Source organism: Pseudomonas kairouanensis, assembly GCF_004682055.1.
GTDB classification, from domain to species: domain Bacteria; phylum Pseudomonadota; class Gammaproteobacteria; order Pseudomonadales; family Pseudomonadaceae; genus Aquipseudomonas; species Aquipseudomonas kairouanensis.
Genome location: NZ_QUZU01000003.1, coordinates 1 through 57,671, shown reverse-complemented (window position 1 = coordinate 57,671; position 57,671 = coordinate 1). Strand labels below are relative to the sequence as shown.

52 protein-coding genes (1 of these 52 running past the window's edge) are annotated in these 57,671 nt (G+C 59.9%); 17 read left to right on the top strand and 35 right to left on the bottom strand.

Annotated features, from left to right (window positions below; all coding sequences use genetic code 11):
• The 5 genes from DYL59_RS04115 to pdeM form a co-directional block, all read left to right on the top strand.
• Positions 1-148: the end of a succinylglutamate desuccinylase/aspartoacylase family protein gene (locus DYL59_RS04115; RefSeq protein WP_135288018.1), read on the top strand. The gene continues 971 nt to the left of window position 1, outside the view; only the last 148 of its 1,119 coding nucleotides appear in the window; its start codon lies beyond the left edge, outside the window; the stop codon is at positions 146-148.
• Between the two features lie 13 nt (positions 149-161).
• On the top strand, positions 162-926 hold the full coding sequence (locus tag DYL59_RS04110) for an ABC transporter ATP-binding protein (RefSeq protein ID WP_135288017.1): 765 nt from the start codon (positions 162-164) through the stop codon (positions 924-926).
• 242 nt (positions 927-1,168) lie between these two features.
• On the top strand, positions 1,169-2,116 hold the full coding sequence (locus tag DYL59_RS04105; protein WP_135288016.1) for a glycosyltransferase: 948 nt from the start codon (positions 1,169-1,171) through the stop codon (positions 2,114-2,116).
• Positions 2,117-2,173: 57 nt separating this feature from the next.
• Positions 2,174-4,654 carry a ligase-associated DNA damage response DEXH box helicase gene (locus DYL59_RS04100; RefSeq protein ID WP_135288015.1) on the top strand — a complete coding sequence of 827 codons (2,481 nt, stop codon included), beginning with the start codon at positions 2,174-2,176 and terminating at the stop codon, positions 4,652-4,654.
• Complete coding sequence (gene pdeM / locus DYL59_RS04095; protein WP_135288014.1) at positions 4,654-5,304, top strand: ligase-associated DNA damage response endonuclease PdeM; 651 nt, start codon at positions 4,654-4,656, stop codon at positions 5,302-5,304. The genes DYL59_RS04100 and pdeM overlap by 1 nt, the downstream gene beginning before the upstream one ends.
• A gap of 3 nt (positions 5,305-5,307) precedes the next feature.
• Here pdeM and DYL59_RS04090 read toward each other — a convergent pair whose 3' ends face one another.
• A complete protein-coding gene (locus DYL59_RS04090; protein WP_010212420.1) occupies positions 5,308-5,505 on the bottom strand; it encodes a hypothetical protein in 198 nt (65 codons plus the stop codon).
• 107 nt (positions 5,506-5,612) lie between these two features.
• Positions 5,613-6,179 carry a dCTP deaminase gene (gene dcd, locus DYL59_RS04085; RefSeq protein WP_135288013.1) on the bottom strand — a complete coding sequence of 189 codons (567 nt, stop codon included), beginning with the start codon at positions 6,177-6,179 and terminating at the stop codon, positions 5,613-5,615.
• Between the two features lie 390 nt (positions 6,180-6,569).
• Here dcd and DYL59_RS04080 point away from each other — a divergent pair, with 390 nt between their 5' ends.
• Positions 6,570-6,779 carry a cold-shock protein gene (locus tag DYL59_RS04080; protein ID WP_002554837.1) on the top strand — a complete coding sequence of 70 codons (210 nt, stop codon included), beginning with the start codon at positions 6,570-6,572 and terminating at the stop codon, positions 6,777-6,779.
• A gap of 143 nt (positions 6,780-6,922) precedes the next feature.
• On the opposite strand, the gene rpoS is transcribed toward DYL59_RS04080, so the two are convergent.
• The 8 genes from rpoS to DYL59_RS04040 all read right to left on the bottom strand — a co-directional run bounded on the left by rpoS (position 6,923) and on the right by DYL59_RS04040 (position 14,041).
• Entirely contained in the window at positions 6,923-7,927 is a 1,005-nt protein-coding gene (gene rpoS, locus DYL59_RS04075) for an RNA polymerase sigma factor RpoS (protein WP_025855149.1), read from the bottom strand.
• A gap of 105 nt (positions 7,928-8,032) precedes the next feature.
• A complete protein-coding gene (locus DYL59_RS04070) occupies positions 8,033-8,869 on the bottom strand; it encodes a peptidoglycan DD-metalloendopeptidase family protein (RefSeq protein ID WP_135288012.1) in 837 nt (278 codons plus the stop codon).
• A 208-nt stretch (positions 8,870-9,077) separates the two neighbouring features.
• Positions 9,078-9,713 carry a protein-L-isoaspartate(D-aspartate) O-methyltransferase gene (locus tag DYL59_RS04065; protein WP_193557532.1) on the bottom strand — a complete coding sequence of 212 codons (636 nt, stop codon included), beginning with the start codon at positions 9,711-9,713 and terminating at the stop codon, positions 9,078-9,080.
• Positions 9,714-9,754: 41 nt separating this feature from the next.
• Positions 9,755-10,504 carry a 5'/3'-nucleotidase SurE gene (gene surE / locus DYL59_RS04060; protein WP_135288010.1) on the bottom strand — a complete coding sequence of 250 codons (750 nt, stop codon included), beginning with the start codon at positions 10,502-10,504 and terminating at the stop codon, positions 9,755-9,757.
• Positions 10,492-11,550, bottom strand: a complete 1,059-nt coding sequence (truD, locus tag DYL59_RS04055) for a tRNA pseudouridine(13) synthase TruD (protein ID WP_135288009.1) — start codon at positions 11,548-11,550, stop codon at positions 10,492-10,494. The genes surE and truD overlap by 13 nt, the downstream gene beginning before the upstream one ends.
• Positions 11,547-12,020 (bottom strand): 2-C-methyl-D-erythritol 2,4-cyclodiphosphate synthase, encoded by a 474-nt coding sequence (gene ispF, locus DYL59_RS04050; protein WP_025855145.1) that lies wholly within the window; start codon positions 12,018-12,020, stop codon positions 11,547-11,549. The genes truD and ispF overlap by 4 nt, the downstream gene beginning before the upstream one ends.
• A gap of 54 nt (positions 12,021-12,074) precedes the next feature.
• Entirely contained in the window at positions 12,075-12,920 is an 846-nt protein-coding gene (gene fghA / locus DYL59_RS04045; protein WP_135288008.1) for an S-formylglutathione hydrolase, read from the bottom strand.
• An 8-nt stretch (positions 12,921-12,928) separates the two neighbouring features.
• On the bottom strand, positions 12,929-14,041 hold the full coding sequence (locus DYL59_RS04040) for an S-(hydroxymethyl)glutathione dehydrogenase/class III alcohol dehydrogenase (RefSeq protein WP_116628354.1): 1,113 nt from the start codon (positions 14,039-14,041) through the stop codon (positions 12,929-12,931).
• Positions 14,042-14,150: 109 nt separating this feature from the next.
• Here DYL59_RS04040 and DYL59_RS04035 point away from each other — a divergent pair, with 109 nt between their 5' ends.
• Positions 14,151-15,047 (top strand): LysR substrate-binding domain-containing protein, encoded by an 897-nt coding sequence (locus DYL59_RS04035; RefSeq protein WP_135288007.1) that lies wholly within the window; start codon positions 14,151-14,153, stop codon positions 15,045-15,047.
• 131 nt (positions 15,048-15,178) lie between these two features.
• Here the strand turns inward: DYL59_RS04035 and ispD are convergent, their stop codons facing one another.
• The 23 genes from ispD to rpsB all read right to left on the bottom strand — a co-directional run bounded on the left by ispD (position 15,179) and on the right by rpsB (position 41,326).
• Positions 15,179-15,886 carry a 2-C-methyl-D-erythritol 4-phosphate cytidylyltransferase gene (ispD, locus tag DYL59_RS04030; protein ID WP_135288006.1) on the bottom strand — a complete coding sequence of 236 codons (708 nt, stop codon included), beginning with the start codon at positions 15,884-15,886 and terminating at the stop codon, positions 15,179-15,181.
• A complete protein-coding gene (gene ftsB / locus DYL59_RS04025) occupies positions 15,883-16,161 on the bottom strand; it encodes a cell division protein FtsB (protein ID WP_003172294.1) in 279 nt (92 codons plus the stop codon). Before ftsB ends, ispD begins: the two co-directional genes overlap by 4 nt.
• Before the next feature lie 171 nt (positions 16,162-16,332).
• Positions 16,333-17,622, bottom strand: coding sequence for a phosphopyruvate hydratase (eno, locus tag DYL59_RS04020; protein WP_135288005.1), 1,290 nt, complete (start codon positions 17,620-17,622; stop codon positions 16,333-16,335).
• Between the two features lie 157 nt (positions 17,623-17,779).
• Entirely contained in the window at positions 17,780-18,625 is an 846-nt protein-coding gene (gene kdsA, locus DYL59_RS04015) for a 3-deoxy-8-phosphooctulonate synthase (RefSeq protein WP_010212442.1), read from the bottom strand.
• A gap of 5 nt (positions 18,626-18,630) precedes the next feature.
• Positions 18,631-20,262 carry a CTP synthase gene (locus DYL59_RS04010; RefSeq protein ID WP_010212443.1) on the bottom strand — a complete coding sequence of 544 codons (1,632 nt, stop codon included), beginning with the start codon at positions 20,260-20,262 and terminating at the stop codon, positions 18,631-18,633.
• Between the two features lie 273 nt (positions 20,263-20,535).
• Positions 20,536-21,846 (bottom strand): tRNA lysidine(34) synthetase TilS, encoded by a 1,311-nt coding sequence (tilS, locus tag DYL59_RS04005; protein ID WP_135288004.1) that lies wholly within the window; start codon positions 21,844-21,846, stop codon positions 20,536-20,538.
• A 162-nt stretch (positions 21,847-22,008) separates the two neighbouring features.
• Positions 22,009-22,956 (bottom strand): acetyl-CoA carboxylase carboxyltransferase subunit alpha, encoded by a 948-nt coding sequence (locus DYL59_RS03995; protein WP_016976871.1) that lies wholly within the window; start codon positions 22,954-22,956, stop codon positions 22,009-22,011.
• Between the two features lie 129 nt (positions 22,957-23,085).
• Positions 23,086-26,607: a DNA polymerase III subunit alpha gene (dnaE, locus tag DYL59_RS03990; RefSeq protein WP_135288002.1), complete on the bottom strand. Its 3,522-nt coding sequence runs from the start codon at positions 26,605-26,607 to the stop codon at positions 23,086-23,088.
• 73 nt (positions 26,608-26,680) lie between these two features.
• Positions 26,681-27,313: a ribonuclease HII gene (gene rnhB, locus DYL59_RS03985; RefSeq protein ID WP_135288001.1), complete on the bottom strand. Its 633-nt coding sequence runs from the start codon at positions 27,311-27,313 to the stop codon at positions 26,681-26,683.
• On the bottom strand, positions 27,310-28,449 hold the full coding sequence (gene lpxB, locus DYL59_RS03980) for a lipid-A-disaccharide synthase (protein WP_135288000.1): 1,140 nt from the start codon (positions 28,447-28,449) through the stop codon (positions 27,310-27,312). Before lpxB ends, rnhB begins: the two co-directional genes overlap by 4 nt.
• Positions 28,450-28,451: 2 nt before the next feature.
• A complete protein-coding gene (gene lpxA / locus DYL59_RS03975; RefSeq protein WP_135287999.1) occupies positions 28,452-29,228 on the bottom strand; it encodes an acyl-ACP--UDP-N-acetylglucosamine O-acyltransferase in 777 nt (258 codons plus the stop codon).
• Positions 29,225-29,665, bottom strand: coding sequence for a 3-hydroxyacyl-ACP dehydratase FabZ (gene fabZ / locus DYL59_RS03970; protein ID WP_003172281.1), 441 nt, complete (start codon positions 29,663-29,665; stop codon positions 29,225-29,227). Before fabZ ends, lpxA begins: the two co-directional genes overlap by 4 nt.
• Positions 29,666-29,777: 112 nt before the next feature.
• Positions 29,778-30,833: a UDP-3-O-(3-hydroxymyristoyl)glucosamine N-acyltransferase gene (gene lpxD / locus DYL59_RS03965; protein WP_135287998.1), complete on the bottom strand. Its 1,056-nt coding sequence runs from the start codon at positions 30,831-30,833 to the stop codon at positions 29,778-29,780.
• Positions 30,834-30,836: 3 nt separating this feature from the next.
• A complete protein-coding gene (locus tag DYL59_RS03960) occupies positions 30,837-31,340 on the bottom strand; it encodes an OmpH/Skp family outer membrane protein (protein WP_003172279.1) in 504 nt (167 codons plus the stop codon).
• A 45-nt stretch (positions 31,341-31,385) separates the two neighbouring features.
• Positions 31,386-33,773, bottom strand: a complete 2,388-nt coding sequence (gene bamA / locus DYL59_RS03955; RefSeq protein WP_135287997.1) for an outer membrane protein assembly factor BamA — start codon at positions 33,771-33,773, stop codon at positions 31,386-31,388.
• Positions 33,774-33,847: 74 nt separating this feature from the next.
• Entirely contained in the window at positions 33,848-35,200 is a 1,353-nt protein-coding gene (gene rseP, locus DYL59_RS03950; protein WP_135287996.1) for a sigma E protease regulator RseP, read from the bottom strand.
• A gap of 54 nt (positions 35,201-35,254) precedes the next feature.
• Positions 35,255-36,445 (bottom strand): 1-deoxy-D-xylulose-5-phosphate reductoisomerase, encoded by a 1,191-nt coding sequence (ispC, locus tag DYL59_RS03945; protein WP_135287995.1) that lies wholly within the window; start codon positions 36,443-36,445, stop codon positions 35,255-35,257.
• A complete protein-coding gene (locus DYL59_RS03940) occupies positions 36,442-37,251 on the bottom strand; it encodes a phosphatidate cytidylyltransferase (protein WP_135287994.1) in 810 nt (269 codons plus the stop codon). Before DYL59_RS03940 ends, ispC begins: the two co-directional genes overlap by 4 nt.
• Positions 37,252-38,007 (bottom strand): polyprenyl diphosphate synthase, encoded by a 756-nt coding sequence (gene uppS, locus DYL59_RS03935; RefSeq protein ID WP_016974405.1) that lies wholly within the window; start codon positions 38,005-38,007, stop codon positions 37,252-37,254.
• Positions 38,008-38,024: 17 nt separating this feature from the next.
• Positions 38,025-38,582: a ribosome recycling factor gene (gene frr, locus DYL59_RS03930; RefSeq protein ID WP_122487867.1), complete on the bottom strand. Its 558-nt coding sequence runs from the start codon at positions 38,580-38,582 to the stop codon at positions 38,025-38,027.
• A complete protein-coding gene (gene pyrH, locus DYL59_RS03925; protein WP_003189161.1) occupies positions 38,579-39,322 on the bottom strand; it encodes a UMP kinase in 744 nt (247 codons plus the stop codon). Before pyrH ends, frr begins: the two co-directional genes overlap by 4 nt.
• Before the next feature lie 210 nt (positions 39,323-39,532).
• Entirely contained in the window at positions 39,533-40,396 is an 864-nt protein-coding gene (tsf, locus tag DYL59_RS03920) for a translation elongation factor Ts (protein WP_003231235.1), read from the bottom strand.
• A gap of 192 nt (positions 40,397-40,588) precedes the next feature.
• The gene (gene rpsB / locus DYL59_RS03915) at positions 40,589-41,326 is read right to left on the bottom strand and encodes a 30S ribosomal protein S2 (RefSeq protein ID WP_003189158.1); all 738 of its coding nucleotides are present in this window, start codon (positions 41,324-41,326) and stop codon (positions 40,589-40,591) included.
• A gap of 387 nt (positions 41,327-41,713) precedes the next feature.
• On the opposite strand from rpsB, the gene map reads away from it, so the two are divergent.
• The 4 genes from map (at position 41,714) to DYL59_RS03895 (ending at position 48,062) form a co-directional block, all read left to right on the top strand.
• Complete coding sequence (map, locus tag DYL59_RS03910; protein ID WP_135287993.1) at positions 41,714-42,502, top strand: type I methionyl aminopeptidase; 789 nt, start codon at positions 41,714-41,716, stop codon at positions 42,500-42,502.
• 74 nt (positions 42,503-42,576) lie between these two features.
• The gene (locus tag DYL59_RS03905; RefSeq protein ID WP_135287992.1) at positions 42,577-45,279 is read left to right on the top strand and encodes a [protein-PII] uridylyltransferase; all 2,703 of its coding nucleotides are present in this window, start codon (positions 42,577-42,579) and stop codon (positions 45,277-45,279) included.
• Between the two features lie 177 nt (positions 45,280-45,456).
• Positions 45,457-46,656 carry a succinyldiaminopimelate transaminase gene (gene dapC, locus DYL59_RS03900; protein WP_135287991.1) on the top strand — a complete coding sequence of 400 codons (1,200 nt, stop codon included), beginning with the start codon at positions 45,457-45,459 and terminating at the stop codon, positions 46,654-46,656.
• Positions 46,657-46,937: 281 nt separating this feature from the next.
• Positions 46,938-48,062: a M12 family metallopeptidase gene (locus DYL59_RS03895; RefSeq protein WP_135287990.1), complete on the top strand. Its 1,125-nt coding sequence runs from the start codon at positions 46,938-46,940 to the stop codon at positions 48,060-48,062.
• An 89-nt stretch (positions 48,063-48,151) separates the two neighbouring features.
• Here the strand turns inward: DYL59_RS03895 and DYL59_RS03890 are convergent, their stop codons facing one another.
• Positions 48,152-49,798 (bottom strand): Na+/H+ antiporter, encoded by a 1,647-nt coding sequence (locus DYL59_RS03890; RefSeq protein WP_135287989.1) that lies wholly within the window; start codon positions 49,796-49,798, stop codon positions 48,152-48,154.
• Between the two features lie 214 nt (positions 49,799-50,012).
• Between DYL59_RS03890 and DYL59_RS03885 the strand changes: the two genes are divergently transcribed.
• The 4 genes from DYL59_RS03885 to DYL59_RS03870 all read left to right on the top strand — a co-directional run bounded on the left by DYL59_RS03885 (position 50,013) and on the right by DYL59_RS03870 (position 53,123).
• On the top strand, positions 50,013-50,375 hold the full coding sequence (locus tag DYL59_RS03885) for an ArsC family reductase (RefSeq protein ID WP_135288166.1): 363 nt from the start codon (positions 50,013-50,015) through the stop codon (positions 50,373-50,375).
• A gap of 33 nt (positions 50,376-50,408) precedes the next feature.
• Positions 50,409-51,443 (top strand): 2,3,4,5-tetrahydropyridine-2,6-dicarboxylate N-succinyltransferase, encoded by a 1,035-nt coding sequence (dapD, locus tag DYL59_RS03880; protein ID WP_135287988.1) that lies wholly within the window; start codon positions 50,409-50,411, stop codon positions 51,441-51,443.
• Positions 51,444-51,507: 64 nt separating this feature from the next.
• On the top strand, positions 51,508-52,713 hold the full coding sequence (locus tag DYL59_RS03875) for an aminotransferase class V-fold PLP-dependent enzyme (RefSeq protein ID WP_135287987.1): 1,206 nt from the start codon (positions 51,508-51,510) through the stop codon (positions 52,711-52,713).
• Entirely contained in the window at positions 52,710-53,123 is a 414-nt protein-coding gene (locus tag DYL59_RS03870; RefSeq protein WP_135287986.1) for a SufE family protein, read from the top strand. The genes DYL59_RS03875 and DYL59_RS03870 overlap by 4 nt, the downstream gene beginning before the upstream one ends.
• A 108-nt stretch (positions 53,124-53,231) precedes the next feature.
• Here the strand turns inward: DYL59_RS03870 and tcdA are convergent, their stop codons facing one another.
• On the bottom strand, positions 53,232-54,041 hold the full coding sequence (gene tcdA, locus DYL59_RS03865) for a tRNA cyclic N6-threonylcarbamoyladenosine(37) synthase TcdA (RefSeq protein WP_420359263.1): 810 nt from the start codon (positions 54,039-54,041) through the stop codon (positions 53,232-53,234).
• Positions 54,042-54,259: 218 nt separating this feature from the next.
• Here tcdA and DYL59_RS03860 point away from each other — a divergent pair, with 218 nt between their 5' ends.
• Together DYL59_RS03860 and DYL59_RS03855 are read left to right on the top strand one after the other, a co-directional pair.
• Positions 54,260-56,851 carry a glycosyltransferase gene (locus tag DYL59_RS03860; protein ID WP_135287984.1) on the top strand — a complete coding sequence of 864 codons (2,592 nt, stop codon included), beginning with the start codon at positions 54,260-54,262 and terminating at the stop codon, positions 56,849-56,851.
• Between the two features lie 226 nt (positions 56,852-57,077).
• On the top strand, positions 57,078-57,671 hold a 594-nt coding region (locus DYL59_RS03855; protein ID WP_135287983.1), incomplete at its 3' end, for a M20/M25/M40 family metallo-hydrolase.

The following is a 57,671-nucleotide window of genomic DNA, read 5'->3' as shown; positions in this document are numbered from 1 at the left end:
TATTACCGACCGCGTAACGCCGGTGCACTGCCAGAAGGCCGGCCTGCTTTACGCCCGTTCGCTACGCCGCATGGCCACTGCCGGGATGGTCATTGCCCATGTCGCCGGTACCGAGGCCTACCGCAGCGGCTATCTACTTTCGCCTTGAGGATGCACGCCCCATGTACAAATTGACCGTTGAAGGCCTGCATAAAAGCTATGGCGACAATGAGGTGCTCAAAGGTGTCTCGCTCAAGGCCAAGACCGGTGACGTGATCAGCCTGATCGGCGCCAGTGGCTCGGGCAAAAGCACCTTCTTGCGCTGCATCAACTTCCTGGAAACCCCCAACGACGGCGCCATGACCCTGGACGGTCAGACGATCCGCATGGTCAGCGACCGCAACGGCATGCGCGTGGCCGACGACGCCGAGTTGCAGCGCCTGCGCACGCGGCTGGCGATGGTGTTTCAGCATTTCAACCTGTGGAGCCACATGAGCGTGCTGGAGAACATCACCATGGCCCCGCGCCGGGTGCTGGGCTGCAGCAAAAAGGACGCCGAAGACCGCGCCCGGCGCTACCTGGACAAAGTCGGCCTGCCCGCCCGCGTGGCCGATCAATACCCGGCGTTTCTCTCCGGCGGCCAGCAGCAACGGGTAGCCATCGCCCGTGCCCTGGCCATGGAGCCGGAGGTGATGCTGTTCGACGAACCCACCTCGGCCCTCGACCCGGAGTTGGTGGGTGAAGTGTTGAAGGTGATCCAGGGCCTGGCCGAGGAAGGTCGCACCATGATCATGGTGACCCACGAGATGAGCTTTGCACGCAGGGTGTCGAACCAGGTGTTGTTCCTGCACCAGGGCCTTGTCGAAGAGCAAGGCGCTCCCGAGGAGGTGCTGGGCCATCCGAAAAGCGAGCGCTTGCAGCAGTTTCTCAGCGGCAACCTCAAGTAACCGGGCCGAACGCGCTGCACGCCCTTGCGCGTGTGGCGCGCCTGTCGACTCCCTTACCGCTCTGTGCCTGTAAGTCTTTCCTCCCAATTAACTCCAGAGTCATACAGGCTGCTGGGATTGATCTGTCAGCGATTAATTAAAATTAGATAAAAATTGGCCTGTCTATTTACGCGAAGTCCCGCGTGATTCAGATTCGATTGCCTACATGTCGGCACGACCAGATCACTTTCGGATATTCACACATGACAGCTGGCGCGAGCCTATCCACTGAGCGAGCAGTCACTGCGCAACTGACAATATTGGTTCGCTGCGGTGACGAAAGCGGCGTACTGCAGGCGTTTCATACGCGTCTCGTCGCGATCATCGAGCGACTCAACACCCCAACCGAAGTGCTGTACGTCAATGCCGGTGCCCAAGGCCCTGTTGCCGACCTGCTTGATCAGATAGCCCTGGGCCCACGTGTCAGCACGCTGCACCTGAGCCCCACCGTCGACGCAGAGGCCGTCCTGCGTGCGGGCCTGCGCTGCGCCAGCGGCAGGGCCGTGATTGTTATGGAGGGTGACCTGCGAGACCCACCTGAGCTGATCCCCTTGATGGTGCAGGAATGGCGCAAGGGATTTGAAGTCGTGAATATGCAGCGCCGCTCACGGCCAAGGGAGACCTGGCTCAAACGCACGGGAGCAAGGCTGTATGACGCGGTGATCGACCACCTGATCGATGATTTCGAGGTGCCCAGCCACGTCGGCGATTTCCGTTTGATCGGGCCCCATGCACTGGCGGCCATCCGCGCCAGGGACGATCGATCCGGCGCATTGACCCTGCTGGTCAGTTGGCTCGGCTACCCCTCGACCGAGGTCAATTATGAACGCCGCGCTTATCCGGCCGGCAGGTCAAAGGGGTCGTCACTGGCATGGCTGAACCGTAGCATCGACGGGATTTTCACCTGTTCTCTTCGGCCGCTGCGGCTCTACAGCTACTTGAGCGCGCTCAGCTTTGCCGTGGGCGCAGTGTGGCTCGCAGGCTCGGCAACCCTGGGCGAATTGACCGATCAGCACCTGGTGGTGCAGTCGATCCTGTTGCTCAGCCTGGGCACCGCGTTGGTCGGCGAGTATGTCGGCCGGCTGTCGAGAGCGGCTAACCCCCGCCCCAACGCCCTGAACGAACACACTGCGCCAGGCATCAAGGGTTAAACCTTTGGGGTTGCTGGAGGGTCTGTGGAATAAGCCCTTCAGAGCGTCAGTTGCCGTATGGCAAAACCCACCCAATTCGCCAGGCTATGGTTTGCCGCCAAAGGCTGGAAACCTTTCGCCTTCCAAAAAGAGGTGTGGCAGGCGGTCAAGCAAGGCCATTCGGGTTTACTGCACGCCAGCACCGGCGCCGGCAAGACCTACGCGCTATGGTTTGCGGCGCTCAATCGCTTTGCCGTTACCCGGCCACCTACCAGCGCTAAACGCAAACCGCCCGCAGAGCCGCTGACCGTGCTGTGGATCACGCCCATGCGCGCCCTGGCCGCCGACACCGCTCGCGCCCTGGAGGCACCGCTTGAAGCATTGCAGATCCCCTGGAGCGTCGGCCTGCGCACCGGCGATACCAGCAGCAGCGAACGCGCCCGCCAGACCCGGCGCCAGCCCACCGCACTGGTTACCACCCCGGAAAGCCTGACCCTGATGCTGGCGCGCGCCGACAGCGAGGCAAGCCTGGCGCACCTGCGCATGGTCGTGGTGGATGAATGGCATGAACTGATCGGCAACAAACGCGGCGTGCAGTTGCAACTGGCCCTGGCGCGGCTGCGGCGCTGGCATCCGCACCTGATGGTGTGGGGGATTTCGGCGACGCTGGGCAATCAATCCCACGCCTTGGAAGTATTGGTCCCACAAGGCGGTGGGATCAACGTACAAGGGCAAACGGCTAAAGCGTTGCGCGTGGACACCTTGTTGCCAGCCGTCGCCGAGCGTTTTCCCTGGGCCGGGCATATCGGCTTGAAGATGTTGCCGCAAGTGGTGGCCGAAGTGGACGCCAGCAGCAGTTGCCTGGTGTTTACCAATACACGGGCGCAGTCGGAAATCTGGTACCAGGCGTTGCTGGACGCCCGCCCGGATTGGGCCGGGCTGATAGCCCTGCACCATGGTTCGCTGTCGCGGGAAACCCGTGACTGGGTGGAGCGGGCCTTGAAAGACGGTCAACTCAAGGCGGTGGTGTGCACCTCAAGCCTGGACCTGGGCGTGGATTTTCTGCCGGTGGAGCGGGTGTTGCAGATCGGCTCCGCCAAAGGTGTGGCGCGCCTGATGCAACGCGCCGGGCGTTCGGGACATGCGCCTGGGAGGCCGTCACGGGTGACGCTGGTACCGACCCACAGCCTGGAGTTGGTAGAAGCCGCCGCAATCCAGGATGCAATTGCCCAACGGCGTATCGAAGCGCGTGAATCGCCCCACAAGCCGCTGGACGTTCTCGTACAGCATTTGGTGAGCATGGCGCTGGGCGGCGGCTTTACACCCGATGCGCTGCTGGCGGAGGTGCGCGGCGCCTGGGCTTATCGTGACCTGACGGATGAGGATTGGGCCTGGGCCTTGGGGTTTGTGCGCCATGGCGGCCTGTCGTTGACGGCCTATCCGGATTACCGCCGTGTAGAGCCAGACGAACAAGGCATCTGGCGGGTGCCCGATGCGCGCCTGGCACGCCGCCACCGGATGAGTGTGGGGACCATCGTCAGTGACGCCAGCATTCATCTGAAATACTGGAGCAAGGGCGGCGGCGGCAAAAACCTGGGCAGTGTCGAGGAGGGCTTTATCGCACGGCTCAAGCCTGGCGATGGTTTTTTGTTTGCCGGGCGATTGTTGGAGCTGGTTCGCGTCGAGAACATGACGGCCTATGTACGTCGCAGCACCGCGAAAAGAGCTGCCGTGCCCCGCTGGAATGGCGGGCGCATGCCGCTCTCCAATGAGCTGGCGCACGCGGTGGTGGCGCGCTTTGACGCCGCGGCGCAGGGGGTTTATGACGGCCCCGAGATGCAGGCCGTGCAGCCCTTGCTGCAGACGCAGTTGCGCTGGTCCGGCTTGCCGACAAGCTCGTGTTTATTGGCTGAAACCTTGAAATCCCGAGAAGGGTGGCATCTGTTCCTCTACCCGTTCGCCGGGCGCCAGGTGCACCTGGGGTTGGCGAGTGTGCTGGCATGGCGGGTCAGCCAGCAGCAAGCCGTGACCTTCTCGATTGCGGTCAACGATTACGGCTTTGAGTTGTTGAGCGCCACCCAGGTGGATTGGCCTGCATGCCTGGGCGAGGCGCTGCTGAGCCCCGAGCATCTACTGCATGACGTAGCCGCCAGCCTGAACGCCGGGGAACTGGCCCTGCGTCGCTTTCGCGAAATCGCACGCATCGCCGGGCTGGTGTTTGCCGGCTACCCCGGGGCCCCAAAAAGTACGCGACAGGTGCAAGCCTCCAGCGGCTTGTTCTTCGAGGTGTTCAAGCAATATGACCCGCAGAACCTGTTGCTGACCCAGGCTGGGGAAGAAGTGCTGCGCGATGAGCTGGACATTCGTCGCCTCGAAGAAACATTGCGCCATCTGTCGACGCTGAAACTGGACCTGCACCCGATCGAACGGCCGACGCCCCTGGCATTCCCATTGTTGGTGGAGCGGATGCGCGAAAGCATGAGCTCGGAAAAACTCTCGGAGCGTATTGCACGAATGGTCAAGGACCTGGAAAAAGTCGCGGATAACGGGAAGCGCTGATGCACTGCACACTGGTACTTGAGGGCGAAGAGCTGTGGCTGCTGGCAGACAAAGCGGTCTATTGGCCCGCACACCGCTGCCTGCTGATTGCCGACGCGCATTTTGGCAAGGCCTCGGCCTACCGCAGCCTGGGCCAGCCAGTGCCACAGGGCACGACCACCGCCAATCTGGAGCGGCTGGATCGGTTGCTGTCGGCTTATGCGTGCGAGCAGGTGATCTTTCTCGGGGATTTCCTGCACGGCCCTGGCTCACATGCCAGCGGCACCCTGGGCGCCTTGCGGGATTGGCGCGAGCGTCATACAGCGCTGCACATGACCTTGATTCGCGGCAATCACGACAAACGCGCAGGCGACCCGCCGACAGACTTGCGGATTGAAGTGGTGACGGAACCGCTGTTGATGGGGCCTTTTGCCCTGCGACACGAACCCGAAACCCATCCCAGCCACCACGTACTGGCGGGGCATGTGCATCCGGTGTATCGCCTGCGCGGCAAGGGCCGGCAAAGCTTGCGCCTGCCATGCTTCCAGATCGGTACGCAGGTCAGCCTGTTGCCGGCGTTTGGCGCCTTTACCGGTGGCTATGCAGTACAGCAGGACAATGACCGCCGAATCTTTGTGATTGGCGATCACCACGTCTGGCCGGTGAGCTAGGTATCAGGCAACAGGTGCGGGTGGCGGCTCGTCCGGCAGTGTGGGCTCGCCGGGCTCGGTAGGCTGGGGATAATCCGGCTCGGGTTGGCCGGGAATGCCGCCCGCATAGGCGGGATCGGCCATCAGGGACCAGGCCAGAACGCCAATCTGGTTGGGTTCAAGCCGGGCAAGTTCGGCGCTGATTCGCGGGTCGATCTTCATAAGGTACTCCTCAAGCGTGGCTCGACGCGTTTTGCACGCGCCGAGGCAGTACACCCAATAGAGTCACTTCCCGCAGACAAATTCCCTTTACGTGTAAGACCTTTCGATCAAGCGCGTGGGAGCGTAACGCCACGTTGGCCCTGATACTTGCCGGCACGGTCTTTATACGACACTTCGCAGGCCTCGTCGGACTGCAGGAACAGCATCTGCGCCACGCCTTCGTTGGCATAGATCTTCGCCGGCAACGTGGTGGTGTTGGAGAACTCCAGGGTCACGTGACCTTCCCACTCCGGCTCAAGCGGCGTCACGTTGACGATAATGCCGCAACGCGCATAGGTGCTTTTACCCAGGCAGATGGTCAGCACATCGCGGGGAATCCGGAAGAATTCCACGGTACGCGCCAGGGCGAAGGAGTTGGGAGGAATGATGCAGACGTCGCTCTTGACGTCGACGAAGCTCTTTTCGTCGAAGTTCTTGGGGTCGACGATCGCCGAGTTGATGTTGGTGAACACCTTGAATTCATCGGCGCAGCGCACATCGTAACCGTAGCTGGACACACCGTAAGAAATCACAGGGGCTTGGCCCTGGCCACGGATCTGCCGCTCGACGAACGGTTCGATCATGCCGTGCTCTTGCGCCATGCGGCGAATCCACTTGTCCGATTTGATGCTCATGGCGGGTGTCCTGAAATAGCGAGGTGGAAAAATTCTGTGGGGCATCTTACCGGGGCCAGCGTTGGGGTTCAAAGGCCACGGGGCTTTTCTTGACGAAAGCCCCTCTGCCTATAAGCCGCAGCCAGCGGGGCCGGCGCCCGTATTGCCGTGCCGGGTGACTGTAAATACCACCGCCAGTCACGAAAATGGAGAAACCTTCGGAAATACCATTGGCACGTTCCGGAAAAAGGGTTAAGGTGGCGCCACTGTGCTGCTTGTGTCACTGAGAATCTCTACACGATATGTTGAATTTCGATCCAACCATCTCCAAGAATTTTTCCTGCTCTTTGCACTCAGTCTCGGCCAGGGCTTTTCCTGAGTCGCAGTTAACTTTGTCCAAGGAGATACACCATGTCTAATCGCCAAACTGGTACCGTTAAGTGGTTCAACGATGAAAAAGGCTTCGGCTTCATCACTCCACAATCCGGTGACGACCTGTTCGTTCACTTCAAAGCTATCCAATCCGACGGCTTCAAAAGCCTGAAAGAAGGCCAACAGGTTTCTTTCATCGCTACCCGCGGTCAGAAAGGCATGCAAGCTGAAGAAGTTCAAGTTATCTAACTTGTACTGACTTAGTCGAAAAAACCCCGCCCTTAAAAGCGGGGTTTTTTTATGCCTGGGATTTGGCTTTCACACCAAACCAAGCCAGGCACAAAAAAATGTGGGAGGGGGCTTGCCCCCTCCCACATTTGTACTGCGTCGCTCTATTGGAACAACGACTCACTCGACAAGCCATTCTTCTCCAGGATCTCGCGCAAGCGCTTGAGCCCTTCTACCTGGATCTGCCGCACCCGCTCACGGGTCAGGCCAATCTCCAGGCCTACGTCCTCCAGGGTGCTGCTCTCATGGCCACGCAGGCCGAAGCGGCGAATCACCACCTCGCGCTGCTTGTCCGTGAGCTCCGACAGCCACTGGTCAATGCTTTGGGAAAGATCATCGTCCTGCAACAGCTCGCAAGGATCTGTAGGCCGATCATCCGTCAGGGTGTCCAGCAGGGTTTTATCCGAATCCGGACCCAGCGAGACATCGACCGAAGAGACGCGCTCGTTAAGGCCGAGCATACGCTTGACCTCCCCTACCGGCTTCTCCAGCAGGTTGGCGATTTCTTCAGGCGAAGGTTCATGATCGAGTTTCTGGGTAAGCTCACGCGCTGCCCGCAGGTAGACGTTGAGCTCCTTGACCACATGGATCGGTAACCGGATCGTACGGGTCTGATTCATGATCGCCCGTTCGATGGTCTGGCGAATCCACCAGGTCGCGTACGTAGAAAAGCGGAAGCCCCGCTCAGGGTCGAACTTCTCCACCGCCCGGATCAAGCCCAGGTTGCCCTCCTCGATCAGGTCCAACAGGGACAGCCCACGATTGACGTAGCGTCGGGCGATTTTCACCACCAGGCGCAGGTTGCTTTCAATCATGCGCTTGCGCCCAGCCGGGTCGCCCTTTTGCGACAAGCGCGCAAAATGGACTTCTTCTTCAGGGGTAAGCAGAGGGGAAAAGCCGATTTCATTGAGGTACAGCTGGGTCGCGTCGAGCGCCCGTGTGTAGTCAATGTACTTGTGTTGCTTTAACGCGGTGGAGTTCTTGGACTTGGTGCGAACTGAAGGTACAGCAGGTCCCTCATTCGACATCGATTCCGTAGCAATGCCGGTCTCCATCAGGAGAACCTCATCGTCGATGTCAAACTCCGGCGCTTCTTTACTGAGAGCCATTGTTATAGTCCTTTGGTGAGTTCGACCTCAAGCTCTAGCGACGCCTTTATCCTTGGCAACGCTTGAGCCTGTTCCTTCTACGTGAGGGAACAGGCTGGCAACACATCAACGACGGGGTAGGAATTGCAGCGGATCTACAGGCTTCCCTTGGCGGCGAATCTCAAAGTGCAGTTTCACCCGGTCTGTACCAGTTGACCCCATTTCGGCAATTGTCTGTCCGACCTTGACCTGCTGCCCCTCCCGAACCAACAGCCTACGGTTGTGGCCGTAAGCACTGACGTAGGTATCGCTGTGTTTGATGATGACCAGCTCGCCGTAGCCCCGTAAACCACTCCCGGCGTACACCACTGTCCCATCAGACGCAGCTAAAACAGGCTGTCCCAAATCCCCGGCGATATCAATGCCTTTATTCAAACTACCGTTTGAAGAGAATTTTCCAATTAGCACTCCGTTTGAGGGCCATCCCCACCCTGTCGGAGCAGGGCCTGCAGGCGGTATTGGCGCCGGTGCCGGCTTGCTCGCAATCGTTGGCGAGGCAGTGCCGACGGGCCTGGTAGTGACTGTGGTTTTACTCGAAGAGGACGGCGAAGAGGTGCTGTTTGTGACCACCGTGGTGGGTGTTGAACCCGTACGCCCATCGAAGCGAATCGTCTGACCCGGATGTATCGTATAAGGCACAGGAATATTGTTACGAGCTGCGAGCGCCTTGTAGTCCCAACCGTAACGGAAGGCGATCGAGAACAGCGTGTCGCCTTTGCGCACCACATATTGCCCGGTGGTGACCGTCGGTTTTTGCGGCACCGCGCTATTGCGGTCAACCACCCGGGCGCCGCTGCTCGGCGAGCTGGAGCACCCTACCAACACGGAACTGAAGACGAGGCCAAGCACCAGTCGCTGAAAGCTTGTTTTACTCATACGCTGCGCAAGACCTGTGAGACTCACCCGCCGCTCCCTTTGTGGTGGCTGAACATGAACGCCTGTATCAGGCTTGAAATATGACGCAAGTATAACTGGGCATTGGAGTTTTACCGGCACACGACTGAAACGAATAATTCATCGCGTTTAATTCAGCCGCCGATCATGTTGACTCCATGACACTGGCCGTAAGACACATCCCCGCCAACAGAATTCACTGCCGACGAACAAATGATCAGGCCAGCGGGCCGTTGAGCAACGGCACGAAACGCACCGCACCGAGCACATGCCGTGAAAAGCCTTCGTCCTCTCGGATGATGAGCATCAATTGTTGCACTTCGCCGGAGCCCACCGGGATAACCAACCGCCCACCGGGAGCCAACTGGTCGAGCAACGCTTGCGGCACATCGGTGGCCACCGCAGTGACGATGATGCCGTTGTAAGGCGCCAGCGCCGGCCAGCCTTCCCAGCCATCTCCCCAACGAAATACCACATTGCGCAGGTTCAATTCTGTCAGGCGTTCCTTAGCACGGTCTTGCAGCACCTTGATGCGCTCCACCGAGAACACCCGCTCCACCAGTTGCGACAGCACGGCTGTCTGGTAACCGGAGCCGGTACCAATCTCCAGCACCTTGTCCAACGGCCCGGCCGCCAGCAGTAGCTCGCTCATGCGCGCCACCATGTACGGCTGGGAGATGGTCTGGTTATGGCCGATGGGCAGCGCGGTATCTTCATAGGCGCGGTGAGCCAGGGCTTCATCGACAAACAGGTGGCGAGGCGTACGCCGGATCACTTCCAACACCTGGGCGTTGGACAAGCCTTCTTCGTACAGACGCTGGATCAAACGCTCGCGGGTTCGCTGGGAGGTCATCCCGATACCGCGGCGCAGCAGGTCGTCTTGTTCACGGCCCATCAGTTCAGCCCCTCCAGCCAGCCATCGAGACCACTGAAGGCATCACTGAAGGTGCGATCAAGTTGCAACGGGGTAATCGAAACATAACCTTGCATCACCGCATGAAAGTCCGTGCCTGGGCCGCCATCCTCGGCATCGCCCGCTGCGGCGATCCAGTAGCCTTCCTTGCCGCGCGGGTCCACCACCTTCAACGGCGCCGCCGCACGGGCGCGATGGCCCAGGCGCGTGAGTTGAATGCCGCGAATGTGGTCGAGGGGCAAATTGGGGATATTGACGTTGAGCACCGTGCGCGGCGGCAGGTCCAGGGAGCCATGGGCCTCTACCAGCTTGCGGGCGAAATAGGCGGCGGTGGGCAGGTTGTCCAACTGACGCGAGGCGAACGAGAAGGCGAACGCAGTACGGCCCAGGAAACGCCCTTCAAGGGCAGCCGCCACGGTACCGGAATACAGCACGTCATCCCCCAGGTTCGCACCGAGGTTGATGCCCGAGACCACCAGGTCCGGCTCCCGATCCAGCAAGCTGTTGATGGCCAGGTGCACGCAGTCGGTGGGGGTACCGTTCACACTGATAAAGCCATTGGCCAGAACCTGCGGGTGCAGGGGACGGTCGAGCGTCAGCGAACTGCTGGCGCCGCTCTTGTCCTGGTCGGGGGCAACCACCACGCACTCGGCGTAGTCTTCCAGCGCAGCATAGAGCGCGGCAAGACCGGGTGCGGTGGCACCGTCATCGTTTGATATCAGAATACGCATGGGCTGTCCGTCTGCCCCACCGGCACCAGATCAACAAGCTCGCGCACCAAGACAGTGGCGAAGCATCCGGCCGGCAGGACGAATTCCAATTGCAGAATGTCAGGACCGGGATAATGCCACGTCAACCCGCCAATGGGCAGTCGCAGAATGCGACGTTCCTGGCTCATGCCGGCATTCACCAGCCAATCGCGCAGGTCGGCTTCACCGGCGGCGATCCCTTGTTCCAACTCATGGGTTGCACCACTGGCAGGCGAGTCGCCCTCGCCCCACTGCGGGCCGGTGGGGTGCAGGTCCAGAATGGCCAGGCGCGGGTCGCTGCATTCCGCCTCCCCCGCCGGGAAAAAACTGCGACTGTCGGTAAACGCCAACAGGTCACCCACCTGCGCACGCTGCCAGGAGCCATCGGCTACACGCGCCGCCAGCACCTTGTTGAACAGGTAACTACGGGCCGTGGACAACAACCGCGAACGCACATTGCGCTGCTCCGGCAAGGCCTTGCGCGCCGCCCACTCGCGGGCATCCACCACGTTGCCACCGTTGTGGCCAAAGCGCTGCGCACCGAAATAGTTGGGAATGCCGTGCTGTGCAATCAGTTGCAACCGCGCATCAATAGCAGCGGTATCTGCGGCCAGCTGGGTCAGGCGCAAGGTAAAACCGTTGGCCGAATGCGCGCCACGTTGCAGCTTGCGCTTGTGGCGAGCGGTCTTGAGGATCTTGAGGGTGTCGTTTTCTGCCGCGCTCATGTCCGGATCGGCCTTGCCTGGCAGTTGCACGCTGAACCACTGGCGGGTCAGCGCCTGGCGATCCTTGAGCCCGGCATAACTGACGGTGCGCAGCGGCACCCCAGCCGCCTTGGCGATACGTCGCGCGGCTTCCTCGGTATTGAGGCCGCGTTTCTCGACCCACAGCCACAGGTGCTCACCCTCGCCGGTCAGCGGGATGTCGAGCACTTCGTCAACCTGGAAGTCTTCGGCGGTGGCTTTCAACACCGCGCTGCCCAAGGCCTCGCCATAGGCCCGTGGGCCCAGCAGTTGCAGGTCGTTCATGCGCGCAGCAACAGCGCAACGGAGTGCACCGCGATGCCCTCTTCACGACCGGTAAACCCGAGCTTTTCGGTGGTGGTGGCTTTCACGTTCACTTGATCCAGTTCAATGTGCAGATCCGCGGCAATCAGCGCGCGCATCGATTCAATGTGGGGCGCCATTTTTGGCGCCTGGGCCACGATGGTGTTGTCGACGTTGCCAACCTTCCAGCCCTTGGCATGGATAAGGCCGACCACATGGCGCAGCAATACCCGGCTGTCCGCGCCCTTGAAGGTGGGGTCGGTGTCCGGAAAGTGCTTGCCGATATCGCCCAACGCCGCCGCGCCGAGCAAGGCATCGCTCAACGCATGCAATACAACGTCGCCGTCGGAATGAGCCAGCAACCCATGGTGATGCGCAATGCGCACGCCGCCCAGGGTGATGAAATCGCCTTCGGCGAAACGGTGCACATCGTAGCCGTGGCCAATACGCATAAAAAAACGCCCCGATTTAATTCAGGGCGTGATTCTACCTACTTTTGCCTCACATTAACCGAGCAAAGCACGGCCATGGTGTCGCAAATGGTCTTCGATGAAGCTGGCGATGAAGAAGTAGCTGTGGTCATAGCCCGGTTGCAGGCGCAGATCCAGCGGATGCTTGGCCGCCTTCGCGGCTTGCAGCAGGGCCTCAGGTTTAAGCTGCACGGCTAGGAAGTCGTCGCGGTCGCCCTGATCCACCAGCAATGGCAGCTTTTCCGAGGCTTCGCTGATCAGCACGCAGGCATCCCATTCGCGCCATTTGGAACGCTCTTCGCCCAGGTAGCGGGAGAAGGCTTTCTGGCCCCACGGGCAATCCATCGGGTTGTTGATCGGCGAAAACGCCGACACCGACAGGTAACGCCCTGGGTTGCGCAATGCACACACCAACGCACCGTGACCGCCCATAGAGTGGCCGCTGATACCGCGCTTGTCCGAAGCCGGGAAATGCGCTTCAACCAATGCCGGCAGTTCCTGCACCACGTAGTCATGCATCCGATAGTGCTTGGCCCAGGGTTCCTGGGTGGCATTCAGATAAAAACCGGCGCCGAGGCCGAAATCCCAGGCGTTGTCCGGATCGCCCGGCACACCGGGGCCACGGGGGCTGGTGTCCGGTGCGACGATGATCAACCCCAGGTCGGCGGCCATGCGCTGGGCACCGGCCTTTTGCATGAAATTCTCGTCGGTGCAGGTCAACCCAGACAGCCAGTACAGCACCGGCAACTTACCGCCCTGCTCCGCTTGCGGCGGCAGGTACACGGCGAAGGTCATGTCGCAACCGAGCACATCGGAGTGATGCTTGTAGCGTTTATGCCAGCCGCCGAAGCTTTTCTGGCACGACAGGTTTTCCAGGCTCATGGTCGACCTCAGAAGTGGATGACGGTACGGATGCTCTTGCCTTCATGCATCAGGTCAAACGCTTTGTTGATGTCTTCCAGGCCCATGGTGTGGGTGATGAAGGTATCCAGCGGAATCTCGCCGGTCTGGGCCATTTCCACATAGCTCGGCAATTCGCTGCGACCGCGCACGCCACCGAACGCCGAACCGCGCCAGACGCGACCGGTCACCAACTGGAATGGACGGGTGGCAATTTCCTGGCCGGCACCGGCCACGCCGATGATCACCGACTCGCCCCAACCTTTGTGGCAGCACTCAAGGGCAGCGCGCATCAGTTGCACATTGCCGATGCACTCGAAGGAAAAGTCCACGCCGCCGTCGGTCAAATCGACAATCACGTCCTGGATTGGGCGGTCGTAGTCTTTCGGGTTGATGCAGTCGGTGGCGCCCAGTTGCTTGGCGATTTCGAACTTGGCCGGGTTGATGTCGATGGCAATGATGCGACCCGCCTTGGCTTTTACCGCACCGATGATCGCCGACAGGCCGATACCGCCCAGGCCGAAGATGGCCACGGTATCGCCCGGCTTGACCTTGGCCGTGTTGATCACCGCACCGATCCCGGTGGTGACACCACAACCGAGCAGGCAGACTTTTTCCAGCGGGGCTTCTTTAGGGATCTTGGCGACGGAAATTTCCGGCAGCACGGTGTACTCGGAGAAGGTCGAAGTACCCATGTAGTGGAAAATCGGCTGGCCCTTGTAGGAGAAACGCGTAGTGCCATCCGGCATCAGGCCTTTGCCCTGGGTGGCGCGGATGGCCTGGCACAGGTTGGTCTTGCCCGACAGGCAGAATTTGCACTTGCCGCATTCGGGGGTGTACAGCGGGATCACATGGTCGCCCACGGCCACCGACGTCACGCCTTCGCCAATAGCCTCAACCACCGCACCGCCTTCATGGCCGAGGATCGACGGGAAGATACCTTCCGGGTCGGCGCCCGACAGGGTGTAGGCGTCGGTGTGGCACACGCCGGATGCCACCACGCGCAAAAGCACTTCGCCAGCCTTGGGCATGGCGACATCCACTTCAACGATTTCCAGCGGTTTCTTGGCTTCGAAGGCTACGGCGGCGCGGGACTTGATCATCCGGGTTTCTCCAGGAGGTTAAAAACTGAGACGGTGAGTGTAAAACATGCCCAACTGATTAATAATCCGGACAAAAGCAAAACTTTATTGCTGTACAGGGATAATCGTCATGCTGGAAAACCGCTGGGAAGGCATCGATGAGTTTGTCGCCGTAGCCGAATGCAGCCAATTCACGGCGGCGGCGGAGCGACTGGGCGTGTCGTCATCCCATATCAGCCGCCAGGTGGCGCGCCTGGAAGAACGCTTGCAGACACGCCTGCTGTATCGCAGCACACGCAAGGTCACCCTGACCGAGGCCGGGCAGACCTTCCTGCAACACTGCCAGCGTTTGCAGGACGGTCGCGAAGAGGCACTGCGTGCCGTCGGTGATCTCACCAGCGAGCCCAAGGGCATGCTGCGCATGACCTGTGCGGTGGCCTACGGCGAGCGGTTTATCGTGCCGCTGGTGACGCGGTTCATGGGGCAGTATCCGCAACTGCGGGTGGATATCGAGTTGAGCAACCGCCAATTGGACCTGGTGCACGAAGGCCTCGACCTGGCGATTCGACTGGGCCGCCTGCAGGATTCGCGCATGGTCGCCAGCCGCCTGGCGCCGCGTCGCATGTACCTGTGTGCGTCGCCGTCCTATCTGGCGCGGTACGGCCGGCCCCATAGCCTGTCGGAATTAAGTCGACATAACTGCCTGATTGGCAGTTCGGATATCTGGCAGCTGGCCCAGGATGGGCGCGAATTTTCCCAGCGCGTACAAGGAAACTGGCGCTGCAACAGTGGGCAGGCTGTGCTGGATGCGGCGCTGCAGGGGGTGGGGTTGTGCCAGCTGCCGGACTACTACGTGCTGGAGCATTTGCACAGCGGCGCGCTGGTGTCATTGCTGGAGGCGCATCAGCCACCGAATACGGCGGTGTGGGCGCTGTATCCGCAGCAGCGGCATTTGTCGCCGAAGGTGCGCAAGTTGGTGGATTTTTTGAAGGAGGGGTTGGCTGGGAGGCCGGAGTACAGCGGGTGATTACTTCGGTGTCTGGGTGGGCCTCATCGAGGGCAAGCCCCCCTCCCACCTTTGACCGCGTTTATCCAGGATGTACGCGGCCAAATGTGAGAGCTGGCTTGCTCGCGAAGGGGTCGATACGGTCTAGCTGACTACCTGCGATTAGCCCACCGCAACCGCAACCACTCCAAATCCTCAGGCCGGGTCACCTTGATGTTATCCGAGCGCCCCTCAATCAAGCGCGGTGCCTGACCGGCCCACTCCATCGCCGAAGCTTCATCGGTAATCAGCGCATCCGCCACCAAACTATCGGCCAGCGCGCGATGCAACGCGCCCAGACGAAACATCTGCGGCGTATAAGCCTGCCAGATCAAACTGCGATCAACGGTTTCCACCACACGCCCGTGCTTGTCGACGCGCTTGAGGGTGTCACGAGCCGGCACCGCCAGCAGGCCACCTACCGGGTCATCCGCCAGTTCCGTCAGCAAGGTATCCAGGTCATCGCGACTCAGGTTCGGCCGCGCCGCATCGTGCACCAGCACCCAGTCATCATCGCTGGCACCCAGGGCATTGAGTTGCAACAACGCATTGAGCACTGAACCGGAACGCTCCGAGCCGCCATCCGCACGCACGATACGCGGGTCGGCTGCACAGGCCAGCGTGGGCCAATAGGGATCATCAGAAGCAAGACTGACCACCAGCCCTTTCAGGGAAGGATGGTCGAGAAAACAGCCAAGGCTGTGTTCGAGAATTGTGCGCCCGCCCAGTTGCAGGTACTGCTTGGGACGGTCCGCAGCCATACGGGCACCGACGCCCGCGGCAGGAATCACGGCCCAGAAGGCCGGCAAACGCGTGTTCATTGGGCCAACTGGTAGAGGGTCTCGCCCTCCTTGACCATGCCCAGCTCATGGCGAGCCCGCTCTTCAACGGTCTCCGTACCTTTTTTCAGCTCAAGCACTTCAGCATCGAGGACGCGGTTGCGCTCCAGCAGGCGTTCGTTTTCGGCGTGCTGGTCGGCAATTTGCTGGGTCAGGTCTTTTACCTGCGCAAAGCTGCCATTACCCACCCATAGGCGGTACTGCAGGCCAGCCAGCAACAAGAGCAAGACGAGGAACAACCAATTGGGACTGCGCATCGAATATCGGGTATCCAGTGAAAAAAGACAGCCATGCAAAACTTTTGAAGCAACTGATAGCACGAAGCCTGGAAGAACCAGGCTTGTGCTAAGTAGCCATCAGATTAGCGTCGAAACTCACACTGTCGTGAGTTTTCCGACGCAATCCGCCGACTTTTTACCATTTATCTATTAACCGCGAAACTCGCCGCGACCGTTGTACTTGGCCTTGCCAGCCAGTTGCTCTTCGATACGCAGCAATTGGTTGTACTTGGAAACGCGGTCGGAACGGCACAGAGAACCGGTCTTGATCTGGCCCGCCGAGGTGCCCACGGCCAGGTCGGCAATGGTCGAGTCTTCGGTTTCGCCGGAGCGGTGGGAGATCACGGCGGTGTAACCCGCAGCCTTGGCCATCTGGATGGCTTCCAGGGTTTCGGTCAGGGTGCCGATCTGGTTGAACTTGATCAGGATCGAGTTGGCGATCGACTTGTCGATGCCTTCTTTCAGGATCTTGGTGTTGGTCACGAACAGGTCGTCGCCCACCAGCTGGATCTTCTCGCCGATCTTGTCGGTAAGGATTTTCCAGCCGTCCCAGTCGGACTCGTCCAGGCCGTCTTCGATCGAGATGATCGGGTAGCGCTCGGTCAGGCCCTTGAGGTAGTCAGCAAAACCTTCGGAGTTAAACACCTGGCCTTCGCCGGACAGGTTGTACTTGCCGTCTTCATAAAACTCGCTGGCCGCGCAGTCCAGGGCCAGGGTCACGTCGGTGCCCAGCTTGTAGCCAGCGTTGGCCACAGCTTCGGAGATCACTTTGAGTGCATCTTCGTTGGACGCCAGGTTCGGTGCAAAGCCACCTTCGTCACCTACCGCAGTGCTCAGGCCACGGGCCTTCAGCACAGCCTTGAGGTGATGGAAAATCTCGGTGCCCATGCGCAGGCCTTCGGAGAAGGACTTGGCGCCAACTGGCTGGACCATGAATTCCTGGATGTCGACGTTGTTATCAGCGTGCTCACCACCGTTGATGATGTTCATCATCGGCACCGGCATGGAGTACACACCCGGGGTGCCGTTCAGGTTGGCGATGTGGGCGTACAGCGGCAGGTCCTGGTCCTGGGCAGCAGCCTTGGCCGCAGCCAGGGAGACGGCGAGGATGGCGTTGGCGCCCAGGCTGCCTTTGTTTTCGGTACCGTCGAGCTTGATCATTGCCAGGTCGAGGGCTTTCTGGTCAACCGGGTCTTTACCCAGCAGCAGGTCGCGGATCGGGCCGTTGATGTTGGCGACGGCCTTGAGTACACCTTTGCCCAGGTAACGGCTCTTGTCGCCATCACGCAGTTCCAGCGCTTCGCGCGAACCGGTAGACGCACCGGACGGCGCGCAGGCGCTGCCGATGATGCCGTTATCGAGAAGCACGTCGGCTTCGACGGTGGGGTTGCCACGGGAGTCGAGAACTTCACGACCTTTGATGTCGACGATTTTTGCCATTGTTGTAAACACTCCAAAGTTGACGAAAACGACGCAGCTGAAGGGAAACTTTTGACCGACCGCAAGGGTGGAACAACGGGGCAGGCTTGCAGGCGACAAGGCTCAGGCCCAGGGGCCTGAGCATTTAGCGTGGGATACTTTACCGGAGAAACGCGGCTTACGCGGTTTCTACCGTCGGAAAACTCTTGACCAGTTCGTCCAACTGCTTGAGCTGAGCCAGGAATGGCTCCAGCTTGTCCAGGCGCAGGGCGCATGGGCCGTCGCATTTGGCGTTGTCCGGGTCCGGGTGGGCTTCCAGGAACAGGCCCGCCAGGGACTGGCTGATACCGGCCTTGGCCAGGTCCAGCACCTGGGCACGGCGCCCACCGGCGGAATCGGCACGACCACCGGGCATTTGCAGCGCATGGGTCACGTCGAAGAACACCGGGTATTCGAACTGTTTCATGATGCCGAAACCGAGCATGTCCACCACGAGGTTGTTGTAGCCGAAGCTCGAACCGCGCTCGCAGAGGATCAACTGGTCGTTACCCGCTTCCACGCACTTGTTCAGGATGTGTTTCATCTCCTGGGGCGCGAGGAACTGGGCTTTCTTGATATTGATCACAGCGCCGGTCTTGGCCATCGCGACTACCAGGTCGGTCTGGCGCGACAGGAAGGCCGGCAACTGGATGATGTCGCACACCTCGGCGACCACGGCAGCCTGTTCAGGCTCGTGGACGTCGGTGATGATCGGCACGCCGAAGGCTTGCTTGATGTCCTGGAAGATCCGCATGCCTTCTTCAAGGCCTGGGCCGCGGTAGGAGGTCACGGACGAACGGTTGGCCTTGTCGAAGCTGGCCTTGAATACGTAAGGAATACCGAGTTTCTCGGTGACTTTTACGTACTCTTCACAGACCTGCATCGCCATGTCACGGCTTTCCAGCACGTTCATGCCGCCGAACAGCACCATGGGCTTGTCGTTGGCAATCTCGATGTCGCCTACGCGAATGATCTTCTGGGCCATCAGGGTTACGCCTTCTTCTGGTGTTGCGTCAGTGCTGCCTTGACGAAACCGCTGAACAACGGGTGACCGTCGCGCGGCGTGGAGGTGAACTCCGGGTGGAACTGGCAAGCGACGAACCATGGATGATCCGGTGCTTCCACCACTTCGACCAGCGCGCCATCACCGGAGCGACCGGAGATTTTCAGGCCAGCCTCTTTGATCTGCGGCAGCAGGTTGTTGTTCACTTCGTAGCGGTGACGGTGACGCTCGACGATCACGTCCTTGCCGTAGCAATCGTGAACCAGCGACCCCGGCTCCAGCAGGCAATCCTGTGCGCCAAGGCGCATGGTGCCACCCAGGTCGGACGCTTCGGTACGGGTTTCGACCGCGCCGGTGGCATCTTCCCACTCGGTGATCAGGCCCACGACCGGGTGGCCGCTCTTGCTGTCGAACTCGGTGGAGTTGGCGTCTTTCCAGCCCAGCACGTTACGGGCGAACTCGATAACGGCCACTTGCATGCCCAGGCAGATACCCAGGTACGGCACCTTGTTCTCACGGGCGTACTGCACGGCAGTGATCTTGCCTTCCACGCCACGCAGGCCGAAACCGCCTGGCACCAGGATCGCGTCCACACCTTCGAGCAAGGCAGTGCCTTGGTTCTCGATGTCTTCGGAGTCGATGTAGCGCAGGTTGACCTTGGTGCGGTTGCTGATACCGGCGTGGCTCATCGCTTCGATCAGCGACTTGTACGCGTCCAGCAGTTCCATGTATTTGCCGACCATGGCGATGGTGACTTCGTGCTCAGGGTTGAGCTTGGCGTCGACCACGGCTTCCCACTCGGAGAGGTCCGCACCGTTGCATTGCAGGCCGAAACGCTCGACCACAAAATCGTCCAGGCCTTGCGAATGCAGGATGCCCGGGATCTTGTAGATGGTGTCGGCGTCTTCCAGCGCGATCACCGCACGTTCTTCAACGTTGGTGAATTGCGCGATCTTGCGACGCGAGGAAATGTCGATCGGGTGATCGGAGCGGCACACCAGCACGTCCGGCTGCAGGCCGATGGAACGCAGTTCCTTGACCGAGTGCTGGGTTGGCTTGGTTTTGGTCTCGCCGGCAGTGGCGATGTAAGGCACCAGGGTCAGGTGCATCAGCATCGCGCGCTTGGCGCCGACTTCGAAACGCAACTGGCGGATGGCTTCGAGGAACGGCTGGGATTCGATGTCACCCACGGTGCCACCGATCTCGACCATCGCCACGTCGGCATCGCCTGCACCCTTGATGATGCGGCGCTTGATTTCGTCGGTGATATGCGGGATCACCTGGATGGTTGCACCCAGGTAGTCACCACGGCGCTCTTTGCGCAGCACGTGCTCGTAGACGCGGCCGGTGGTGAAGTTGTTGTTCTGGGTCATGGTCGTGCGGATGAACCGCTCGTAGTGGCCCAGGTCCAGGTCGGTTTCGGCGCCGTCGTGGGTGACGAACACTTCACCGTGCTGGAACGGGCTCATGGTGCCCGGGTCAACGTTGATGTACGGGTCCAGCTTGAGCATGGTGACCTTAAGTCCCCGCGCCTCCAGGATGGCCGCCAATGAAGCCGATGCGATGCCTTTCCCCAATGAAGAAACAACACCGCCCGTGACGAATATGTAGCGCGTCATGAAAAACCCTAGAAGTCTGCGTTAAAGCGGTCCGAGCCGCCGGGGAAAGCGAAGGAAGGCCGAAGCCCCCGATCACCTGCATTAATCACAGTGCACCTTTCAAAAAAACCGCCGCGTGGTGACAGACCAGCAATGAAACACCGGTACGTTGATCGCTACACATTTTTTGGAATCGCCCAGCAAAGACTGCTTGGTAATCGGCAACTGCTGCGATTCAGGAGAATCCACAGAAGTTGTATCAAGAAGGGAGCGTAGTCTACCGGAAAGGCTCTACTAGCTCAAACCTTGATCGCAGGTCTGTGGCTTCCAGTGTAATTGCCAGTCACCCGTCTTGCTGGGCCATAGCCCTGCAAGGGTTGGGACACCCAGCAGTTGCTCGCCCCGATACAGCAGCGGCAATCTGCCACGCATGAACGCCGGCAAGCCACATTCATTGAGCAGGCGCTTCAAGTCGCGCCGGCCTCGACCGGGTATTTCAATGATTTCGCCGCCCTGGCGATAACGGATCTGCAAAGGGCCCTCAGGGGCTTTGCCGATGAATTCAAGCTGACCATTACCGGGTAACTCTAGTGGGTTTTGCGGATCGGGCCAGTTCACCGTTGCGTGGGAAAACTGCGACCAAGTCGCGGGCAACCACCAGACGCGTTCGCCACAACGGTGCAATTGGCCGTCGGCCAAGCGCCATAGCGGTTGGGCGTCGTCTTTGGCATCGCGCAAGGAATACCAGCCGGCCCAATGATCGCTATCGGGCAAACGGGTCAGGGGCGTCAGCCAATGACGCAAGGCATTGCGCTGGCGAGCGTCGGAAAGATCGCGCAAGGGCGCAAGTGCCAAGGACGGTAAAGGCAGCCAGGGAAACGGCGAAGAGTGATCGGCGGCCTGCAAGTCCATGCCCGCCAGGTCGTCGAGCAGGCTTTGGGCTTCGCCTAGATGCTCGGCAGTGCGCGCCAGGCTCGAAACGGCCTGGGGCCAGCGCTCCGTGAGGATAGGAAGGACCCTGTGGCGCAAGTAATTACGGGAGAACCGCGGGTCGACATTGGAGGGGTCATCGATCCACATCAATTGACGCGCGTGGGCGTAAGCCTCCAGTTCCGCACGGGAGACATCCAGTAACGGCCGCACCAAATGGCCACTCGCCAATGGCCGCTGCACCGGCATGGCCGCCAACCCGCGTACGCCGGCACCGCGCAACAGGCGGAACAGCAAGGTTTCTGCCTGATCGTCGCGATGCTGACCCGTCAGCAAGACCTCCCCTGCCCCGATCACTTCGGTAAACGCCTGGTAACGCGCGTCACGGGCAGCACGCTCAAGGCTGGCGCCGGGTTGGACCTGCACGCGCATGACGCGCAGAGGCACGCCCAGGCTGTCGCAAACTGACTGGCAATGGGCTGGCCAGGCGTCAGCAGCGGCTTGGAGGCCGTGGTGGACGTGGATGGCGCTCAGCGGCGGGAGGTGTTCGGTGTTGGCAAGGAGGTGCAGTAAGACAGTGGAATCAAGGCCGCCGGAGAATGCGATATGCCAAGCCGGGGCGTTGCGCCACGGGGCCAGGGTTTGCATGATCTTGGCGGGCAAAGTTGGCTTCATCACAGGTTACCGCTGCAAAACTGAAATACGTCAGCCCAGCATACACAAAGCAAATGTGGGAGCGGGCTTGCTCGCGAATGCAGTGTATCAGTCGACCTTTCCAGTGACTGACACTCTGCATTCGCGAGCAAGCCCGCTCCCACATTTAGTCCTGCGTAAATCTTACAGGCCGTAGCTCATCAGGCGCTCGTAACGACGGGCCAGCAGCGCTTCGTTGTCCAGCTTCTTGAGCATGGCCAGTTGCGAGCCCAGCTCGGCGCGGATAGTCGCAGCGGCAGCAGCCGGGTCACGGTGAGCGCCGCCCAATGGCTCGGCGATCACTTTGTCGACGATACCCAGGCCCTTGAGGCGATCGGCCGTGATGCCCATGGCTTCAGCAGCGTCCGGCGCCTTCTCTGCGGTTTTCCACAGGATCGAGGCGCAACCTTCTGGCGAGATCACCGCGTAGGTGGAGTACTGCAGCATGTTCAACTGGTCGCACACGCCAATGGCCAGTGCGCCGCCGGAACCACCCTCGCCGATGACAGTGGCGATGATCGGGGTTTTCAGGCGTGCCATGACACGCAGGTTCCAGGCAATCGCTTCGCTCTGGTTGCGTTCTTCAGCGTCGATACCTGGGTAGGCACCCGGGGTGTCGATGAAGGTCAGGATTGGCATCTTGAAGCGCTCGGCCATTTCCATCAGACGGCAGGCCTTGCGGTAGCCTTCCGGGCGCGGCATGCCGAAGTTGCGACGCACTTTTTCGCGCACTTCACGGCCTTTCTGATGACCGATCACCATTACGGGTTGATCGTCCAGGCGAGCGATACCGCCCACGATGGCCGCGTCGTCAGAGAAATGACGGTCGCCATGCAGCTCGTCGAACTCGGTGAAGATGTGCTGGATGTAGTCCAGGGTGTACGGGCGGCGCGGGTGGCGAGCCAGGCGCGCAATCTGCCAGCTGGTCAGCTTGCCGAAGATGTCTTCGGTCAGGGTGCTGCTCTTGTCCTGCAGGCGAGCGATCTCATCGCCGATATTCAGCGAATTGTCATTGCCGACCAGGCGCAGTTCTTCGATCTTGGCTTGCAGGTCAGCGATCGGCTGTTCGAAATCAAGAAAATTCGGGTTCATAAGCGTCCGTCTTGGGTCGACGGCCAGGGCGTGCCTGGCCAGCCGGTGGTCTATTCGCGCCCTACCTTAAGGGAGAGGCGCGTTTAGGTCGAGATTAAATGTTTAGTCGAGATCAGACACATCTGACCGTCAACGGTATTGGAGGAAGACGTTGTCTCGCCCGAACTGGTCACGCAAAGCTTGAATCAAGCCGTCCGCAGGATCAATTCGCCAGGTCTCGCCAAACTGCAACATGGCCTTGGCGTCGCTGCCGGTGTACTCCATGGTCACCGGGCACGCGCCACGATGGCGTTTGAGCAAGTCGCCCAACCAGCGTAGCTGATCGCCCTTGAGTGCTTCGGTTTTCACCTTCAAGCGCAGGCTTTCGGCCAGGTTGGTACGGGCATCTTCCATGCTCATCACCCGCTTGATCCGCAGGCGCAGGCCGCCGGAGAAGTCATCGTTGCTGACCTCCCCTTCCACCACCACCATGGCGTCGGTCTGCAACAGCGACTGCGCCGAGTGGAACGCATCGGCAAACAGCGACGCCTCGATGCGGCCCGAGCGGTCGTCAAGGGTAATAAAGCCCATCTTGTCGCCCTTTTTGTTCTTCATCACCCGCAGCGCGATGATCATGCCGGCGACGGTCTGTGTGTCCCGCGCGGGCTTCAGGTCGATGATGCGCTGGCGGGCGAAGCGGCGGATTTCCCCTTCGTATTCGTCAATCGGGTGGCCGGTGAGGTACAGGCCCAAGGTGTCTTTTTCACCCTTGAGGCGTTCCTTGAGGGTCAGCTCCTTGGCCTTGCGATGGTTGCCGTACACATCCGCATCTTCTTCGACGAACAGCCCGCCAAACAGGTCGGCGTGGCCGCTGTCATGGGTACGAGCAGTCTGCTCGGCGGCCTTGATCGCTTCTTCCATGGCGGTCAACAGCACCGCGCGGTTACGGTCGATATTGGCCTGGTACGCCTTGGGCTCATCGTGGAAATACGGGCCGAGGCGGTCGAGTGCGCCACTGCGGATCAGGCCGTCGAGGGTGCGCTTGTTGATGCGCTTGAGGTCAACCCGTGCGCAGAAGTCGAACAGGTCCTTGAACGGCCCGTCCTGGCGCGCTTCGACGATGGCTTCCACCGGGCCTTCGCCCACGCCCTTGATCGCGCCGAGACCGTAGATGATGCGGCCTTCGTCGTTCACCGTGAACTTGAACTCCGAGGCGTTCACGTCCGGTGCGTCGAGGCGCAGCTTCATGGTGCGCACTTCCTCGATCAAGGTCACGACCTTGTCGGTGTTGTGCATATCGGCCGAGAGTACCGCAGCCATGAACGGCGCTGGGTAGTGGGCTTTGAGCCAGGCGGTCTGGTACGACACCAGGCCGTAGGCGGCGGAGTGGGATTTGTTGAAGCCGTAACCGGCGAACTTCTCCACCAGGTCGAAAATGTTACCGGCCAGGTCCGCATCGATATTGTTGGTGGCACAACCTTCAATGAAACCGCCACGCTGCTTGGCCATCTCCTCGGGTTTTTTCTTACCCATGGCCCGACGCAGCATGTCCGCACCACCCAGGGTGTAGCCCGCCATCACCTGGGCAATCTGCATCACCTGTTCTTGATACAGGATGATGCCGTAGGTCGGCGCCAATACAGGCTTGAGGCCTTCGTACTGATAGTCGGAGTGCGGGTAGGCCAGTTCGGCGCGACCGTGCTTACGGTTGATGAAGTCATCCACCATGCCCGACTGCAGCGGGCCCGGACGGAACAGGGCCACCAGTGCGATCAGGTCTTCCAGGCAGTCGGGCTTGAGCTTTTTGATCAGCTCTTTCATGCCGCGCGACTCAAGCTGGAACACTGCCGTGGTTTCGGCCTTTTGCAGCAGGGTGTAAGTCGGTTTGTCGTCCAGCGGGATAAACGCGATATCCAGCGGTTCTTCGTTGACCTTGGCGCGGTCGCGGTTGATGGTCTTGAGCGCCCAGTCGATGATCGTCAGGGTTCGCAGGCCAAGGAAGTCGAACTTCACCAGACCGGCTGCCTCCACGTCATCCTTGTCGAACTGGGTTACCAGGCCGTCGCCCGCTTCGTCGCAATAGATCGGCGAAAAGTCGGTGAGTTTGGTCGGCGCAATCACCACACCACCGGCGTGTTTACCGACGTTACGCACCACGCCTTCGAGCTTGCGGGCCATGTCCCAGATTTCGGCGGCTTCTTCATCGACCTTGATGAAGTCGCGCAGGATCTCTTCCTGCTCATAGGCCTTTTCCAGGGTCATGCCGACTTCGAACGGGATCATCTTCGACAGGCGATCGGCCAGGCCGTAGGACTTGCCCTGCACCCGGGCCACGTCACGAATTACAGCCTTTGCCGCCATGGAACCGAAGGTGATGATCTGGCTAACCGCGTTGCGGCCGTATTTTTCAGCCACGTATTCAATTACGCGGTCACGACCGTCCATGCAGAAGTCGACGTCGAAGTCGGGCATGGACACCCGTTCCGGGTTCAGGAACCGTTCGAACAGCAGGTCATATTCCAGCGGGTCAAGGTCGGTAATCTTCTGTACGTAGGCCACCAGCGAACCGGCACCCGAGCCCCGGCCCGGTCCCACCGGCACGCCGTTGCTTTTGGCCCACTGGATAAAGTCCATTACGATCAGGAAGTAACCTGGGAAGCCCATCTGGATAATGATATCCAGCTCGAAATTGAGCCGGTCGACATACACCTGGCGCTTGGCGTCGTAGTCTTCGGTGGTGTCCTTGGGCAGCAGGACGGTCAGCCGCTCGTCCAGGCCGTCGAACGACACTTTGCGGAAATACTCATCGATGGTCATACCATCGGGAATTGGGAAGTTGGGCAAAAAGTGCTTGCCCAGCTTCACTTCGATGTTGCAGCGCTTGGCGATCTCGACCGAGTTTTCCAGGGCCTCGGGCAGGTCGCTGAACAGCTCGGCCATCTCGTCGGCGCTTTTGAGGTACTGCTCTTCGCTGTAGTTCTTCGAGCGACGCGGGTCATCCAGGGCCCGGCCTTCGCCGATGCACACGCGGGTTTCGTGGGCTTCGAAGTCTTCTTTCTTGATAAAACGCACGTCGTTGGTCGCCACCAGCGGCGCGCCCAGCTTGTCGGCCAGGGCCACGGCGGCGTGCAGGTGCTCTTCATCATTGGGACGGTTGGTGCGCTGCACTTCCAGGTAGAAGCGGTCGGGGAAGACCTGCATCCACTCGCCGGCCAATACCTCGGCCTCCTGAGGGTTGCCACCCAACAGCGCGATGCCGATCTCGCCCTCTTTGGCGGCCGACAGCATGATCAGGCCTTCGCTGGCCTCGGCGACCCATTCGCGCTCGATGATGATCGACCCATTGCGCTGGCCATCGATAAAACCACGGGAAATCAATTCAGTGAGGTTGCGATAACCCACGCCATTCATCGCCAGCAGGCTGATGCGACTCAAGGGGTTATCCGGGTCTTTGTTGGACAGCCACAGGTCGGCACCACAGATCGGCTTGATCCCGGCGCCCATGGCGTTCTTGTAGAACTTGACCAGGGAACACATGTTGTTCTGATCGGTCACCGCAACCGCAGGCATGTTCATGCCCACCAGGGTTTTGACCAGCGGTTTGATCCGTACCAGGCCGTCGACCAGGGAGTATTCAGTGTGCAGGCGTAGGTGAACGAATGAAGCCGGCATAGTGATCTCTTATACGTGGAAAACAACAAGGCCCGGATTGTACCGGGCCTTGGGCAAAACATCAGCCTCGCGACTACACCTCGCTGAGGCTCTCCCGTGCTTCGTACGCCAGGCGCACCGGGGCAAACGAGCGCCGGTGGATCGGCGTGGGGCCCAATCGAGCCAAGGCTTCCAGATGAACGGGCGTCGGGTAGCCTTTATGGCCACCGATGCCGTAGCCGGGGTAGATCAGTTCGAACGCAGCCATTTCGCGGTCACGACTGACTTTGGCCAGGATCGAGGCTGCGGCAATGGCCGGCACCTTGCTATCGCCCTTGACCACGGCTTCCGACGGCATTGCCAGCTTGGGGCAGCGGTTGCCGTCGATCATCGCCATTTTTGGCGTGATGTGCAGGCCTTCGACCGCACGCTGCATGGCAAGCATGGTGGCGTGGAGGATGTTCAGTTCGTCGATTTCTTCAACTTCAGCCCGAGCGATATGCCAGCTCAGGGCTTTCTCAATGATCTCGTCGTAGAGCTTTTCGCGGCGGGCTTGAGTGAGTTTTTTCGAGTCGTTCAGGCCAAGGATCGGGCGGTTCGGGTCGAGAATCACTGCTGCCGTGACGACCGCCCCGCACAGTGGGCCGCGCCCTACTTCGTCAACGCCGGCCACCAGTTCGTGGGCATGGGCAACCAGGCTGAAATCCAGGCCCATTTGCGTAGTCATAGGGTGTCCTGTTTTTTACCGATCAAGGTCAGTACGGCATCCGCCGCCTGGTTGGACGCATCACGGCGCAGGGTGCGGTGAATATCATCGAAACCACGGGTCTGCTCTTCACCGCCGTCGATCAGGGGGAGTACGGTTTGCGCCAGGGCCTCAGGGGTCGCATCGTCCTGCAACAACTCCGGCACCAACAGACGCTGGGCCAGCAGGTTGGGCAGGGAGATGTAAGGGCTTTTGACCATGCGCTTGAGAATCCAGAAGGTCAGCGGTGCCAGACGGTAGGCCACGACCATGGGGCGCTTGTACAGCAAGGCCTCCAAGGTAGCGGTGCCCGAGGCGATCAGCACCGCATCACAAGCTGCCAGGGCCAGGTGCGACTGACCATCGAGCAGAGTCAGCGGCAGGTTGCGGCCTTCCAGCAGCGTTTCGATCTGTGCACGGCGCTGTGGGCTGGCGCAGGGCAGCACAAAGCGTACGCTTGGCTTCAGGGCCATCAGGCGCTCGGCAGCATCAAAAAACAACGCGCCCAGGCGACCGACTTCGCCACCTCGGCTGCCCGGCATCAAGGCCACCAACGGACCGTCGGGCAAGCCCAACTCCGCACGGGCGGCAGCGCGGTCAGCGTGCAAGGGAATAGTGTCGGCCAGGGTGTGCCCGACAAACCGCACCGGCACGCCCTTCTCTTCGTAGAACCTGGCTTCGAACGGCAGCAGGGTCAGCATGAGGTCGCAGCCTTCACGGATCTTCAACACACGCTTCTGCCGCCAGGCCCATACGGACGGGCTGACGTAGTGCACGGTCTTGATCCCGGCCTGACGCAATTTGAGTTCGATAGTGAGGGTAAAGTCTGGCGCGTCGATACCGATGAAAACATCCGGCTTTTCAGCGATCAGGGTCTGGATCAGCAGCTTGCGCCGAGCCAACAGCTCGCGCAGGCGACCCAGCACTTCCACCAAGCCCATGACCGACAAGCGTTCCATGGGGAAGTAGGACGTAAGCCCTTCAGCCTGCATCAGCGGGCCGCCGACGCCAATAAACTCCACCGCCGGATGCTGGGCCTTGATGGCACGCATCAGTCCTGCACCCAGAATATCGCCGGAAGCTTCCCCGGCCACCAGCGCGATACGCAGATTGGCCATGGTTAGCGGGTAATGCCGCGAGTCGACGCCTGGATCGAGTCACGGAACACCGCGACTTCCGGGAACAACGCTGCCGGTTCGGCCAGCTGGGTCAACGCCTGGTCGACCGTGAGGCCTTGGCGATAAACCACTTTATAGGCGCGGCGTAAGGCATGGATCGCCTCGTCGCTGAAACCACGACGGCGCATGCCTTCGAAGTTCATGCTACGGGCCTCGGCCGGGTTGCCAAACACGGTGACAAACGCTGGAACGTCCTTGCCAATGGCGGTGCCCATGCCGGAAAAGCTATGGGCGCCGATATGACAGTACTGATGCACCAGAGTGAAACCGGACAGGATCGCCCAGTCATCAACGTGCACATGGCCCGCCAAGGCAGTGTTGTTGACCAGGATGCAGTGATTGCCGATAACGCTGTCGTGGCCAATGTGGGCATAGGCCATGATCAGGTTGTGGTCACCCAGGGTGGTCTCGGCACGATCCTGCACGGTGCCACGGTGAATGGTCACGCCTTCTCGGATGATGTTGTGATCACCGATTACCAGGCGTGTTTCTTCGCCCTTGTACTTCATGTCCGGGGTGTCTTCGCCTACCGAGGAAAACTGGTAGATGCGGTTGTGTTTGCCAATTCGGGTCGGACCTTTGAGGATTACGTGCGGCCCGATGACAGTCCCCTCGCCGATTTCAACACCTGCGCCGATGATCGACCAAGGGCCGACCTCAACGTCGGCGGCCAGAACGGCCGACGGATCGATGATTGCGCGAGGGTCAATCAAACTCATAGTTTGCGTTCCGCACAGATGATCTCGGCAGAGCACACCGGCTTGCCGTCCACCGAAGCCTGGCATTCGAACTTCCAGATCTGGCGTTTGCAGCTGATGAACTTGGCTTCCAGGATCAACTGGTCACCAGGGGTGACCGGGTTGCGAAAACGCAACTTGTCGGAACCCACGAAATAGTAAAGCGTGCCGTCGGCAGGCTTGAGGTCGAGCATTTTGAAACCAAGGATACCGGCAGCCTGGGCCATCGCTTCAATGATCAACACGCCCGGCATGATCGGATGCGCGGGAAAGTGACCGTTGAAGAACGGTTCGTTGATGCTGACATTCTTGTAGGCACGAATGCGCTTTTCCTCAACATTGAGGTCCACTACACGGTCCACCAGCAGGAACGGGTAACGGTGAGGCAGGTATTCGCGAATCTCGTTGATGTCCATCATTTCGGGGGGAAGCCTGTAATAAAGATTGGGGGCGGGCGGACTAAGCGCACGCCCCGCTAGCAAATCAAGGAGGCAAGTCTAGCGGCTGTGCACACTTGATATGGAAATGGTATCAGCCTTCTGATGAAGCATTACCGCCAGGGGTCACGTCCCCAACACGCTTTTCCAGCTGTTTGAGGCGTCGAGCCATGTCGTCGAGCTGCCTCAAACGTGCTGCGCTCTTGCGCCATTCAGCCGCAGGCTGCATGGCGGTACCGGAAGAATAGGCACCCGGCTCGGTAATCGAGTGGGTGACCATGGTCATGCCGGTGATGAAGACGTTGTCGCAAATATCGATATGTCCCACCAGCCCAACGCCACCGGCGAGCATGCAGTGCTTGCCGATCCGGGTACTGCCGGAGATACCGACACAGGCCGCCATGGCGGTGTGATCGCCAATGTGCACGTTGTGGGCGATCTGGATCTGGTTGTCGAGCTTCACGCCGTTACCAATCACGGTATCGGCCAGGGCCCCGCGATCGACAGCGGTGTTCACGCCAATTTCCACGTCGTCGCCGATCAATACACCGCCGACCTGGGCAATCTTGTTCCAGATGCCCTTGGAATTGGCAAAACCGAAGCCTTCACCGCCGATCACGGCACCCGACTGAATGACCACCCGCTCACCGATACGCACATCGTGGTAAAGGGTCACGCGGGGGGCGAGCCAACCGTCAGCGCCGATCACGCAACGCGCGCCGATAAAGCAATGGGCACCGACCGTGACGCCGGCAGCGATACGCGCGCCACTCTCGATCACCGCAAAGGCGCCAATGCTGGCCGCAGGATCAACCTGGGCATCATCGGCGATCACCGCCGACGGGTGAACCCCCACGGCTGCCTTGGGTTTTGGATCGAACAGGTGCGACGCTTTCGCATACGCCAGGTACGGATCAGCCACCACCAGCGTATCCCCGGCAAACCCTTCGGCATCAGCAGCCTTGAGCAACACGGCTGCGGCTTGGCTGTCGACCAGGTATTTACGGTATTGGGGGTTTGCGAGGAAGCTCAACTGAGATGGGCCAGCCTCCTGCAAGGTGGCTAGCCCAGTGATTTCTTTCTCCGGGGAGCCGCGCAAGGCGGCCCCCAGGAACTCGGCCAACTCGCCGAGCTTGATAGTCGCGGTCATGGCTTACTTCAGCTGGTTCATGCGCTCGATCACCTGACGGGTGATGTCGTATTGAGGCTTGACGTCGATCACAGCGCCACGCTCGAACACCAGGTCAAAGGCACCTTTCTTGATGACTTCTTCCACGGCGCTGTCGAGTTTCGGCTTCAGCTGTTTCAGCATTTCACGGTCGGCAACGGCCTTGGCTTCGTTCAGCTCCTTGGACTGGAACTGGTAGTCACGGGCCTTTTGCTTGAATTCAAGCTCCAGACGCTCGCGTTCGCCTTGCTGCATTTTGTCGCCACCGGCCACCAGACGATCCTGGATGCCCTTGGCGCTGCTTTCCAGGGTCTTGAGCTTGGTCAGTTGCGGACCGAATTTTTTCTCGGCATCCACGGCGTATTTCTTGGCCGCGTCGGATTCCAGCAGAGCCATCTGATAGTTCAGGACGGCGATTTTCATTTCGGCGAAGGCCGGGGTGGTCACCAGCACGGTGGCCAGCAGAACCAATTGAGTCAACTTACGCACGATGTACTCCTACAGAATCCGTTGTCGTTATCTTGGGTCAGACGCTTAGAACGTCTGGCCGAGGGAGAATTGGAAAATCTGGGTTTCAGCGTTGTCCGGTTTCTTGATCGGCATGGCCAGAGCAAAGCTCAATGGGCCAAGCGCAGTCACCCATGTCACACCCACACCCACCGAGCTTGCCAGGTTGCTCAGGCTCACGTCGTTGCATTGGGTTTCAGACTTAACGCCACTCGGGTTACGGATCTGCTCGCACTTGGAGTCGAACACGTTACCCACGTCCCAGAATACCGAAGTACGCAACGAACGCTGATCCTTGACGAACGGCAGCGGGAACAGAATCTCCGCACCACCCTGGATCAATACGTTACCACCGAACGGCAGCGGGTCGTTGTCGGAGTCAGCCACAGTGCCCTGGTTACCGGTTACGCCGACACCACGGCTTGGCGTACCACGCGGGCCCAAGGTGCTGTCTTTGAAGCCACGTACGGAGTTGAAGCCACCCGCGTAGTAGTTCTCGTAGAACGGTAGACCATTGGTGGAACCATAACCATCGCCATAACCCAACTCGGTGTGCAGGCGCATGGTGTAGTTATCGCTCAACGGCTGGAACAACTGGCCGCGGTAGTCGAGCTTGAAGAACGACAGGTCGCTGCCCGGCGTGGTGGTTTCCAGGGTCAGGCTCTGGGAATGGCCACGGGTTGCCAGTACCCCTTTGTTCAGGGTCGACTCGGACCAGCCGGCGGACGCCTTGAAGTTCAGGAACTTGTCGCCTTCACGACGGGTGAAGTCGAAGATTTCGTCCACGGTGTAGACGCCGGTCTTGATCTCATCCTGTTGCGCGGTCAGGCCGAAGGTCAGACGCGAGGTCTCACTGATCGGGTAGCCGATGTTCACGCCAGCACCCAGGCTGTCGATCGCATAGCTTGCAACGTCGACGTCGAGGTCCTTGTAGTCGGTGGTGCGGTAGAAGGCGTTGTAGCCCAGGCTCACACCGTCAGCAGTCCAGTAGGGGTCGACATAACCGAAGTTATAGCGGCTCTGGTATTCGCTTCGGGTCAGGCCGATGGAAACCTTGTTACCGGTACCAAGGAAGTTGTTCTGGGTAATCGAACCACCGAGGATCAGACCGGCACTCTGTGCAAAGCCGACGCTGGCAGTGATGGAACCCGAGGCTTGTTCTTCCACGGCGTAGTTAACGTCAACCTGGTCGTCTACACCCGGTACGGCCGGGGTTTCGACGTTGACTTCCTTGAAGAAGCCCAGGCGTTCAAGACGGGTCTTGGACTGGTCGATCAGGTAAGTCGATGCCCAGCCACCTTCCATCTGGCGCATTTCACGACGCAGCACTTCGTCCGCAGACTTGGTGTTGCCACGGAAGTTGATGCGGTTCACGTAGGCACGCTTGCCTGGATCGACGACGAAAGTGATGTCCACGGTGTGGTCATCATCGTGCGGAGTCGGCACGCCGTTGACGTTGGCGAAGGTATAGCCTTCGTTACCCAGGCGGCGGGTGATCAGTTCGGAGGTGGTGGTCATCAGCTTGCGCGAGAAGACCTGGTCTTTCTGCACCAGCAGCAGGGCCTTGACCTGGTCCTCAGGGACTTTCAGGTCGCCGCTGAGCTTGACGTCACGAACCTTGTACTTCTCGCCTTCGTTGACGTTGACAGTGATGTAGACGTGCTTCTTGTCCGGGGTGATGGACACCTGGGTCGAAGCGATATCCATGTTGATATAGCCACGGTCCAGGTAGTAGGAACGCAGACGCTCCAAGTCACCGGAGAGCTTTTCACGGGCGTACTTGTCGTCGTTCTTGAAGAACGACAGCCAGTTGGTGGTCTTGAGCTCGAACAGGTCGATCAGGTCATCATCGGAGAACTTGGTGTTGCCCACCACGTTGATGTGCTGGATCGCCGCCACGGTGCCTTCGTTGATGTTGACCTTGAGGCCCACACGGTTACGAGGCTGCGGGACCACTTCCGTTTCCACGGTGGCGGAGTAGCGGCCCTGGGCAACGTACTGGCGCTGCAGTTCGTTACGCACGCCTTCAAGGGTGGCGCGCTGGAAGATCTCGCCCTCGGCCAGGCCGGATTGTTTCAGACCTTTCATCAGGTCGTCAGTAGAGATCGCCTTGTTGCCTTCGATCTCGATACTGGCGACGGAAGGTCGCTCGACGACGGTGATGACCAGGACGTTGCCTTCGCGACCCAGTTGGATGTCTTGAAAGAAACCGGTTTTGAACAGCGCACGAGTGGATTCCACCAGGCGACGGTCATCAGCCTGTTCACCGACGTTCAACGGTAAGGCACCAAAGACGCTACCTGCGGAAACCCGCTGGAGGCCATTGACGCGAATATCGGAGATGGTGAAGGACTCGGCGTGAACTTCGGCGATCATCAATACGGTGAGAACCGCAGTTAGCAGCAGACGTTTCATGAAGTCCTTTCTTATTCCAACTGGCAATAAACAAACTGCCGCAAAATGCGGCAGATTCGCAATTCAGCGAAGCGTTACAGACGTCCCAGATCGTTGACCAAGGCTAACAACATCACCCCGACCACCAAACTGATACCGATCTGTATCCCCCAACCCTGCACCCGATCTGACAAGGGGCGACCACGCGCCCACTCGACCAGATAAAACAACAGATGCCCCCCATCCAATACTGGAATGGGCAGCAAATTCAGAACACCCAGGCTAATACTCAGATAAGCCAGGAAATTCAGGAAATCCGCGACACCCGACTGGGCAGAAGCGCCCGCCACTTTAGCAATGGTTATCGGTCCACTCAAGTTTTTTACCGAGAGCTCACCGAACAACATTTTCTTGAGGGATTCGAGGGTCAGCACACTCATGGTCCAAGTGCGTTTTGCACCTTCGCCAATCGCTGCCAACGGCCCGTAGCTGACCTCGCGCAGCATCGATGGTGGCCACTCAGGGCTCTTGACGCCAGCACCCAGGTAACCTCCGGCAGCCTTGGCCTCGCCCCGCACCGCCAGGGTAACGGGCACATCAATTTGAGCGCCCTCGCGCTCAACCTTCAGCACAATTTTGGTATCCGGGCGTACACGCACCCAATCGACCACTTGCTGCCATTCATTCACCGCCTGGCCATCGAGGGCCAGCAAGCGGTCGCCGGTTTTTAGACCTGCGGCTTGGGCCGGCCCCTTCGGATCCAGCTCGGCAAGCACCGGCGGCAGCGCCGGACGCCATGGGCGAATACCCAAGGACTTGATCGGATCAGGCTCATCAGCGCCCTTGAGCCAGTGGTCAAGCGCCAACGTTCGCGGGGTCTCGGCGGTGGAATCCTGCTCACGCACCACCACATCGACCGTGCCACTTTCACCCAGGCGACGAACCAACTGCAAATTGACCGCCCCCCAACCTGCAGTGGGTTCGCCATCAATGGAAACAATTTCCTGACCTGCGACCAGCCCGGCCTTCTCCGCCATGCTGCCCGCCTCGACCGCACCTATCACCGGGCGCATCTGCTGGCTGCCCATCATGGCCAAGACCCAGAAAAACACCATGGCCAACAGGAAGTTGGCGATCGGACCAGCGGCAACAATGGCGATACGCTGACGAACGGTCTTGCGGTTGAAGGATTGGTCCAACTGATCGGCCGGCACTTCGCCTTCGCGCTCATCGAGCATCTTGACGTAGCCACCCAGCGGGATGGCCGCAATCACGAACTCGGTGCCACGACGGTCGTGCCAGCGCAACAAAGGCATGCCGAAACCGACGGAAAAGCGCAGTACCTTGACGCCGCAACGACGCGCCACCCAAAAGTGGCCGAATTCGTGGAAGGTAACCAGCACACCCAGAGCAACCAGGGTGCCGACAATCATATAAAGCGCACTCATCTAATTTCTCCGCATTCCAATCCAGTGCCTGCAAGGCTCAAACGCGCCCACCGGCTAACGCGCGTTGCGGCTCAACCATTGTTCAGCCAGGGCGCGGGCCTTGGTGTCGGCCTCGAACACTGCACCCAGGTCATTGACCGCGACGACCGGCTCAAGCGCCAGCACGTCCTCGATGATACTCGCGATCTGCGGAAAGCGGATGCGCCCATCGAGAAACGCCGCCACCGCCACTTCATTGGCCGCATTGAGCATGGCCGGCGCGCTGTTTCCCTCTTGCGCCGCCTGCCGTGCCAGGCGCAGGCAAGGAAAGCGCTGTTCATCCGGCGCCTCGAAATCCAGGCGCGCAATGGCAAACAGGTCCAGCGGCGCCACGCCGGAATCAATGCGCTCTGGCCAGGCCAGTGCGTTGGCGATAGGCGTGCGCATATCGGGGTTGCCCAATTGAGCCAATACCGAGCCGTCCACGTAGTCGACCAGGGAATGAATCACACTTTGCGGGTGGATCACCACCTCGACTTGATCGGGACGTGCATCGAACAACCAACAGGCCTCGATCAACTCCAGGCCCTTATTCATCATGCTCGCCGAATCCACGGAAATCTTGCGCCCCATGGACCAGTTAGGGTGTGCGCACGCCTGGTCAGGCGAGACATGCTCAAGCTGCGCCAGCGGCGTCTGCCTGAACGGACCACCGGAGGCGGTCAGCAGGATGCGACGCACCCCCACCTGGCCCAGGCCACGGGCATAGTCGCCAGGCATGCACTGGAAGATTGCGTTGTGCTCGCTGTCGAGCGGCAGCAGCACGGCGCCGCTTTTACGCACCGCCTGCATAAAGAGTGCACCGGACATGACCAACGCTTCTTTGTTGGCCAACAGGATCTTTTTGCCCGCATCAACGGCCGCCAGCGTCGGGCGAAGCCCCGCAGCGCCTACGATCGCCGCAACCACCGTATCGACCTCGGCATCCGCCGAGACCTGGCAGAGCCCCTCCTCCCCCACCAACACCTGTGTGGCGAGGCCGGCAGCCCGCAAGTCATCCTGCAAGCCACGCGCCGCTGAAGGCTCAGGGACGACGGCATAACGCGGCGCATGGCGTACGCACAATGCCAGTAGCTCAGCCAGGCGGGTAAAACCCGTCAGGGCGAAGACCTGGTAGCGATCCGGATGACGCGCGATCACGTCCAGCGTACTCAAGCCTACCGAGCCGGTTGCACCCAGCACGGTCACTTGTTGCAGGCGGCTCACGAAGCGGTCATCCACAACAGCACGGCAAAGATCGGGATCGCAGCGGTGAGGCTGTCGATACGATCCAGCACGCCTCCGTGACCCGGCAGCAGGTTACTGCTGTCCTTGATCCCGGCCTGGCGCTTGAACATGCTTTCGGTGAGGTCACCCACTACCGAAATGAATACGACGATGGCGGTACCCAGCAAGGCCAGGAAGATTTCCTTCACTGACCAGTCACGCACAATGCCCACCACCAATGTGATCAACAGTGTCAGCGCCAGGCCACCGTACACGCCCTCCCAGCTTTTGCCCGGGCTGACAGCCGGCGCCAGCTTGCGCTTGCCGAAGGCCCGACCGGAGAAGTAGGCACCAATGTCGGCCCCCCACACCAATACCATCACGGCCATGATCAGCCAGTTACCCATCGGCGAATTCTTGATTTCCACCAGCCCTTGCCAGGCCGGCAGCAGGATCAACAAGCCGATCACCAGCTTGCTGGCGACGCTGGACCAATGGCCGCTGGTACGGGGGAAGGTCAGCACCAGGAAGGTCGCCAGCGCCCACCACAGCACCGCCGCCCCCAACACCCAGGGCACGACGACGGTAGACAGGGTGTGCATCAGAAACAGCAACAGCGCGACCACAGCGGCATACACCACCCGTGGCAGCTGCGCATTGAAGCCCGCCAGGCGCGCCCATTCCCAGGCGCCAAGGGTAACGACCACGCCAATAAACAGCGCAAAACCGGAACCATCGAGCAGGAAAAACCCGCACAAGGCGATCGGCAACAGGATCAGTGCTGTGATGATTCGTTGTTTAAGCATTTAAACCCGGGCTCCAGCTTCGATCTGCTCGCTCGTTTTACCGAAGCGACGCTGACGGGAAGCGAAATCGGCCAGCGCATTACGCATGGCATCGTGTTTGAAGTCCGGCCAGAACAGGTCGGAGAAATACAATTCGGTGTAGGCAAGCTGCCACAGCAGGAAATTGCTGATGCGGTGCTCGCCACCGGTGCGGATGCACAAGTCCGGCAACGGCAGGTCACCGGTGACCAGGCAGGTCTGCAGCAGCTCGGGAGTGATGTCGTCCGGCCGCAGATGACCGGCCTGCACCTCGCGCGCCAATCGCTGCGCGGCCTGGGCAATATCCCACTGGCCACCGTAATTGGCTGCGATCTGCAACACAAAACGGTTGGCACCCGCGGTAATGGCTTCAGCCTCGCGCATGGCCGCCTGCAATTCCGGGTGGAACCGCGAGCGATCCCCGATGATGCGTAGGCTGATATTGTTGTCATTGAGGCGTTTGGCCTCACGGCGCAACGCCTTGAAGAACAGGTCCATCAAGGCACTGACTTCCTCGGCCGGGCGCTGCCAGTTTTCACTGGAGAAGGCGAACAAGGTCAGCACTTCGACCTTGGCCTCGGCGCACACCTCAATCACGGCCCGCACCGCATCGACACCCGCTTTATGCCCGGCAACACCCGGCATAAAGCGTTTCTTCGCCCAGCGATTATTCCCATCCATGATGATCGCGACATGGCGCGGCACCACGGAGGGTACAGTCTGCTTGGTCTTTTCCATGAAGGCGTCCTGACCCCTTATACGGCCATCAGGTCCTTTTCTTTTTCTTCCGTGGCCTTGGTGATCTGGGCCTCGGCATCCTTGGTCAGCTTGTCGATATCAGCAACGGCACGACGTTCTTCGTCTTCGCTGATTTCCTTGTCCTTGACCAGCTTCTTCAGGTCACCCAAGGCATCGCGACGGATGTTGCGCACGGCAACACGGGCGTCTTCGGCGGCACTGCGGGCCTGCTTGGTGAAGCCCTTGCGGGTTTCTTCAGTCAGGGCCGGCATGGAGATCAGCAGCAACTCACCCAGGTTGGTCGGGTTGAGGTTCAAGCCGGCGCTCTGGATGGCCTTGTCGACCGCGCCCAGCATGTTGCGCTCAAAGGCTACAACTTGCAGGGTGCGCGAGTCTTTAACGGTAATGTTGGCGACACTGCTGATAGGCGTGTCGGAGCCATAGTAAGGCACCATCACGCTACCCAGGATGCTTGGGTGCGCCTTGCCGGTACGGATCTGGCCGAATGCGTGGCTCAGGGATTCCAGGGATTTCTGCATACGCGCCTGGGCGTCTTTCTTGATTTCGTTGATCATTGTTGGCCTTCCTCGATCAGAGTCCCTTCCGCGCCGCCGTGTACGATATTCAGCAGGGCGCCGGGCTTGTTCATGTTAAATACGCGCAGCGGCATCTTGTGGTCGCGGCACAGGCAAATAGCCGTCAGGTCCATCACGCCCAGCTTGCGATCCAGTACTTCATCGTAGGTCAGATGATCGAACTTCTCGGCATGCGGGTCTTTGAATGGGTCTGCGGTGTACACGCCGTCTACCTTGGTCGCCTTCAACACGACGTCAGCATCGATCTCGATAGCGCGCAGGCACGCAGCCGAATCGGTAGTGAAGAACGGATTGCCGGTACCGGCAGCAAAGATCACCACTTCCTTGGAGTTCAGGTGGCGCATGGCTTTGCGGCGATCATAGTGGTCGGTCACGCCCACCATGGAAATAGCCGACATCACGATAGCCGAGATATTGGCACGCTCCAGGGCGTCGCGCATGGCCAGGGCGTTCATCACAGTGGCCAGCATGCCCATGTGGTCGCCGGTGACCCGATCCATACCGGCCGCACTCAGTGCTGCACCACGGAACAGGTTGCCGCCGCCGATCACCAGGCCGACCTGAACGCCAATACCAACAAGTTGGCCGACTTCCAGTGCCATGCGGTCGAGCACCTTGGGATCGATCCCGAACTCTTCCGAGCCCATCAGGGCCTCGCCGCTAAGCTTGAGTAGAATGCGTTTATAGCGAGCCTGATAACCACTGCCCTGCTGAGCCATTGCGAATCTCTCCTGCGGCGTATTTTTTAAAAATTCTTGGCGAGCCGTTTACGGCTTGCGTTCACTCTAGCTGGACGCTAACACAGCGCCATCGGAACACGGCTTTGTAAGCCAGTTCCGAAGGTAAGCCAAATAAAATCGGCTTCCCATTTGAAAAGAGGCTGCGCGCGTGAGCGGGCAGCCTCTTTCGGGCGACAGTTGAAAACTGTCTTATTGCTTGGCGGCAGCCAGCTGGGCAGCAACTTCTTCAGCGAAGTTGTCGACCGGCTTCTCGATGCCTTCGCCTACTTTGAAGTAAGTGAAGGAAACGATTTCGGCACCGGCTTTCTTAGCCAGTTCGCCAACCTTGATTTCAGGGTTCTTGACGAACGCCTGCTCAACCAGGCTTGCTTCGGCCAGGAACTTGCTGATACGGCCTTTGACCATGTTCTCAACAATGTTTTCTGGCTTGCCTTTGATTTTTTCTTCGTTCAGCTGCAGGAACACAGCTTTTTCACGCTCGATCGCTTCGGCAGATACTTCCGAAGGCAGCAGGAACTCAGGGTTGCTGGCTGCTACGTGCATAGCGATGTCTTTGGCCAGCTCGACGTTGCCGCCTTTCAGGACAACGGCAACACCGATCTTGTTGCCGTGCAGGTAGCCACCAACAACATCACCTTCAACGCGAACCAGGCGACGGATGTTGACGTTTTCGCCAACCTTGCCGACCAGTACCAGGCGATCAGCTTCTTGAGCTTCGATCAGCGGAGCGACGTCAGTCAGCTTGTCGGCGAACGCTTTTTCAACGCTGGCAGCAACGAAAGCCTTGAAGTCGTCTTGCAGGGCCAGGAAGTCGGTCTGCGAGTTCACTTCCAGCAGGACAGCAGATTTGCCGTCTTCTTTCAGAGCGATCGCGCCTTCAGCAGCTACGTTGCCTGCTTTCTTGGCAGCCTTGATGGCGCCAGAAGCACGCATGTCATCAATGGCTTTTTCGATGTCGCCGTCAGCCTTTTCCAGGGCTTTCTTGCAATCCATCATGCCTTCGCCGGTACGCTCACGCAGTTCTTTAACCAACGCTGCAGTAATTGCTGCCATTTTCAAATTCCTCTTGGATAGGTTTTCAACCATTCCACCCGATCGAACGGGGGATCAATTCTTCCCGAATCACCCTTGTAGGCCGCTGCACGTTACAGAAGATGTAGCTGCGCTGCCGACAAACGGTTTTCGAGGTGGCAAAAAGGGGGCCAAGCCCCCTTTTTGCTTACTGAGTCAACGCCAGGGCGCTAATTACTCAGCGGCAGCTACCGGAGCTTCTTCAACGAACTGCTCGGTACCACCAGCAACGTGGTTGCGACCACGGATTACAGCGTCAGCCATCGAACCCATGTACAGCTGGATAGCGCGGATTGCGTCATCGTTGCCTGGGATGATGTAGTCAACGCCTTCCGGGCTGCTGTTGGTATCGACTACGCCGATAACAGGGATGCCCAGCTTGTTGGCTTCGGTGATCGCGATGCGCTCGTGATCAACGTCGATAACGAACAGTGCGTCAGGCAGACCGCCCATGTCCTTGATACCACCCAGGGAACGATCGAGCTTTTCCAGGTCACGGGAGCGCATCAGCGCTTCTTTCTTGGTCAGCTTGGCGAAAGTACCGTCTTCGGCTTGCACTTCAAGGTCACGCAGACGCTTGATGGAAGCACGGATGGTTTTGAAGTTGGTCAGCATGCCGCCCAACCAGCGGTGATCGACGTACGGCGAACCGCAACGTGCTGCTTCTTCAGCAACGATCTTGCCAGCGGAACGCTTGGTGCCGACGAACAGGATCTTGTTTTTGCCCTGGGCCAGACGCTCTACGAAAGTCAGAGCTTCGTTGAACATTGGCAGGGTTTTTTCAAGGTTGATGATGTGGATCTTGTTACGCGCGCCGAAAATGTATTTACCCATTTTCGGGTTCCAGTAACGGGTCTGGTGACCGAAGTGCACACCGGCCTTCAGCATATCGCGCATGTTGACTTGGGACATGATAGTTCCTTAATAAGTCGGGTTTGGCCTCCACGTATCCCAATGACCAACCAGCGGCTTCAAGGCCTCCGGCACCCAGGTCATCGTGTCGACACGTGTGTGGATTTAAGCTTTGCGGGGTATCCCCGGAAAGCGGCGCATTTTATACCACAGCATCGGCAAAAACGAAACCCGCAATCACGTTTGCCATCGACCGCTTTCGCGTAAGCCCTTGAATAGAGCCCAGTTGCCCTTACCCTATAGAGAGAAGCGATCATCAGAGGCTCATGATTTGACGCCATCGTCTGATAGAATCGCGTTTTTTGTGGCTTGTGCGAATTCTGTAACCTTTTGTCGCACGCCCGTAAACCGAATTGATTTCAGCGCGTTGCGCTAGAGAGAGCCTGTATGACCGTTAGTTTGAAAACCGCCGAAGACATCGCCGGCATGCGCATCGCCGGCAAACTGGCTGCCGACGTGCTGGAAATGATCGCCGAGCACGTCAAGCCCGGCGTCACCACCGAGACCCTGAACCAGATCTGCCACGACTATATCGTCAACGTGCAAGGAGCGATCCCTGCGCCGCTGAACTACAAGGGCTTCCCCAAGTCGATCTGCACCTCGGTCAACCATGTGGTCTGCCACGGCATTCCGGGCGACAAGCCGTTGAAGGACGGCGATACCCTGAACATCGACGTCACCGTGATCAAGGACCGCTACTTCGGCGACACCAGCCGCATGTTCCACGTCGGCACCGTACCGGTCTGGGCCGAGCGCCTGTCCCAGGTGACCCAGGAATGCATGTACAAGGCCATCGAGATCGTCAAGCCCGGCTGCCGCCTGGGGGACATCGGTGAAGTGATCCAGAAGCACGCCGAAAAGAACGGTTTCTCGGTGGTGCGCGAGTTCTGCGGCCATGGCATCGGCACGGTGTTCCACGAAGAACCTCAGATCCTGCACTACGGCCGCGCCGGCACCGGCATGGAGCTCAAGGCAGGCATGACCTTCACCATCGAACCGATGATCAACCAGGGCAAGGCCGACACCAAGGTGCTGGGCGACGGCTGGACCGCCATCACCAAGGACCGCAAGCTCTCGGCCCAGTGGGAACACACCCTGCTGGTCACCGAGACCGGCTACGAGATCTTCACCCTGCGCGCCGACGACACGATCCCACGCGTTTCGGCTGCTGTTTAGGTGTAAGCGGCGTTGCCCAGGTTTTCCCCAGCGTGTTGTAACTGACTCATATAGATAGAAAGGAAAGCCGATCGATGCCCCAGGTGGATCCCGAACTCTTCGACCGCGGCCAGTTCCAGGCCGAACTGGCCCTGAAGGCGAGCCCCATCGCCGCTTTCAAGAAGGCGATCCGTCAGGCCCGCGAGGTGCTCGACGAGCGCTTTCGCAGCGGCCGGGACATTCGCCGGCTGATCGAGGACCGCGCCTGGTTCGTCGATAACATCCTGCAAAAGGCCTGGGAACAGTTCAGCTGGAGTGAAGACGCCGATATCGCCCTGGTGGCGGTCGGCGGTTACGGGCGTGGCGAACTGCACCCGTACTCTGACATCGACCTGCTGATCCTGCTGGACAGCGCCGACCATGAGATCTTTCGCGATTCCATCGAGCGGTTTCTCACGCTGCTGTGGGACATCGGCCTGGAAGTCGGCCAGAGCGTGCGCTCGGTGGATGAATGCGCCGAAGAAGCCCGCGCCGACCTCACCATCATTACCAACCTGATGGAAAGCCGCACCATTGCTGGGCCAGAGCGTCTGCGCCAGCGCATGCTCGAAGTCACCAGCACCGCGCACATGTGGCCGAGCAAGGAGTTCTTCCTGGCCAAGCGCGCCGAGCAGAAGGCCCGGCACCACAAGTACAACGACACTGAATACAACCTGGAACCCAACGTCAAAGGCTCGCCGGGCGGTTTGCGGGACATCCAGACGATTTTGTGGGTTGCCCGTCGCCAGTACGGCACCCTGAACCTGCGGGCCCTGGCCGGCGAAGGCTTTTTGGTGGAGAGCGAAAACGCCCTGCTGGCTTCGTCCCAGGAATTCCTGTGGAAAGTGCGCTACGCCCTGCACATGCTGGCCGGGCGGTCCGAAGACCGCCTGCTGTTCGACCATCAGCGCTCCATCGCCACCTTGCTGGGCTTTGAAGGCGAGGATGCGAAGACCAGTATCGAAAGCTTCATGCAGCAGTACTACCGGGTGGTGATGAGCATTGCCCAGCTCAGCGACCTGATCATCCAGCATTTCGAAGAAGTGATCCTGGCCCCTGAAGACGAAGCGCCGCCGCAGCCAATCAACGCGCGCTTCCAGCTGCACGACGGCTACATCGAGGCACGCAACGACAACGTGTTCCGCCGCACGCCGTTCGCCATGCTGGAGATCTTCGTGTTGATGGCCCAGCAGCCGGAAATCAAAGGCGTGCGCGCCGATACCATCCGCCTGCTGCGGGAAAACCGTCACCTGATCGATGACGAGTTCCGCAATGACATCCGCAACACCAGCCTATTCATCGAGCTGTTCAAGTGCAAGATCGGCATTCACCGCAACCTGCGTCGGATGAACCGTTACGGCATCCTCGGCCGCTACCTGCCGGAGTTCGGCTTTATCGTCGGGCAGATGCAGCACGACCTGTTCCACATTTATACCGTGGACGCCCACACCCTGAACCTGATCAAGCACCTGCGTAAGCTGCAGTACACCCAGGTGTCAGAGAAATTCCCGCTGGCCAGCAAGCTTATGGCCAAGCTGCCCAAACCCGAACTGATCTACCTGGCCGGGCTGTACCACGACATCGGCAAAGGCCGTCATGGCGACCACTCGGAAGTCGGCGCGGTTGACGCCGAAGCCTTCTGCCAGCGCCACCAGTTGCCGCTGTGGGACAGCCGCCTGATCGTCTGGCTGGTGCAGAACCACTTGGTGATGTCCACCACCGCCCAGCGCAAGGATTTGTCCGACCCGCAGGTGATCCACGACTTCGCCGGTATCGTCGGCGACGAAACCCGCCTCGACTACCTGTACGTGCTGACCGTCTCCGACATCAATGCCACCAACCCCACGCTGTGGAATTCCTGGCGCGCCAGCCTGTTGCGCCAGCTGTACACCGAGACCAAGCGCGCCCTGCGCCGCGGCCTGGAAAACCCGGTGGACCGCGAAGAACAGATCCGCCGCACTCAAAGCGCGGCCCTGGATATTCTGGTACGCGGCGGCAACGACCCGGACGACGTCGAGCAACTGTGGTCGCAACTGGGGGACGACTACTTCCTGCGCCACACTGCCGGCGACGTGGCCTGGCACAGCGACGCGATCCTGCAGCAACCGGTCGATGGCGGCCCGCTGGTGCTGATCAAGGAAACCACCCAGCGCGAATTCGAGGGCGGCACGCAGATCTTCATCTATGCGCCCGACCAGCACGACTTCTTCGCCGTGACCGTGGCCGCCATGGACCAGCTCAACCTGAACATCCATGACGCACGGGTGATCACCTCCAGCAGCCAGTTCACCCTCGACACCTACATCGTGCTCGACACCGAGGGCGAGTCGATCGGCGACAACCCGGCGCGGGTGAAAAAGATCCGCGAAGGCCTGACCGAGGCCCTGCGCAACCCTGACGACTACCCGACCATCATCCAGCGCCGGGTACCGCGCCAGCTCAAGCACTTTGCATTCGCGCCCCAGGTGACCATTTCCAACGACGCCCAGCGTCCGGTGACGGTACTGGAACTCAGCGCGCCGGATCGTCCGGGCCTGTTGGCACGCATCGGCGGGATTTTCCTGGAGTTCGACCTGTCGTTGCAGAACGCCAAGATTGCGACGCTTGGTGAGCGCGTGGAAGACGTATTCTTCCTTACCGACGCCGACAACCAGCCGCTGTCCGACCCGGAACTGTGCCTGCGCTTGCAGGCAGCCATCGTGGAGCAGTTGAGCGTGACCCAAGAGCCGGGCGTCGAGTTGACCCGCCTGACCATCTGAACATCCAATTTCACTGTGGGAGCCGGCTTGTGTGGGAGCGGGCTTGCTCGCGAATGCGGTGTATCAGCCGCATATAAGCTGACTGTTCCACCGCTTTCGCGAGCAAGCCCGCTCCCACATTGGAGTTGCTTTGCCCAGTAGACCGCATGTTTTCAACCGAATTGAACGAGATTTTCGATGAACAACGCCCTGAACCAACTCCAGCCCTACCCGTTCGAAAAACTGCGCGCCCTGCTGGGTAGCGTCACGCCAAACCCGGACAAACGCCCGATCGCCCTGTCCATCGGCGAGCCCAAGCACAAATCCCCAACCTTCGTGGCCGAGGCGCTGAGCAATAACCTCGACCAGATGGCGGTTTACCCCACCACCCTGGGCATCCCGGCTTTGCGCGAGGCCATCGGCGCCTGGTGCGAACGCCGCTTCAATGTGCCCAAGGGCTGGCTCGACCCAGCGCGCAACATCCTGCCGGTCAACGGCACCCGCGAAGCGCTGTTCGCCTTTACCCAGACCGTGGTCAATCGCGGTGACGATGCGCTGGTGGTGAGCCCGAACCCGTTCTACCAGATCTACGAAGGCGCAGCCTTCCTCGCCGGGGCCAAGCCGCACTACCTGCCGTGCCTGGACAGCAATGGCTTCAACCCGGACTTCGACGCCGTTACGCCGGATATCTGGAAGCGCTGCCAGATTCTGTTCCTTTGCTCCCCTGGCAACCCCACCGGTGCTTTGATCCCGGTCGAGACGTTGAAAAAACTCATCGCCCTGGCCGACGAATACGACTTCGTGATCGCCGCCGACGAGTGCTACAGCGAACTGTACTTCGACGAACAAACCCCGCCGCCGGGCCTGCTGAGCGCCTGCGTGGAACTGGGCCGCCAGGACTTCAAGCGTTGCGTGGTGTTCCACAGCCTGTCCAAGCGCTCCAACCTGCCGGGCCTGCGCTCGGGTTTTGTGGCGGGTGACGCTGACATCCTCAAGGCCTTCCTGCTGTACCGCACCTACCACGGCTGCGCGATGCCGGTGCAAACCCAGCTTGCGAGCATTGCTGCCTGGCAGGATGAGGCCCACGTACTGGCCAACCGTGACCTGTACCGCGAGAAGTTCGACGCCGTATTGGCGATCCTCAAGCCGGTGTTGGACGTGCAAAGCCCGGACGGTGGTTTCTACCTGTGGCCGAATGTGAATGGCGACGATGCCGCGTTCTGCCGCGACTTGTTCGTCGAAGAGCATGTGACCGTGGTGCCGGGGTCGTACCTTTCCCGCGAAGTGGACGGCTTCAACCCAGGCGCCGGGCGTGTGCGACTGGCGCTGGTTGCGCCGTTGGCGGAGTGTGTGGAAGCGGCGGAGCGGATTCGGGATTTCATTCAACGCAACAAGTAACTGCACCAAACCCGCACTGCGCAATGCAGTGCGGGCAGTACCCGAGGGGAGAACAGTACCGCTCTTGGCGTCATCACCCCTTGAGAAAGACCCAGCAACTCCCGCCATAAAAAAATACCTATCACTGGAACCTGTAAGCCGCACGGACCACATAACGTACGATTCAGTATCTTCCAGACTGAAGATTCATTTATCACGTTATCTTCGCCAGTTGGCCCTCTTAGGGGTTACCAGCTATCGCGTAGCGCTCGCCAAAGCACTTACACAGGCTTCAACATCCTATGAACACAATAGTTCGCCCCTACAGCCCTCAAAATGCCACCCCCACAATTTCAAACTATTCCAACGACAACCAACCACAAACTACCGACTCCGCACCGGTTATTAGAACTAAACGTGGTATCGGAGCGACTGGCCGAAAATGGCCACAGCACTCAACCATCACTATTGCACTCAACGGGATGACCAAAGACCAACAAAAACTCGTAAAACAAGGTCTTGGCAAGATCACCCCGCACATCAACCTGAATTTCAAATACGTTCCAGGCCCCGATGCGGATATCCGTATAAGCCCTAGCAGTGAAAAAGGCTCCAATGGATCTTCACGCGTGGGTACGGATGCAAAAAGATCGAATCCGCTGGAGCCCACCATGCTCTTCGACTTCAACCGCCCGCCGGAAAACATAATTGCCACCGTGATACATGAGGGTTTGCACGCTATTGGTGTTTTACATGAGCATCAGCACCCGGACCGCAAGATAAGTTTTGATGAGGAAGAGCTAAAACCTCGTTTCGAAGGCTCCAAGAACCCAGAAAAAGATATAAAAAACAACATAACAAACATCATAAAGCGGCAAAAAAAGGGCCCCACTTTTACACAGTACGACCCGAAATCAATCATGCATTACGAGTTCACTTCAAAAGAACTAAATGGCGCTCCTGCCATACCGAAAAACAATCAGCTTTCAGAAGGTGACATAGCACTCCTGCGTACGCTATACCCTCCACGAACAGGCCCATCTATCAAGGACACTGTCGAAAAACTAAACGCTACTGTTGTGCTGAATAAACTCTGGCCTGCTGTTTCAACTGTCACGATTTCATTACTCGACATGACTGACGAGCAGAAAAAATTTATCACTCACAACATAAAAAAATTACAACCTCATTTAAGCACTCAAACCCAGTTCACCGACCAGGCAGATGGCGATATCCGGATTTCGTTGAGTACCGATGGCAAGTCATGGTCTGCGATTGGCTCCGATGCCAGAAACATCGACCCCTCAGGTCCCACCATGAGTCTTCACTGGGGGGGCAACAAAAAGGATACCGCTCGCGCGGTTAAGCAACTATTTGCACAAGCGTTAGGATTCACCAATATTACCCTTCCAAAAAACACTGCCTGATCTCAACACTGACCTGTTACACCGCTCGACAACGGCAGACTTCGTCTCAGGGAAGGGGGAAATGTCCGAAAATTCAGACCCTACATCGATCATGCCTTCGCTGTCCCAAGATTCGCCTCACTCATATCCAACTCCGCCAACACCTCGCGCAAAACGTCATCACCAATCTGGTGATGACGGCTTAAGCTATACAACTCCAAGCGCTGTGCCCGCAGGGCCTTGAGGCGCAATTTGCGTTCAAGCAGGTCCATCTGCTGTGCCAGGGCCTGGGCCTCGGCCGAGTCGTTGAACACCTCCAATTGATGGCGGTATTCCGACATCAGCCGTGCCTTCAACTCAGCGGCGAGCGCGGCCTGGGCGGCGTCCTGGGTTTCCGCTTCTGCGGGCTCTTCGGCTTCAAGCGCGTGGATCGCTGCGACCGCAGTCTTCTTCCAGGCCTCACGCACTTCGTTATGGCGTTTTTCATCCGGGCTTTTCTCGATGCCACGCAACAGCAGGGGCAAGGCGACGCACGCGGCAACCAGCGACAGCAGGATCACCCCGGCCGCAATAAAGATCAGCAAGTCGCGCTCAGGGAAGTCCTGGCCCGGCGCCAGCAGCAACGGCACCGACATCACACCGGCCAGGGTCACCGCACCGCGCACGCCACCGACGGTCAGCAGCCAGCAGGAGCGTGCGGTGGGCACCAGGGTCAGTTCACTTTTCCCACGCAGCTTGCGCAGTAAGCCCGACAGGCGCCAGATGCTTTGCACCCAGATAAACCGCAGCAGCACCAACACCAGGAAGATCGCGATCACATCCAGGCAACGATAGAACAGGGTCGGCCACAGGGTTGGCTCGTGACTCACCACGGCCTTGATGATGTCCGGCAGTTGCAAGCCCAGCAGCAGGAAGATCAAGCCATTGAAGGAAAACTCCAGCAACGACCAAACACTGCGGTTGAGCAGGCGCGTACTGGTCTGGCGCGGCAGCAGGTCGAGCCAGCTTTGCATCATGCCCGCCGCCACCGCCGAGAGAATGCCAGACGCCCCTAGGCGTTCAGCCAGCACATAGGCGGCAAACGGCAGCAGCAACATGAACACAACGTGAGTCGCCGGGTCGTCCCAGCCACGGGCGATCATCCAGGCGCGCAAGCGGCCCACCAACCAGCTAAGCGCCACACCCACCGCCAGGCCGCCCACTGCGACCAGCACGAACGTTAGGCTGGCATCCGCCAGGGAAAACACCCCGGTCAACGCCGCTGCCAAGGCGAACTTGAAGGTCACCAGACCCGAAGCATCGTTCATCAACGCTTCGCCCTGCAGCATATGCATCAAGGGCGTGGGCAGGCGGTTCTGGGAAATGGCCGACACCGCCACGGCATCCGTCGGCGACAGCACCGCCGCCAGGGCGAAGGCCACCGGCAGCGGGATCGTAGGCAAAATCCAGTGAATGAAGTAACCCGCGCCGACCACCGTGAACAGCACCAACCCCACCGCCAGCGTCAGGATGGGCCCGCGCAGCCGCCACAATTCGCGCTTGGGCATACGCCAGCCATCGGAGAACAGCAGCGGCGGCAGGAACAGAAACAGGAACAACTCCGGGTCCAGCGCCACATGCAGGCCCAAGGTGGGCCAGGCCAGCAAGGCACCGGCCGCGATCTGCACCAGAGGCAACGGCAGAGGGATGACACGCCCGACCAGACGCGAAACGCTGACCAGCATCAGCAGGATAAGAACGGTGTAGGCGGTTTGCATAAAGCGGGTTTCCCGGACAATCGACTTACTACGACACACATCAGGCAACGACGCACAGTTGAAGTGCCATATTAGCCGGCTATGTTACCGGCCTGGCTGCCAACAGGCATTTGCACATAAGTCGCACGCCAGCATGACGGGAGGCACCACGGGCGCCTGGTCGTGGCATAATCCCGGACCTTTGGTTTCCAGCATCTTAAAGGGGGGCAATTCCTTGACCGCTTCAAGCAAAACGTTGCACCTTTTCGGCATCAAAGCGTGCGACACCATGAAAAAGGCGCGCACCTGGCTCGATGAGCACGCTGTGAGCTATGAGTTCCACGACTACAAAACGGCCGGTATCGACCGCGAACACTTGACCCAATGGTGCAACGAGCACGGTTGGCAGGTGGTTTTGAACCGTGCGGGCACCACCTTTCGCAAACTCGAAGACGAACGCAAAGCCGATCTCGATCAGTCGAAAGCCATTGAATTGATGCTCGCACAACCCTCGATGATCAAGCGCCCGGTGCTCGATCTCGGTGACAGAACCCTGATTGGCTTCAAGCCAGATATTTATTCGGCGGCCCTCAAGTAGGCCAGCCCTTACCATTTTTGTAGAGGTAACAGCATGTCCAATTCCCTGTTCAGCCTGGGCTTCGGCGTCGGCACTCAGAACCGCCAAGGTGCTTGGCTGGAAGTGTTTTACGCACAACCCCTGCTCAACCCATCGGCCGACATCGTCGCGGCGATCGCTCCGATCCTCGGTTACACCGAAGGCAACCAGGCCATTACCTTCACCGTTGCCCAGGCGCTGCAATTGGCTGACGCCCTCAAAGGCGTCGACGCGGCCCAAGCGGCCCTGCTGAGCCGCCTGGCTGAAAGCCACACCCCACTGGTCGCCACCCTGCTGGCCGAAGACGCCGCGCTGACCTCCACCCCTGAGGCGTACCTCAAGCTGCACCTGCTGTCCCATCGCCTGGTCAAGCCTCACGGCCTGAGCCTGGCCGGTGTGTTCCCGCAACTGCCGAACGTGGCCTGGACCAGCCAGGGTGCCATCGACATCAGCGAACTGGCCGAACGCCAGCTGGAAGCACGCCTGCGTGGCGAGTTGCTGGAAGTGTTCTCGGTGGACAAGTTCCCGAAAATGACCGACTACGTGGTACCGGCCGGCGTGCGTATCGCTGACGCCGCGCGTATCCGCCTGGGCGCCTACGTGGGCGAAGGCACCACCGTGATGCACGAAGGTTTCGTCAACTTCAACGCGGGCACCGAAGGCCCGGGCATGATCGAAGGCCGTGTATCGGCGGGCGTGTTCGTCGGCAAGGGTTCGGACCTGGGCGGCGGTTGCTCCACCATGGGCACCCTGTCGGGTGGCGGCAACATCGTGATCAAGGTCGGCGAAGGCTGCCTGATCGGCGCCAATGCCGGTATCGGTATCCCGTTGGGCGACCGCAACACCGTGGAATCTGGCCTGTACGTCACCGCCGGCACCAAGGTTGCGCTACTGGACGAGCAGAACCAACTGGTCAAAGTGGTCAAGGCGCGTGACTTGGCCGGCCAGCCAGACCTGCTGTTCCGCCGCAACTCCGAGACCGGTGCCGTGGAATGCAAAACCCACAAATCGGCCATCGAACTGAACGAAGCGCTGCACGCTCACAACTAAGCAGCCACTCGATGCCACTAGCGGGCCCCGATCCTGGGGCTCGCTTATACGAGTCTTGACCACCATGCTTGTGCCCTCCCCCTGGCGCGCCGATTTCCCGGCCATCGCCACCCTGCAACGGCAAGACCAGACCTATCTGGACAACGCCGCTACCACGCAAAAACCTCAGGCCCTGTTGGATGCCATCAGCCATTACTACGCCAACGGCGCAGCCAATGTGCACCGTGCCCAGCATTTGCCGGGGGCCCATGCGACCCAGGCGTTCGAAGACAGCCGCAGCAAGGTCGCACAATGGTTGAACGCAGGTGACAGCGGGCAAATCGTGTTTACCCACGGCGCAACCTCTGCGCTGAACCTATTGGCCTACGGCCTGGAGCATCTATTCAATGCGGGCGATGAGATTGTCATCAGCGCCCTGGAACACCACGCCAACCTGCTGCCCTGGCAGCAATTGGCCAAGCGCCGCGCCCTGGAATTGATCGTGCTGCCCCTGGGTGAGGACGGCGTGATTGACCTCGCCGCCGCCGCCGAGTTGATCGGCCCACGCACTCGCCTGCTGGCGGTGAGCCAGCTGTCCAACGTACTGGGGGCCTGGCAACCCCTCGAAGCGCTGCTGGCCCTGGCGCGCCCCCATGGCGCCCTGACGGTCATCGACGGCGCCCAAGGCATTGTCCATGGCCGCCATGACGTGCAGGCCCTGGGGTGCGATTTCTATGTATTTTCCAGCCACAAGCTGTACGGCCCGGACGGCGTTGGCGTGATGTTTGGCCGCAATGAAGCCCTGCATCACCTGCGCCACTGGCAGTTTGGCGGCGAGATGGTGCAACTGGCCGACTACCACAGCGCCAGTTTTCGCCCTGCCCCCCTGGGTTTCGAAGCCGGTACACCGCCGATTGCCAGCGTGATCGGCCTGGGTGCCAGCCTGGATTACCTGAGTTCGCTGGATCAGGCGGCCGTGATTGCCCATGAGGCGGCGCTGCATGACTACCTGTTGCGCGGCCTCAAGGCGCGCAATGGCGTGCAGGTGCTGGGCTCGCCCCAGGTGGCGCTGGTGAGTTTTGTGGTCGAGGGGGTACACAACGCCGACCTCGCGCACCTGCTGACCGAGCAGGGCATTGCCGTGCGTGCCGGCCATCATTGTGCGATGCCGTTGCTCAAGGCGATGCACTTGTCGGGGGCGATCCGCGTGTCGCTTGCGCTGTATAACGATTCCGATGACCTGGAGCGCTTTTTTGAGGCGCTGGATCAGGCACTGGACATGCTGCGATGAGCCTGCCCGTTGATGCCGCCACGGCCCTTGAAGCCTTCCAGGCCGTCGGCAGTTGGGAACAGCGCGCGCGCATGCTGATGCAATGGGGCGAGCGCATGCCACCCTTGACCGTCGAGGATAAAGTCGACGCCAACCTGGTGCAGGGCTGTGAGAGCCTGGTGTGGTTGGTGGGGCACTTGCGCGATGGCTATTGGCAGTTTGCGGCTGCCAGCGATGCACGCTTGATTCGTGGGTTGGTGGCGTTGTTGCTGGCGCGGGTCAATGGACTGTCTGCCGCCGAGTTGCAGGTGGTCGATCTGCCGGACTGGTTCAATCAACTGGGCCTATCGCGCCAACTGTCACCGTCGCGAAGCAATGGCCTGAATGCAGTGCTGCAGCGCATGCGGGCGTTGAGCCTTACACAAAACTAAATGTGGGAGCGGGCTTGCTCGCGAAAGCGGTGTGTCAGTCGATACATCATTGCCTGAACCACCGCATTCGCGAGCAAGCCCGCTCCCACATGTTGAATTGTGCAAGGTTCAGGCAGGCTTGACCCGCTCCGACGGCCTGCGCACCCCGGCCACAATTTTGTCCACCGCCTTGGTCGCCGCCACCATGCCAAACGTGGCCGTGACCATCATCACCGCGCCAAACCCACCGGCGCAGTCCAACTTCACGCCATCGCCGACAAAACTCTTCTGCAAGCAGATGCTGCCATCCGGCTTGGGATAGCGCAGTTGCTCGGTAGAGAACACACACGGCACGCTGTAGTGGCGGGTCACGGTGCGGCTGAAGCCGTAGTCACGGCGCAAGGTTGAACGCACTTTCGACGCCAGCGGGTCATTGAACGTGCGGTTGAGGTCGCACACCTGAATCAACGTCGGGTCGATCTGCCCGCCAGCACCGCCGGTGGTGATGATCTGGATTTTGCGGCGCTTGCACCAGGCGATCAGCGCAGCCTTGGCGTTGACGGCGTCGATGCAGTCGATCACGCAATCGATAGTGGGCGTGATGTATTCGGCCATGGTGTCGCGCGTCACGAAGTCAGCCACCGCATGCACCGTGCAATCGGGGTTGATACCACGCAGGCGCTCGGCCATCACCTCGACCTTGGGTTTGCCCACGGTGCCGTCCAGCGCATGCAACTGGCGGTTGCTGTTACTGACACAGACATCGTCCAGGTCAAACAGCGAGATCTCGCCCACCCCACACCGAGCCATGGCTTCTGCCGCCCACGACCCCACGCCGCCAACGCCGACAATCGCCACATGCGCCGCCTTCAAGCGTTCCAGGCCTTCAATGCCATACAAGCGGGCGACGCCTGCAAACCGTGGATCTTCTGTACTCATGACCATTACCCCAAAAACCGGCGCGCATTATGGACTACGCAGCGACAAGTTCGAAGCGACAAGCTACAAGTAAAGAACTTAGATGACCTTTCGCTGACTAACGTCCGGCTTTTCTCTGTCGGCTATACGCTTAAGGGAAGCGTCGGTGTAGGATGCGCGCCGTTCGGCGCAAGCCGGCACCTCTTTTCGTTCCACACCCTTTGGAACCCGAAATAACCATGGCATCGCGTAAATTTGGACTCAACCTGGTGATCGTGCTGGCAATCGCCGCGCTGTTCACCGGTTTCTGGGCGTTGATCAACCGCCCGGTCACCGCCCCCAACTGGCCAGAGCAGATCTCCGGTTTTTCCTACTCGCCGTTCCAACAAGGCCAGTTCCCACAGAAAAACCAATTCCCCACCGATGAGCAGATGCGCCGCGACCTCGAGATCATGAGCAAGCTGACGGACAACATCCGTACTTACTCGGTCGACGGCACCCTGGGCGACATCCCGAAACTGGCCGAAGAATTCGGCCTGCGGGTGACCCTCGGTATCTGGATCAGCCCGGACCTGGAACGTAATGAGCGGGAAATCCAGCGCGCCATCGAAATCGCCAACAGCTCACGCAGTGTGGTGCGGGTGGTGGTCGGCAACGAAGCGGTGTTCCGCAAGGACATCACGCCTGAGGCGCTGATCGTGCTGCTGGACCGGGTTCGCGCCGCCGTAAAAGTGCCGGTAACGACGTCCGAGCAATGGGACATCTGGGAAAAGAACCCACAGCTGGCCAAGCACGTCGATTTGATCGCCGCGCACATCCTGCCGTTCTGGGAATACATTCCGATGGACAAGGCCGGCCAATACGTACTCGACCGCGCCAAAGACCTGAAGAAACTGTTCCCGAAAAAGCCCCTGCTGCTGTCGGAGGTAGGCTGGCCGAGCAACGGCCGGATGCGCGGTGGCAACGAAACGTCGCCAGCAGACCAGGCAATTTACCTACGTACACTGGTGAACAAACTCAATCGCCAGGGTTACAACTACTTCGTGATCGAAGCGTTCGATCAGCCATGGAAAGTCAGCGACGAAGGCTCGGCCGGGGCGTACTGGGGTGTATTCAACGGCGCACGCCAACAGAAATTCAATTTTGAAGGTCCGGTGGTGGCGATCCCGCAATGGCGCGTGCTGGCCATTGGTTCGGTGGTGCTGGCGCTGCTGTCCCTGACCCTGCTGATGATCGACGGCTCGGCCCTGCGCCAGCGTGGCCGTACCTTCCTGACCTTTATCGCGTTTCTGTGCGGTTCGGTGCTGGTGTGGATCGGCTACGACTACAGCCAGCAATACAGCACCTGGTTCAGTGTGACCGTGGGTATCCTTCTGGCCCTCGGCGCCCTTGGCGTGTTTATCGTGCTGCTGACCGAAGCCCATGAACTGGCCGAAGCAGTGTGGACTCACAAACGTCGACGTGAATTCCTACCCGTGGAAGGGGATTCGGACTACCGCCCAAAAGTGTCGATCCATGTGCCGTGCTACAACGAGCCGCCGGAGATGGTCAAACAGACCCTCGACGCCCTGGCCGCGCTGGATTATCCGGACTACGAAGTCCTGATCATCGACAACAACACCAAGGACCCTGCGGTTTGGGAACCGGTGCGCGACTACTGCGAAACCCTGGGCCCGCGCTTCAAGTTCTTCCACGTCGCGCCCCTGGCCGGCTTCAAGGGTGGCGCGCTGAACTACCTGATCCCGCACACGGCCAAGGACGCCGAAGTGATCGCGGTGATCGACTCGGACTACTGCGTGTCGCCCAACTGGCTCAAGCACATGGTGCCGCACTTCGCCGACCCGAAAATCGCCGTGGTGCAGTCGCCGCAGGACTACCGCGACCAGAACGAAAGCACCTTCAAGAAGCTCTGCTACGCCGAATACAAGGGCTTTTTCCATATCGGTATGGTGACGCGCAACGACCGTGACGCGATCATCCAGCACGGCACCATGACCATGACCCGTCGCTCGGTGCTCGAAGAACTGGGCTGGGCCGACTGGTGCATCTGTGAAGACGCCGAACTGGGCCTACGGGTATTCGAGAAAGGCCTGTCGGCCGCGTATTACCACGACAGCTACGGCAAAGGCCTGATGCCCGATACCTTTATCGACTTCAAGAAGCAGCGTTTCCGCTGGGCCTACGGAGCGATCCAGATCATCAAGCGTCACACCGCAAGCCTTCTGCGCGGCAAGGACACCGAGTTGACCCGTGGCCAGCGCTACCACTTCCTCGCGGGCTGGTTGCCGTGGGTGGCCGATGGCATGAACATCTTCTTCACCGTGGGCGCGTTGTTGTGGTCGGCGGCGATGATCATCGTGCCGACGCGGGTTGACCCTCCGTTGCTGATTTTCGCGATCCCGCCGTTGGCGCTGTTTGTGTTCAAGGTAGGCAAGATCATCTTCCTCTACCGCCGTGCGGTGGGCGTGAACCTCAAGGATGCGTTCTGCGCCGCATTGGCTGGCCTGGCGTTGTCCCATACCATCGCCAAGGCGGTGCTGTATGGCTTCTTCACCAGCAGTATTCCGTTCTTTCGTACACCGAAAAACGCGGATAACCACGGCTTCTGGGTAGCTATTTCCGAAGCCCGCGAAGAGATGTTCATCATGCTGCTGTTGTGGGGGGCGGCGCTGGGGATCTACCTGGTGCAGGGCCTGCCGAGCAATGACATTCGCTTCTGGGTGGTGATGCTGCTGGTTCAGTCGCTGCCGTACGTGGCGGCGCTGGTCATGGCGTTCCTGTCGTCGCTGCCGAAACCTTCGGTAGCTGCGGAGCCCGCACCCGCTGCGTAAAAACTTGCGCAATGCACTAAACGGCGGCCTCTGGTCGCCGTTTTGCTATAAGATAACGGCCGTTTTGCAAACCTTACAGATGACCCCTGTAGGAGCGAGCTTGCTCGCGAAAACCGTCAACGATGGCACGGGCATCCAGAATGCACGCGGCACCCTTGGGCTTTTCGCGAGCAAGCTCGCTCCTACAGGGGTTAGAACGTTGTCGCCTCGATTTCCGGAGTTTTCCATGACGGCCCATGCCGACCTTTCGCCGACCCTTCAACTTGCCATCGACCTGATCCGTCGCCCCTCCGTGACGCCGATCGACGCCGATTGCCAGAAGCTGATGATGCAGCGCCTGGGCGACGCCGGTTTTGCGCTGGAGCCGATGCGCATCGAAGATGTGGACAACTTCTGGGCCACCCACGGCAAGCACGACGGCCCGGTGCTGTGCTTTGCCGGCCACACCGACGTGGTGCCGACCGGCCCGGTGCAGGCCTGGCAGAACGACCCGTTCGACGCGTTGATCGATGAAAACGGCATGCTCTGCGGGCGTGGCGCCGCCGACATGAAAGGCAGCCTGGCTGCGATGCTGGTGGCCTCCGAGCGTTTTGTCGCCGACTACCCGGACCATAAAGGCTCGGTGGCCTTTTTGATCACCAGCGACGAAGAAGGCCCGGCGCACCACGGCACCAAAGCGGTGATCGAGCGCCTGGCCGCCCGCAAGGAGCGCCTGGACTGGTGCATCGTCGGTGAACCGTCGAGCACCACACTGGTGGGCGATGTGGTCAAGAACGGCCGTCGCGGTTCCCTCGGCGCCACCCTGACCGTACGCGGTGTA

Bases quoted from the DNA above. Each gene is read 5' to 3' on its own strand.
- DYL59_RS03875 (WP_135287987.1), top strand. From the start codon at position 51,508: ATGCTTGTGCCCTCCCCCTGGCGCGCCGATTTCCCGGCCATCGCCACC.
- DYL59_RS03890 (WP_135287989.1), bottom strand. From the start codon at position 49,798: ATGCAAACCGCCTACACCGTTCTTATCCTGCTGATGCTGGTCAGCGTT.
- DYL59_RS03905 (WP_135287992.1), top strand. From the start codon at position 42,577: ATGCCCCAGGTGGATCCCGAACTCTTCGACCGCGGCCAGTTCCAGGCC.
- DYL59_RS04080 (WP_002554837.1), top strand. From the start codon at position 6,570: ATGTCTAATCGCCAAACTGGTACCGTTAAGTGGTTCAACGATGAAAAA.
- frr (WP_122487867.1), bottom strand. From the start codon at position 38,582: ATGATCAACGAAATCAAGAAAGACGCCCAGGCGCGTATGCAGAAATCC.
- bamA (WP_135287997.1), bottom strand. From the start codon at position 33,773: ATGAAACGTCTGCTGCTAACTGCGGTTCTCACCGTATTGATGATCGCC.
- DYL59_RS04035 (WP_135288007.1), top strand. From the start codon at position 14,151: ATGCTGGAAAACCGCTGGGAAGGCATCGATGAGTTTGTCGCCGTAGCC.
- truD (WP_135288009.1), bottom strand. From the start codon at position 11,550: ATGAACGACCTGCAACTGCTGGGCCCACGGGCCTATGGCGAGGCCTTG.
- DYL59_RS04010 (WP_010212443.1), bottom strand. From the start codon at position 20,262: ATGACGCGCTACATATTCGTCACGGGCGGTGTTGTTTCTTCATTGGGG.
- DYL59_RS03860 (WP_135287984.1), top strand. From the start codon at position 54,260: ATGGCATCGCGTAAATTTGGACTCAACCTGGTGATCGTGCTGGCAATC.
- ispD (WP_135288006.1), bottom strand. From the start codon at position 15,886: ATGAACACGCGTTTGCCGGCCTTCTGGGCCGTGATTCCTGCCGCGGGC.
- lpxA (WP_135287999.1), bottom strand. From the start codon at position 29,228: ATGAGTTTGATTGACCCTCGCGCAATCATCGATCCGTCGGCCGTTCTG.
- DYL59_RS03870 (WP_135287986.1), top strand. From the start codon at position 52,710: ATGAGCCTGCCCGTTGATGCCGCCACGGCCCTTGAAGCCTTCCAGGCC.
- uppS (WP_016974405.1), bottom strand. From the start codon at position 38,007: ATGGAAAAGACCAAGCAGACTGTACCCTCCGTGGTGCCGCGCCATGTC.
- lpxB (WP_135288000.1), bottom strand. From the start codon at position 28,449: ATGGCCAATCTGCGTATCGCGCTGGTGGCCGGGGAAGCTTCCGGCGAT.
- kdsA (WP_010212442.1), bottom strand. From the start codon at position 18,625: ATGGCCCAGAAGATCATTCGCGTAGGCGACATCGAGATTGCCAACGAC.
- DYL59_RS04040 (WP_116628354.1), bottom strand. From the start codon at position 14,041: ATGATCAAGTCCCGCGCCGCCGTAGCCTTCGAAGCCAAGAAACCGCTG.
- map (WP_135287993.1), top strand. From the start codon at position 41,714: ATGACCGTTAGTTTGAAAACCGCCGAAGACATCGCCGGCATGCGCATC.
- ftsB (WP_003172294.1), bottom strand. From the start codon at position 16,161: ATGCGCAGTCCCAATTGGTTGTTCCTCGTCTTGCTCTTGTTGCTGGCT.
- DYL59_RS03940 (WP_135287994.1), bottom strand. From the start codon at position 37,251: ATGCTTAAACAACGAATCATCACAGCACTGATCCTGTTGCCGATCGCC.
- DYL59_RS03995 (WP_016976871.1), bottom strand. From the start codon at position 22,956: ATGAACCCGAATTTTCTTGATTTCGAACAGCCGATCGCTGACCTGCAA.
- fabZ (WP_003172281.1), bottom strand. From the start codon at position 29,665: ATGATGGACATCAACGAGATTCGCGAATACCTGCCTCACCGTTACCCG.
- DYL59_RS04100 (WP_135288015.1), top strand. From the start codon at position 2,174: ATGGCAAAACCCACCCAATTCGCCAGGCTATGGTTTGCCGCCAAAGGC.
- DYL59_RS03895 (WP_135287990.1), top strand. From the start codon at position 46,938: ATGAACACAATAGTTCGCCCCTACAGCCCTCAAAATGCCACCCCCACA.
- DYL59_RS04105 (WP_135288016.1), top strand. From the start codon at position 1,169: ATGACAGCTGGCGCGAGCCTATCCACTGAGCGAGCAGTCACTGCGCAA.
- dcd (WP_135288013.1), bottom strand. From the start codon at position 6,179: ATGAGCATCAAATCGGACAAGTGGATTCGCCGCATGGCGCAAGAGCAC.
- dapC (WP_135287991.1), top strand. From the start codon at position 45,457: ATGAACAACGCCCTGAACCAACTCCAGCCCTACCCGTTCGAAAAACTG.
- surE (WP_135288010.1), bottom strand. From the start codon at position 10,504: ATGCGTATTCTGATATCAAACGATGACGGTGCCACCGCACCCGGTCTT.
- rpoS (WP_025855149.1), bottom strand. From the start codon at position 7,927: ATGGCTCTCAGTAAAGAAGCGCCGGAGTTTGACATCGACGATGAGGTT.
- rnhB (WP_135288001.1), bottom strand. From the start codon at position 27,313: ATGACTACGCAAATGGGCCTGGATTTCAGCCTGGTTGCCCATGCCCAC.
- lpxD (WP_135287998.1), bottom strand. From the start codon at position 30,833: ATGACCGCGACTATCAAGCTCGGCGAGTTGGCCGAGTTCCTGGGGGCC.
- rpsB (WP_003189158.1), bottom strand. From the start codon at position 41,326: ATGTCCCAAGTCAACATGCGCGATATGCTGAAGGCCGGTGTGCACTTC.
- eno (WP_135288005.1), bottom strand. From the start codon at position 17,622: ATGGCAAAAATCGTCGACATCAAAGGTCGTGAAGTTCTCGACTCCCGT.
- DYL59_RS04065 (WP_193557532.1), bottom strand. From the start codon at position 9,713: ATGACCTCCCAGCGAACCCGCGAGCGTTTGATCCAGCGTCTGTACGAA.
- DYL59_RS04110 (WP_135288017.1), top strand. From the start codon at position 162: ATGTACAAATTGACCGTTGAAGGCCTGCATAAAAGCTATGGCGACAAT.
- ispF (WP_025855145.1), bottom strand. From the start codon at position 12,020: ATGCGTATTGGCCACGGCTACGATGTGCACCGTTTCGCCGAAGGCGAT.
- pyrH (WP_003189161.1), bottom strand. From the start codon at position 39,322: ATGGCTCAGCAGGGCAGTGGTTATCAGGCTCGCTATAAACGCATTCTA.
- pdeM (WP_135288014.1), top strand. From the start codon at position 4,654: ATGCACTGCACACTGGTACTTGAGGGCGAAGAGCTGTGGCTGCTGGCA.
- DYL59_RS04090 (WP_010212420.1), bottom strand. From the start codon at position 5,505: ATGAAGATCGACCCGCGAATCAGCGCCGAACTTGCCCGGCTTGAACCC.
- tcdA (WP_420359263.1), bottom strand. From the start codon at position 54,041: ATGAGTACAGAAGATCCACGGTTTGCAGGCGTCGCCCGCTTGTATGGC.
- dnaE (WP_135288002.1), bottom strand. From the start codon at position 26,607: ATGCCGGCTTCATTCGTTCACCTACGCCTGCACACTGAATACTCCCTG.
- tilS (WP_135288004.1), bottom strand. From the start codon at position 21,846: ATGAAGCCAACTTTGCCCGCCAAGATCATGCAAACCCTGGCCCCGTGG.
- rseP (WP_135287996.1), bottom strand. From the start codon at position 35,200: ATGAGTGCGCTTTATATGATTGTCGGCACCCTGGTTGCTCTGGGTGTG.
- fghA (WP_135288008.1), bottom strand. From the start codon at position 12,920: ATGAGCCTGGAAAACCTGTCGTGCCAGAAAAGCTTCGGCGGCTGGCAT.
- tsf (WP_003231235.1), bottom strand. From the start codon at position 40,396: ATGGCAGCAATTACTGCAGCGTTGGTTAAAGAACTGCGTGAGCGTACC.
- dapD (WP_135287988.1), top strand. From the start codon at position 50,409: ATGTCCAATTCCCTGTTCAGCCTGGGCTTCGGCGTCGGCACTCAGAAC.